Source organism: Streptomyces niveus (assembly GCF_001723055.1).
Classification (GTDB): Bacteria; Actinomycetota; Actinomycetes; order Streptomycetales; family Streptomycetaceae; genus Streptomyces; species Streptomyces niveus.
In genome coordinates, this window is record NZ_MDCR01000015.1 from 1 (window position 1) to 57,671 (window position 57,671).

General features: G+C 70.9%; 47 protein-coding genes, 1 other RNA gene and 1 pseudogene (1 of these 49 running past the window's edge). 36 read left to right on the forward strand and 13 right to left on the reverse strand.

Annotated elements, in window-relative coordinates:
• The 7 genes and pseudogenes from BHU15_RS02060 to BHU15_RS02085 form a co-directional block, all read left to right on the forward strand.
• The coding region (locus tag BHU15_RS02060; RefSeq protein WP_141726755.1) for a CDP-glycerol glycerophosphotransferase family protein at positions 1 to 2,155 on the forward strand (2,155 nt) is incomplete at its 5' end.
• Entirely contained in the window at positions 2,152 to 5,076 is a 2,925-nt protein-coding gene (locus tag BHU15_RS02065) for a bifunctional glycosyltransferase/CDP-glycerol:glycerophosphate glycerophosphotransferase (RefSeq protein ID WP_069625579.1), read from the forward strand. The genes BHU15_RS02060 and BHU15_RS02065, both read left to right, overlap by 4 nt.
• A complete protein-coding gene (locus tag BHU15_RS02070) occupies positions 5,073 to 6,239 on the forward strand; it encodes a glycosyltransferase (RefSeq protein ID WP_069625580.1) in 1,167 nt (388 codons plus the stop codon). The genes BHU15_RS02065 and BHU15_RS02070 overlap by 4 nt, the downstream gene beginning before the upstream one ends.
• A 129-nt stretch (positions 6,240 to 6,368) precedes the next feature.
• Positions 6,369 to 6,893: a hypothetical protein gene (locus BHU15_RS02075; protein ID WP_069625581.1), complete on the forward strand. Its 525-nt coding sequence runs from the start codon at positions 6,369 to 6,371 to the stop codon at positions 6,891 to 6,893.
• 153 nt (positions 6,894 to 7,046) lie between these two features.
• Positions 7,047 to 7,250, forward strand: a pseudogene (locus BHU15_RS37940) (DUF397 domain-containing protein); the annotation flags it as partial.
• A gap of 112 nt (positions 7,251 to 7,362) precedes the next feature.
• The gene (locus BHU15_RS02080) at positions 7,363 to 7,818 is read left to right on the forward strand and encodes a nuclear transport factor 2 family protein (protein WP_069625582.1); all 456 of its coding nucleotides are present in this window, start codon (positions 7,363 to 7,365) and stop codon (positions 7,816 to 7,818) included.
• A gap of 71 nt (positions 7,819 to 7,889) precedes the next feature.
• A complete protein-coding gene (locus tag BHU15_RS02085; protein ID WP_171908298.1) occupies positions 7,890 to 9,122 on the forward strand; it encodes a trypsin-like serine peptidase in 1,233 nt (410 codons plus the stop codon).
• Between the two features lie 56 nt (positions 9,123 to 9,178).
• Here BHU15_RS02085 and BHU15_RS39020 read toward each other — a convergent pair whose 3' ends face one another.
• Positions 9,179 to 9,508, reverse strand: coding sequence for a hypothetical protein (locus BHU15_RS39020; protein WP_141726756.1), 330 nt, complete (start codon positions 9,506 to 9,508; stop codon positions 9,179 to 9,181).
• Positions 9,509 to 9,622: 114 nt separating this feature from the next.
• Positions 9,623 to 10,375 carry a dienelactone hydrolase family protein gene (locus BHU15_RS02095; protein WP_069625585.1) on the reverse strand — a complete coding sequence of 251 codons (753 nt, stop codon included), beginning with the start codon at positions 10,373 to 10,375 and terminating at the stop codon, positions 9,623 to 9,625.
• 100 nt (positions 10,376 to 10,475) lie between these two features.
• Between BHU15_RS02095 and BHU15_RS02100 the strand changes: the two genes are divergently transcribed.
• On the forward strand, positions 10,476 to 10,919 hold the full coding sequence (locus BHU15_RS02100) for a MarR family winged helix-turn-helix transcriptional regulator (RefSeq protein WP_069625586.1): 444 nt from the start codon (positions 10,476 to 10,478) through the stop codon (positions 10,917 to 10,919).
• A 31-nt stretch (positions 10,920 to 10,950) separates the two neighbouring features.
• On the opposite strand, the gene BHU15_RS02105 is transcribed toward BHU15_RS02100, so the two are convergent.
• From BHU15_RS02105 to BHU15_RS02130, 6 genes are all read right to left on the reverse strand, one after another.
• A complete protein-coding gene (locus BHU15_RS02105) occupies positions 10,951 to 11,823 on the reverse strand; it encodes a S1 family peptidase (RefSeq protein ID WP_069625610.1) in 873 nt (290 codons plus the stop codon).
• 120 nt (positions 11,824 to 11,943) lie between these two features.
• Positions 11,944 to 14,187: a bifunctional glycosyltransferase/CDP-glycerol:glycerophosphate glycerophosphotransferase gene (locus tag BHU15_RS02110; RefSeq protein ID WP_069625587.1), complete on the reverse strand. Its 2,244-nt coding sequence runs from the start codon at positions 14,185 to 14,187 to the stop codon at positions 11,944 to 11,946.
• A 138-nt stretch (positions 14,188 to 14,325) separates the two neighbouring features.
• Positions 14,326 to 15,243 carry a carbohydrate ABC transporter permease gene (locus BHU15_RS02115; protein ID WP_069625588.1) on the reverse strand — a complete coding sequence of 306 codons (918 nt, stop codon included), beginning with the start codon at positions 15,241 to 15,243 and terminating at the stop codon, positions 14,326 to 14,328.
• On the reverse strand, positions 15,240 to 16,604 hold the full coding sequence (locus tag BHU15_RS02120) for a carbohydrate ABC transporter permease (protein ID WP_079127818.1): 1,365 nt from the start codon (positions 16,602 to 16,604) through the stop codon (positions 15,240 to 15,242). The genes BHU15_RS02115 and BHU15_RS02120 overlap by 4 nt, the downstream gene beginning before the upstream one ends.
• Before the next feature lie 4 nt (positions 16,605 to 16,608).
• Positions 16,609 to 18,009 (reverse strand): ABC transporter substrate-binding protein, encoded by a 1,401-nt coding sequence (locus tag BHU15_RS02125; protein ID WP_079127819.1) that lies wholly within the window; start codon positions 18,007 to 18,009, stop codon positions 16,609 to 16,611.
• Positions 18,010 to 18,342: 333 nt separating this feature from the next.
• Positions 18,343 to 21,609, reverse strand: a complete 3,267-nt coding sequence (locus tag BHU15_RS02130) for an FHA domain-containing protein (protein WP_069625589.1) — start codon at positions 21,607 to 21,609, stop codon at positions 18,343 to 18,345.
• A 415-nt stretch (positions 21,610 to 22,024) separates the two neighbouring features.
• On the opposite strand from BHU15_RS02130, the gene BHU15_RS02135 reads away from it, so the two are divergent.
• The 4 genes from BHU15_RS02135 (at position 22,025) to BHU15_RS02150 (ending at position 27,511) form a co-directional block, all read left to right on the forward strand.
• Positions 22,025 to 23,674, forward strand: coding sequence for a serine/threonine-protein kinase (locus BHU15_RS02135; protein WP_069625590.1), 1,650 nt, complete (start codon positions 22,025 to 22,027; stop codon positions 23,672 to 23,674).
• A gap of 188 nt (positions 23,675 to 23,862) precedes the next feature.
• A complete protein-coding gene (locus BHU15_RS02140) occupies positions 23,863 to 25,110 on the forward strand; it encodes a serine/threonine-protein kinase (RefSeq protein WP_069625591.1) in 1,248 nt (415 codons plus the stop codon).
• A gap of 95 nt (positions 25,111 to 25,205) precedes the next feature.
• The gene (gene prfB / locus BHU15_RS02145) at positions 25,206 to 26,312 is read left to right on the forward strand and encodes a peptide chain release factor 2 (protein ID WP_031231428.1); all 1,107 of its coding nucleotides are present in this window, start codon (positions 25,206 to 25,208) and stop codon (positions 26,310 to 26,312) included.
• Between the two features lie 323 nt (positions 26,313 to 26,635).
• Positions 26,636 to 27,511, forward strand: a complete 876-nt coding sequence (locus BHU15_RS02150) for a hypothetical protein (protein WP_069625592.1) — start codon at positions 26,636 to 26,638, stop codon at positions 27,509 to 27,511.
• A gap of 72 nt (positions 27,512 to 27,583) precedes the next feature.
• Here BHU15_RS02150 and BHU15_RS02155 read toward each other — a convergent pair whose 3' ends face one another.
• Complete coding sequence (locus BHU15_RS02155) at positions 27,584 to 27,781, reverse strand: hypothetical protein (RefSeq protein WP_023541382.1); 198 nt, start codon at positions 27,779 to 27,781, stop codon at positions 27,584 to 27,586.
• Between the two features lie 272 nt (positions 27,782 to 28,053).
• Here BHU15_RS02155 and ftsE point away from each other — a divergent pair, with 272 nt between their 5' ends.
• The 8 genes from ftsE to BHU15_RS02195 all read left to right on the forward strand — a co-directional run bounded on the left by ftsE (position 28,054) and on the right by BHU15_RS02195 (position 36,465).
• A complete protein-coding gene (ftsE, locus tag BHU15_RS02160) occupies positions 28,054 to 28,743 on the forward strand; it encodes a cell division ATP-binding protein FtsE (RefSeq protein WP_023541383.1) in 690 nt (229 codons plus the stop codon).
• Between the two features lie 35 nt (positions 28,744 to 28,778).
• Positions 28,779 to 29,696, forward strand: coding sequence for a permease-like cell division protein FtsX (ftsX, locus tag BHU15_RS02165; protein ID WP_023541384.1), 918 nt, complete (start codon positions 28,779 to 28,781; stop codon positions 29,694 to 29,696).
• Between the two features lie 67 nt (positions 29,697 to 29,763).
• A complete protein-coding gene (locus BHU15_RS02170; protein WP_069625593.1) occupies positions 29,764 to 30,951 on the forward strand; it encodes a S41 family peptidase in 1,188 nt (395 codons plus the stop codon).
• An 18-nt stretch (positions 30,952 to 30,969) separates the two neighbouring features.
• A complete protein-coding gene (gene smpB / locus BHU15_RS02175) occupies positions 30,970 to 31,455 on the forward strand; it encodes an SsrA-binding protein SmpB (protein WP_023541386.1) in 486 nt (161 codons plus the stop codon).
• A gap of 104 nt (positions 31,456 to 31,559) precedes the next feature.
• Positions 31,560 to 31,947: a transfer-messenger RNA gene (gene ssrA, locus BHU15_RS02180) on the forward strand.
• Positions 31,948 to 32,296: 349 nt separating this feature from the next.
• The gene (locus BHU15_RS42005) at positions 32,297 to 32,977 is read left to right on the forward strand and encodes a hypothetical protein (protein ID WP_167756209.1); all 681 of its coding nucleotides are present in this window, start codon (positions 32,297 to 32,299) and stop codon (positions 32,975 to 32,977) included.
• A gap of 102 nt (positions 32,978 to 33,079) precedes the next feature.
• Positions 33,080 to 35,200 (forward strand): bifunctional polysaccharide deacetylase/glycosyltransferase family 2 protein, encoded by a 2,121-nt coding sequence (locus BHU15_RS02190; protein ID WP_069625595.1) that lies wholly within the window; start codon positions 33,080 to 33,082, stop codon positions 35,198 to 35,200.
• On the forward strand, positions 35,197 to 36,465 hold the full coding sequence (locus BHU15_RS02195; protein WP_079127822.1) for an acyltransferase family protein: 1,269 nt from the start codon (positions 35,197 to 35,199) through the stop codon (positions 36,463 to 36,465). The genes BHU15_RS02190 and BHU15_RS02195 overlap by 4 nt, the downstream gene beginning before the upstream one ends.
• Here BHU15_RS02195 and BHU15_RS02200 read toward each other — a convergent pair.
• Positions 36,410 to 37,318, reverse strand: a complete 909-nt coding sequence (locus BHU15_RS02200) for a LysR family transcriptional regulator (protein WP_069625611.1) — start codon at positions 37,316 to 37,318, stop codon at positions 36,410 to 36,412. The two genes, BHU15_RS02195 and BHU15_RS02200, sit on opposite strands and share 56 nt — an antisense overlap.
• 96 nt (positions 37,319 to 37,414) lie before the next feature.
• On the opposite strand from BHU15_RS02200, the gene BHU15_RS39640 reads away from it, so the two are divergent.
• From BHU15_RS39640 to BHU15_RS02250, 11 genes are all read left to right on the forward strand, one after another.
• Complete coding sequence (locus BHU15_RS39640; protein ID WP_135070070.1) at positions 37,415 to 37,651, forward strand: hypothetical protein; 237 nt, start codon at positions 37,415 to 37,417, stop codon at positions 37,649 to 37,651.
• 292 nt (positions 37,652 to 37,943) lie between these two features.
• A complete protein-coding gene (locus tag BHU15_RS02205; protein WP_069625596.1) occupies positions 37,944 to 39,350 on the forward strand; it encodes an MFS transporter in 1,407 nt (468 codons plus the stop codon).
• Between the two features lie 127 nt (positions 39,351 to 39,477).
• Positions 39,478 to 40,620: a uroporphyrinogen-III synthase gene (locus BHU15_RS02210; RefSeq protein ID WP_069625597.1), complete on the forward strand. Its 1,143-nt coding sequence runs from the start codon at positions 39,478 to 39,480 to the stop codon at positions 40,618 to 40,620.
• A gap of 96 nt (positions 40,621 to 40,716) precedes the next feature.
• Positions 40,717 to 41,244, forward strand: a complete 528-nt coding sequence (locus BHU15_RS02215) for a GNAT family N-acetyltransferase (RefSeq protein ID WP_069625598.1) — start codon at positions 40,717 to 40,719, stop codon at positions 41,242 to 41,244.
• Between the two features lie 192 nt (positions 41,245 to 41,436).
• On the forward strand, positions 41,437 to 42,039 hold the full coding sequence (locus BHU15_RS02220; RefSeq protein ID WP_069625599.1) for a CGNR zinc finger domain-containing protein: 603 nt from the start codon (positions 41,437 to 41,439) through the stop codon (positions 42,037 to 42,039).
• 134 nt (positions 42,040 to 42,173) lie between these two features.
• A complete protein-coding gene (locus BHU15_RS02225) occupies positions 42,174 to 42,761 on the forward strand; it encodes a sigma-70 family RNA polymerase sigma factor (protein ID WP_023541398.1) in 588 nt (195 codons plus the stop codon).
• Complete coding sequence (locus tag BHU15_RS02230) at positions 42,758 to 43,612, forward strand: anti-sigma factor family protein (RefSeq protein ID WP_069625600.1); 855 nt, start codon at positions 42,758 to 42,760, stop codon at positions 43,610 to 43,612. Before BHU15_RS02225 ends, BHU15_RS02230 begins: the two co-directional genes overlap by 4 nt.
• Before the next feature lie 61 nt (positions 43,613 to 43,673).
• Positions 43,674 to 46,244 (forward strand): HelD family protein, encoded by a 2,571-nt coding sequence (locus tag BHU15_RS02235; RefSeq protein ID WP_079127823.1) that lies wholly within the window; start codon positions 43,674 to 43,676, stop codon positions 46,242 to 46,244.
• A gap of 337 nt (positions 46,245 to 46,581) precedes the next feature.
• On the forward strand, positions 46,582 to 47,529 hold the full coding sequence (locus BHU15_RS02240; protein WP_069625601.1) for an MIP/aquaporin family protein: 948 nt from the start codon (positions 46,582 to 46,584) through the stop codon (positions 47,527 to 47,529).
• Positions 47,530 to 47,752: 223 nt separating this feature from the next.
• Positions 47,753 to 49,186 carry an NAD-dependent malic enzyme gene (locus tag BHU15_RS02245; RefSeq protein WP_031231437.1) on the forward strand — a complete coding sequence of 478 codons (1,434 nt, stop codon included), beginning with the start codon at positions 47,753 to 47,755 and terminating at the stop codon, positions 49,184 to 49,186.
• A 270-nt stretch (positions 49,187 to 49,456) separates the two neighbouring features.
• A complete protein-coding gene (locus BHU15_RS02250) occupies positions 49,457 to 49,738 on the forward strand; it encodes an HU family DNA-binding protein (RefSeq protein WP_003954777.1) in 282 nt (93 codons plus the stop codon).
• A gap of 92 nt (positions 49,739 to 49,830) precedes the next feature.
• Here the strand turns inward: BHU15_RS02250 and murA are convergent, their stop codons facing one another.
• Positions 49,831 to 51,171, reverse strand: coding sequence for a UDP-N-acetylglucosamine 1-carboxyvinyltransferase (gene murA / locus BHU15_RS02255; protein ID WP_031231440.1), 1,341 nt, complete (start codon positions 51,169 to 51,171; stop codon positions 49,831 to 49,833).
• A gap of 285 nt (positions 51,172 to 51,456) precedes the next feature.
• Here murA and BHU15_RS02260 point away from each other — a divergent pair, with 285 nt between their 5' ends.
• Complete coding sequence (locus tag BHU15_RS02260; RefSeq protein ID WP_023541405.1) at positions 51,457 to 52,017, forward strand: YqgE/AlgH family protein; 561 nt, start codon at positions 51,457 to 51,459, stop codon at positions 52,015 to 52,017.
• Here BHU15_RS02260 and BHU15_RS02265 read toward each other — a convergent pair.
• A complete protein-coding gene (locus BHU15_RS02265; RefSeq protein ID WP_079127824.1) occupies positions 52,010 to 52,741 on the reverse strand; it encodes a response regulator in 732 nt (243 codons plus the stop codon). The genes BHU15_RS02260 and BHU15_RS02265 overlap by 8 nt on opposite strands.
• Positions 52,738 to 53,985: a sensor histidine kinase gene (locus tag BHU15_RS02270; protein WP_069625602.1), complete on the reverse strand. Its 1,248-nt coding sequence runs from the start codon at positions 53,983 to 53,985 to the stop codon at positions 52,738 to 52,740. The genes BHU15_RS02265 and BHU15_RS02270 overlap by 4 nt, the downstream gene beginning before the upstream one ends.
• Before the next feature lie 114 nt (positions 53,986 to 54,099).
• Here BHU15_RS02270 and BHU15_RS02275 point away from each other — a divergent pair, with 114 nt between their 5' ends.
• The 4 genes from BHU15_RS02275 to BHU15_RS02290 all read left to right on the forward strand — a co-directional run.
• Complete coding sequence (locus tag BHU15_RS02275; RefSeq protein WP_069625603.1) at positions 54,100 to 54,816, forward strand: ABC transporter ATP-binding protein; 717 nt, start codon at positions 54,100 to 54,102, stop codon at positions 54,814 to 54,816.
• Complete coding sequence (locus BHU15_RS02280) at positions 54,813 to 55,604, forward strand: hypothetical protein (protein WP_069625604.1); 792 nt, start codon at positions 54,813 to 54,815, stop codon at positions 55,602 to 55,604. The genes BHU15_RS02275 and BHU15_RS02280 overlap by 4 nt, the downstream gene beginning before the upstream one ends.
• 48 nt (positions 55,605 to 55,652) lie before the next feature.
• Positions 55,653 to 55,955, forward strand: a complete 303-nt coding sequence (locus BHU15_RS02285; RefSeq protein ID WP_031231446.1) for a DUF3039 domain-containing protein — start codon at positions 55,653 to 55,655, stop codon at positions 55,953 to 55,955.
• A 304-nt stretch (positions 55,956 to 56,259) separates the two neighbouring features.
• Positions 56,260 to 57,671 carry the 5' portion of a beta-N-acetylhexosaminidase gene (locus tag BHU15_RS02290; protein WP_069625605.1) on the forward strand. Its footprint extends 235 nt past the window's final position, so 1,412 of the gene's 1,647 nt are visible here — the first part of the coding sequence; its start codon is at positions 56,260 to 56,262; its stop codon lies off the right edge, out of view.

Sequence of the window (57,671 nt, forward strand, 5' to 3'; positions counted from 1 at the left end):
GCGGAGCCTGACTTACGGCTCCGCCCGCACCGTCTGGAAGCTGGAGATGGGCGTCATCGGGGCGGGGCGGCTGCGCCGGGGCCCGCTGCGGCTGACGGGGTCGGCCGGGGCGCCCGCCGTACCGGCCGTGCACTACGTGGACGACACCACGCGCGTCGTGCCCGCGCTCTCCGGCAACAAGCTCGAACTGCGCGTGGAGCCCGTACACGCCCTGCTCACCGGCCACGTGGCCGAGGGCGAGGCCGTACGCCTCGAAGGCACGCTCCATGCCACCGGCAATCCGCCGAGCGCGCTGGCCGTCCAGAACTGGTACACCAAGGACGTCCACGAGGTACCTCTGCGCCTCGTGGACGGCAGCTTCAGCGCCGACGTCCCGCTCTCGGCCTTCGGCGACCCCTCCGCGCGCCGGCGGTCCACCGTCCCCTGGGGCGTCCATCTCGTACGGGCCGGCGGCAGCCGCATCGCCGTGGCCGCCCGTGGCGCGGTCCGGCCCGGACACTACGGCCTCGCCGACGGCCGCGAGCTGTACGTCACCGCCAACGCGGCGGGCGACCTCGTCCTCAGCGACCAGACCGAGCAGCCGGTGGTCGACGCGCTCGACTGGACGGCGGACGGTGAGCTGATCCTGCACGGCAGTCAACCCGCGCTCCAGGCAGCCGAGTTGGTGCTGAGGCACAGCGGCCACCGCGAGGAGATCGTCTTCCCGGTCGACACACTCGCCGACGGCCGGTTCCGTACGGCACTGCGGCCCGCCGCCGTCCAAGGGCTGCACGGGCTGCGCCAACTGGCCGAGGGACGCTGGCTCTTGTACGTCCGGGAACCCGGCGAGAGCGACCCCGAGCGCTACACGGCCGTACGGATTCAGCCCTCGCGGCACCAGACACTCCCCCTCGTACGCACCCTGGACGGCCGGGAGTTCACCCTCGACCGGCTCCGTCAGGACATGCTCCAGCTGCACTCCGGATCCGTACTCCCGGAACAGGACCGCGGCGCGTACCGGCAGCAGCGGCTGCGCTCCGTCTACGCGAGCGCCCGCGCCGCGGGACCGCTGCGCGACGCCGTGCTCTACAGCAGCTTCGACGGCCGGCAGTACTCCGACTCCCCGCGCGCCGTCCACGAGGAACTGCTGCGCAGGCAGGCCCCGGTGGAGCATCTGTGGGTCGTACGCGATCGGCAGGTGACCCTGCCGCGCGGCGCCCGCGCCGTCGAACTGCACAGCGCCGACTGGTACGAGGCGCTGGCGCGCAGCCGGTGCGTCGTCAGCAACACCCAACTGCCCGAGTGGTTCGAGCGGGCGGAGGGCCAGTACGTCGTCCAGACCTGGCACGGCACCCCGCTCAAGCGCATCGGCCGCGACCTGACGGGCACCGCCCACGCGGACGAGGCGTACATCGCGACCCTGCCGCGCCGGGCCGCTCAGTGGAGCGTGCTCGTCTCGCCCAACCGCTTCTCCACCCCGATCATGCGCCGCGCCTTCGGCTACGAGGGCACGGTCCTGGAGTCCGGCTACCCGCGCAACGACCTGCTGCACGCGACCGACCGGGACAAGGTCGCCGACGCCGTACGCGAACTCCTCGGGATCCCCGAGGGCAAGCGCGTGATCCTGTACGCCCCGACGTGGCGCGAGGACCAGCCCAAGAAGGGCGGCCGGTACGGGCTCGACCTCCAACTCGACCTGGAACAGGCCGCGCGGGAGCTGGCGGAGGACCATGTCCTGCTCGTGCGCCGCCACTATCTGGTCGGCGGATCGATCCCCGGCGCGGGGGGCGACGGGGGAGGCGGCGCGGCCGGCTTCGTACGGGACGTGTCCCGCTACCCGGACGTCGCCGAGCTGATGCTGATCAGCGACGCCCTGGTCACCGACTACTCGTCGCTGATGTTCGACTTCGCGCAGACGGGCCGCCCCATGTACTTCCACGCGTACGACCTGGAGCACTACCGGGACACGCTGCGCGGCTTCTACTTCGACTTCGAGTCGGCGGCGCCCGGACCGATCGTCACCGACACCGCCGCGCTCGTGGCCGCGCTGCGAGCCCCGGGAACCCCGGAGGCCACCCCCGCGTACGAGCAGTTCCGGCAGGTCTTCTGCGACTTCGAGGACGGCACCGCCGCCGCCAAGGTCGCGGACCTCATGCCCGTGGGGGGCGGCGCATGAGCACGGTCGAGATCAGCTGCGTCGTCACCGCCGGAGCGGATCCGCAGGCGCTGCGCAGGTCCGTCGAGTCCGTCGTCGCGCAGACCATGCGCGCCACCGAGGCCGTGGTGGTGCTCGGCCTGACCGTCACGGCCGCGCCCGCCACGGGACGGACCACGGGTCGGACCACGGGACGGGCCGTGGGATCCGACGACGACCCCGAGTCGGCCGCCGACGACGTACGCGCCGTCGCCGACGAACTCGCCGCGCTGGACCCGGCGCGCGTGCGGATCGTCACGTCCGGCGCCGAGACCCCGACCACCGCCGTGCTCCGCAACCACGGCCTGGACCAGGCGCGCGGCCGGTACGTCATCGTGCTCGGCGAGGGCGAACGCCTCCAGCGGGACGCCTGCCGCAATCTCTGGGAGGCCGCCGAACGCTCCGGCACCGAACTCGCCGCCGGCCGCTGGACCCGGCGGGCGGGCCGCCGTGCCAAGGAGCAGCCCCCGGCCCGGCTCGTCGAGAGCGAGCTGTACGCGCGCTCCCGCACCGTCGAGGCGCTGTCCGAGGCGCCCGAACTCGTCGTCGCCGACGCCCTGGTGACCGGATTCTGCGTACGTACGGCCCTCCTGGAGCGGGAAGGACTGCGGTACGCCGAGGATCTGGAGCGCGGCGAGATCCTGTTCGGCGCCCAACTGGCCGCCACCGCAGGGCGGATCGCGCTCGTCCCCAACCTGATCGTCAGCGGCCGGGCGGCCGACGACCCGGCCGGCACGTTGGAGGGGCAGCTCGCCGCACACGTACGGGTCGCCCAACTGCCCTTACTCCAGGGTGATACGGCGCTGCGCGAGGCCCGCGACCGGGCGTTCCTGGCCGACCAACTCGTGCCGCTCGCCCGGCAGTTCCCGAGGCTCGACGCGGACGAACGCGCCCGCGCCGCCGCACTGGTCGCCGCGCTGCCCGCCGCCCGGACCGACCCGGACCTGCGGCTGGACCTGCCGCCCCTGGAACGGGTCTGCCTCCAACTCCTCGCGGACGGCGACGCGGAGGGCGCACTGGCCGCCGGATACGCGCTCGGCAGGCCCGGCGCCGTAACCTCGGCGCTCAGCGAACGGGACGGACGGGTGTACTGGGGTACGGCGTTGCCCGACGACCCGCGTGCGCGGGCGGCGCTCGACGTCACGGAGCTGGGCCACCAGTACCAGCCGCTCGCCGACACTCCGTTGCTGAACCACCTCACCCACTGCGGCCAGGAGGGCGACCGGCTCGTCCTCGAAGGACGGCTGCCGACTCCGCTCCAACTTCGCTCGTCTGAAGTGCCGTTGACGGCAACCCTGGAGTTCTTGGTACGCGGCACCGACGGTCGGCTGGTCTTCCGTACGCCCGTGGACGAGGTCTGGCGCGACTCCGACGCACTTCGCTGGCGTGCGGCCGTCGACATCGGCGCGCTGCTGCGCGTCGGCGGCGCCAGGGACCGCGTGTGCGACCCGCACTTCGCCCTGCACACGCCCGACGGCACCACCACCGGCCCCCTGTTCCTGGAGCGGGACCGGGTCGAGGCCGCGGGCCACTTCCGGGCGCGACCGCGCCGGGGCCGGCTGTTCGGCGACAGCTGGAAGCCGTACGTCACCGTCAAACACCACCTCGCGCTGCAACTCCACGCCCGCCGCCGCCCTGGCCGACTCGCGGCGGCGGCCGTCCACTACCTCACCCACTTCCGCCCGGCCCGCAAGGCGAAGAGGCTGGTCAAGGGGGTGCGGCGGCGCTTCGACCGGATCTTCGCCCGCTCCGTCAAGACGCGCGTCTACAACCGGCTGCTGATCCGGCTCCCCGTCCGCAAGGGCTCGGTGGTCTTCGAGAGCCACATGGGCAAGTGCTACGGCGACAGCCCGCGCGCCATCCACGAGGAACTGCGCGCCCAGGGCCGGCGCGGGGTGCGCTGCACCTGGTCGTACGCGACGTCCGCCGACGGATTCCCCACGGACGTCACGCTGGTGCGCCGGCTGTCCTGGCGCTATCTGTGGGCACTGGCCCGTGCCCAGTACTGGGTCGACAACCAGGGCTTCCCGCTCGACCTGAAGAAGCCGGCGGCCACGACGTACCTCCAGACCTGGCACGGCTCCGCGTACAAACGCATGGGCTTCGCCGAGAGCCGTATCAAGGCGCAGAACGCCTCCGAGCGCGACAAGTTGAGCGCGGCGCTCGCCCGCTTCGACCACTTCCTCGTCAGGTCCGAGCACGACGTGGCGACCTTGGCCCGCGACTACCGGCAGCCCGCCGAATCCCTGGTGGCCTGCGGCTATCCGCGCAACGACCGCCTCGTGCGGGCCCGTGCCGCCGACGAGAGCCAGGGTCGCTTCCCCCGCCCGGCAGTCGCTTCCGACCTCGGGATCCCGGACCACCGCAAGGTGGTGCTGTACGCGCCGACGTTCCGGGGTATGCCGAAGAAGGGCCGCACCACGCAACTGCCGCTCGACGTGCGTCAGTTCGCGGAGCGGTTCGGTGACGAGTACGTCCTGCTGGTACGCGCGCACTATCTGGAGTCCGCCGCGCTGCCCGTCTGCCCGCCCGGCACCGTGATCGACGTGTCCGGTCATCACGACGTCAGCGAACTCCTCTGCCTGGCGGACGCGTTGATCACGGACTACTCCTCCATCATGTTCGACTACGCCCTGCTGGACCGGCCGATGGTCTTCTTCACGCCCGACCTCGACGCGTACGTCGCGGAGCGCGGCAGCTACTTCGACCTGCGTGCGGAGGCGCCCGGCCCCGTGGTCGAGACCGAGGGCGAACTCCTGCGAGTCATGGACGAGTTGAAGCAGTCCGACGCCACGCACCGCGCGGACCGCGCCCGCTTCGCCGAGAAGTTCGGCGGCTACGAGAGCGGCCAGGCCGCCCGTACCGCCCTGGACGTGCTCTTCGCAGGAAGGCCCCGCCGATGACCGCGACCACGCTGGCCACCGTGCCGCGCGAGCTGATCCTCCTCGCCAACGCCACCGACGTCCTCGGCGGCGTCACCGCCTGGACCCACCAGATGGCGCGCCTCTTCGCCGCCCACGGCCACCGCGTCCAGGTCGTCGGCATCCACGAGGCCGAGCTGAAACTCACCCTGCCCGAGCCGCCCGCGTATCCGGTGACCGCGCTCTACCCCTCCCACCCGCCCACGCCCTGGCGCCCGCGCTCGCCGCTCGCCTACTTCGACCTGCGGGCGCGACGCCGGGAGGCGGCCCGGGTCGCGGACAAGCGGCGCGCCGTCGCACGCCTCTCGGAGATCTTCCGCGCGGCCGGCCCCGGCGCCCTGGTGATCGTCACCCAGGTCTGGCCGATGGAGTGGGTCCTGGAGGCCGACACGGCGGGTGTGCGGCTGATCGGGATGAGCCACGAGTCGTACGAGTACAGCAAACGCTGCCACCGCTTCCGCTGGATCAAGAACAGCTACCCACAGGTCGACCGCTGGCTCACCCTCACCCAGGAGGACGCGGACGCCTGGATCGCCGAGGGCTTCGACAACGTCGGCGCCCTGCCCAACGCACTCGGCGCCCTGCCCGAACTCCCCTCCCCACGAACCGAGAAGACCGTCGCGAGCATCGGCCGCCTGGACGACCAGAAGGGCATCGACCTGCTCCTGGAATCCTGGTCCCTGATGGCCGCCGAACGCCCCGACTGGCGGCTGCGGATCTACGGCGCCGGCCAGGACGCCGCCGCGCTGAAGAAGCAGTGCACGGCGCTCGGCCTGGACGGCTCGGTCGAGTGGATGGGCCGCACCGACGACGTCGCGGGCGCCCTGGCCGCCAGCTCGGTCTTCGTCCAGTCCTCACGCGGTGAAGGGTTCCCGCTGGCCCTGATGGAAGCCATGGCGAGCGCGGTCCCGTGCGCGGCGTTCGACTGCGCGCCGGGCGTCCGCGAGATCATCACGGACGGCGAGGACGGTCTCCTGGCCCCACCGGGCGACACGGCGGCCCTGGCGGACCGCCTGCTGCGCCTGACGGGCAACCCCCGGCTGCGGGACACCCTGGGGGACCGGGCACGCGTCAATGTCCAGCGCTACTCGGAGGCCGAGATCCTGCGCCGCTGGCACGACTTGTTCGCGCTGCTGGACCGCTAGGGACTCTCCTCAAGCCGCCGGACCGGTACCCGACGGCGGGGTCGGCGCGGTGAACCGGCGAGGGCCCGGGGCCGTTGTCGTTCGGTGTGTCCGGCGTTGGCCGGACCCTCCGGAGACAGGGAAGTTGACGTGGAAGAGGAACAGCTCAACCGCATCGAGGAAATGATTGAAGAAGCGCTCGAAAGGCGACAGGGAAACCACTGGCACGCGCTCAGGTTTGAGTACGCCCTGAACTACAACCCGGGCGGGGACACGGAGTTGATCGCGCTCAACCGGGCCGAGCACGAGGCGGAGAGCGCGTACTCGGTGAGCAGGGACAACCACGCCTACGGGTATCTCGACCCGCATGCGCGAGCCGCCGCCGAGAAGGCGTGCGGGGCGAGCATCAGCACGTCTATCGAGATGGTGCAGGTGATGGGGGCGTCCTACGCCTTGGCCATCAACGAGCACGAGGACGCGCGGGAGGCGCGGGTGCTCAGTGAGTGGGAGCGGCTGAGGAATCTCACACGGCAGCAAGAGGAACTGGCCCGCCGCGCCCGGCGTCTGGAGACCGCCGACCGGCGTCCGGCCGCGGGAACCAGTCGGCGCCCCGTGCTTCCCCGCGAACAGCCAGGCGCTCGTGGGCGTCGTACCCACGGCAGACACGGCCACTAGGGGGCGTCCTTACCGGTGGGCAGGGCGCGGGCCAGGAGCGGCAGCAGCCGGTCCCAGTGGCGCTGTAGCCCTGGCGCGTCGAACGCGGGCCGAATCCCTGTCGCAGACTGCGTCCGTGGACGTGATCAATCACGTACGAAAGGGCATCCCGTCACAACCGAGCCCAGCTGGTTCACGTCCTCGTACAGCGCCAACGGTGGCGCGTGCGTCGAGGTCGCCGTCAACCTCGCGGCTACGTGGGGTGTTGTCCCCGTCCGTGACTCCAAGTCCACGGACGGCCCGGTCCTTGACCTCCCCGCCTGCTCGTTCGCTTCCCTCGTGGCCGGCGTCAAGGCCGGAGAGTTCGGCGGCGGCTGACCCCGGCAGTGCTGGTCGCGCACAACGCTCGGCTGGGAAACCCAGCCGAGCGCCTGTCCCAACGTTCAAAAGCTGTCGCGGTGTGCTTGATCGTCCTGATACGACATGGGGGATGGTTGCTGAAGCACTGGATCCCGCTGACCGTCTGATCGCTGAACGAGCGTGCGAACGCCTCATCGTCGAGTTTGTCCACAAGCTCGATCTCGGTGACCCGGGCGACGTGGCCGACCTGTTCACCGATGCCGGGTTCTGGGAGTGGACGGAAGGCGGTCGTCGGATTCAGGGCCGTGATGCCCTGCGGTCGTACTTCGCCGGTCGGCCCGTGGACCGGCTCTCGCGCCGGATGTGCGCCAACATCCTGGTCACCGTCACATCCGAGGCAACAGCGACCGCGACCTCGTACTTCACGACGTACCGCGTCGACGGACATACCGGCGGTCCGGTGCCCCCGCGGGCCCCGACGCAGGTCGGCCACTACGAGGACACGTTCCTCAAGGCCGAAGGCCGTTGGTTCCTCAGCTCTCGTTCCCTGCATCTGGCCTTCGCCGGACCGACCGAGCGGCTTTGAGTAGCGGCAGGGGTGCAAAGCGGGCCTGCGGATCTGACCCCCGGTATATCGGCCCAACTGGGCTTCAATCAATGGTCGTTCAGCGGGCGTTTAGGGGATCGCCTGCGGCCCCGTGGTTCGCTGCTGCGGTGCGAAAGCAAACAAGGCACCGATTTGAAAGAGGCAGCAGCGTGCATATACGCAGCACTCGCGGGGCGGCGATCGCCGTTCTGACAGCGATGGCCCTGATCCCCGCCACCCTGTCCGCCGCGTCGGCGGCAGAGACGTCCACACCGGCCTCCGCACCCGGCGTGACGGTTGGCGAGCAGGCGACCGACCCATCGACCGCACGCGACTACTGGACCCCGAGCCGGGTCAAGGAGGCCGTGGCGAACGAGAAGCAGGACGAGATCGACATCGCCCATGAAGCCGCCGTCGCGGCCAAGGCGACGACCGGAGCGGCCAAGACCGCCCACGCGGGCGAGGGTCCGCGCCTGACGGCGGAGGCGCCGCGGTTCCTCCCGGCCGGTAGGGACGCGACCGGCTCCCCGGCGGTGTTGGCCGCCGTGCCTGAGATGGCTCACGCGGAGAAGGTTCCCTTCCCCCAGTCGATCCCCGCGGTCATCGTCGGCAAGATCCTTTACGTCGACGCCGCAGGTGAATCGCACGGGTGCAGCGGTGCGTCGATCATCGCCGACGGCAAGAACACCGTCTGGACCGCCGGGCACTGCGTGCATCCCGGCGACGGAAGCGGAGCCGACGGCTTCCACGACTCGGTCCTGTTCATCCCTGGATACAAGGAATCCGCCACCAGCCCCAATGGCTACGACGCGCCGTGGGGCGAATGGGTCGCCCAGACCTTCGTAGCTCCGGAGGCGTGGACCCAGGACAAGGACTACAACGAAGGCGACTTGGCCGCCTTCACCGTCAAGGCCCCGGCCGGCTACACCAATCTGGCCGACACCGTCGGTGCCCTCGGCTACAGATTCGGTGACGGATCCGACTGGTCCGACATCATCGACTCCGGCTTCCCCGGCGAGGGCTACAACCGCACGGACATGGACGGATACACGCAGTTCTTCTGCACAGGCAACGTCGTGGACGCCGCCAACCTGAACCCGTTCGACGACCGTCTTGAGATGGACTGCGACATGGGCGGCGGCGCGTCCGGCGGCCCCATGGCCACCACCGAGGGCCAGATCGTCGGCGCCAACAGCCATGTCGAAGTCGACGACAGCGGTGAGCGGATCAATGACAACCTGTACTCCTCGAACCACGGGAGCCAGGCCGTCGCGGTGATCAACCGGATCAACGAACTCAACTGATCCCAAGCGCGCCGAGGCCCGCAGCCCGACGGCTGCGGGCCTCAAGCCGTCGTCAGTCAGCCGCCCGCCGGGCGAGCCATGCCCGGATCGATGTCCTCGGCTTTCGGCGCGTTGGCGACCCGCTGGGACACGTATCGACTCTTGATCTCTTCCGTCGTCAGGACCTCCCAGTTATCCGGGAGTTCCTCGCCCGCTTTCTTCAACTCGACCGTCCACGCCTCGACCGCCTCGGCCCGGGGCTGCGGATATGCCGACTCGGCCGGGGGCCGCGCGCTCTCCGTCACCGGCGGTAGCGAGTCCTCCCAGGCCGCCCCGACGAGGAACGCCCCGGCGGCCACAGCCGCCACCACACCGGCGCCTGCGATCCCCATCCACATACGTGCCATCAGGTTTCCCCTCCCGCGATGCTCATCGTCGCCATGGTGTCATCCTCGCGGGCCATGGGCGGGGCGCTCAGCGAGCCGGGCCCTCTCGGGCGGTTGCCGGTGACGGTCTGCGGCTCAGTCCTTGGGCAGGGTGCGGTTCAGGAGTGGGAGCAGCCGGTCCCAGTGGTGCCGGAGCCCGGTCGGGCTGAACGCGTCCGTGTCCGGCATCGTGAAGCCGTGGGCCGTGTCCGGGTAGATCTCGGTGGTGTGGGTGACACCCGCCGCGTCCAGCGCCTCGTTGAGTTCGGTGACCGCCTCGGGGGACATGTCGTTCTCCGAGAGGCCGACATGGACCTCGGCGGTGAGCGCGGCGAAGTGGCGGTGTGGGCTGTCCGGTGCGGCGGTGACCAGGAAGCCGGGGTGGAACACCGCGAGGGCTGCCACCTCGTCCGGGTGGGCCAGTGCGGTGCGGGTCGCCCAGAGGCCGCCCATGCAGTAGCCGGTCACGGCGATCCGTCCCGCCGTGACCTCGGGCTGGGCGGCGAGGAAACCGAGGTAGGCGTCGGCGTCGCGCAGGACCCGATCCGTCGTGTGCGCGACGATGAAGGGGCGCAGGCGGTCGATGATCGCGGGGCGGACGTCTTCGCCGATGTACGCGGGGAGTTCGACCACCGGTCCCGGGCCGTGCCGGTAGTAGACGTTGGGTACGAGCACGTAGTACCCGTGCCCGGCCAGCTCGCGGGCCATCTCTTCGAGCGCGGGGCGCAGGCCGAAGGCGTCCATGTACACGAGCACCGCCGGGTGCCGCTCGCCGTCGTCGGGGTGGGCGGCGAACGCGTCCGCCTGGAGGCCGTCCGTCGTGGGAATCCGCACTGTCTTCGTCGGAATGGTGAATCTTCCTCATCTGGTGTTAGTGGCACTAACGGGTTCGGGGCGGGAGTGAACGTACATCGTTAGTTGGACTAACGCAACGGGTAGGGTGACGGCCATGAACAGTGACGACAGGCTGCGTCAGCGGGCGAGCCGCCTGCTGTCGCAGGTGGCCGCGCGGTCGGACCGGCTGATCAACGAGGGTCTGGCCCAGGCCGACGCGCGGAAGTGGCACTACGCCGTGCTCGCCTCGCTCCTGGACTTCGGGCCGGCCAGCCAGGCTGCTCTGAGCAAGCGCACCGGCATCTACCGCAGCGACATGGTCGGCGTGCTCAACGAGCTGGCTCAGCGCCAACTCGTCGAGCGGGCACCGGATCCAGACGACCAGCGCCGTAACGTCATCACGATTTCCCCTGCGGGCCGCCGCCGACTACGCCGCCTCGACAAGGTCCTGGACGCCCTCCACGACGAACTGCTCGCCCCACTCGACGCGGCCGAACGCGACCAGCTCGTACGGTTGTTGACCCGCCTGCTGGATTACCACGACTCGCCGGGGAGTTGATGGGCGGCCGGCGGAGGGCCCGCAGGTGGGATCAGAAGACGGACACGCCGTAGGCGGAGAGCGGCTCGACCACGGGCTGGGCGAAGGTGGTGCCTCCCGAGCTGCAATTGCCGCTGCCGCCCGAGATCAGGCCCAGGGCCTGCGTGCCCGAGTAGACCGGGCCGCCGCTGGAGCCGGGCTCGGAGCAGAGGTTGCTCTGGATCAGGCCGTAGACGATCCCGTCCGCACCGTAGTTGACCGTGGCGTTCAGGCCGGTGACCGTGCCGCTCCGCACGCCCGTCGTGGGGGCGCTGGTGGTGATCCGCTGTCCGATGAAGGGGCTGCCGGCGCTGGTGATGTCCTGGTAGGAGCCGTTCTGGAGGTAGACGGAACCCTCGGCGGCACTCTGGTTCGAGTAGCGGATGAGGGCGTAGTCGTTGCCCGGGAAACTGGAGTTGACGGTGGTGCCGAGGCTGGTCACGTCGCCGGTGTCCGTGCAGTGGCCCGCGGTCAGGGCGTACTTGACGCCCGCGCCGTCCTGCACGTTGAAGCCGATCAGACACCGGATGCCGCCGGGTAGCAGGATGTACTCGCCTCCGGCGATGTGCTTGGTGAACTTTCCGTTGGTGCGGTTGATTTCGGGCGCCCCGGCCGGTGTTGTCGCCGCCTTGGTGAGCGCGGCGACTTCGCCGGCGTCGACCGTACTGTCCACGGTGACCACCACCGTGCCCGTCGCCATGTCGGTGTACCACGCGCTGCCGGTGACATCCGCGCGCGCCAGGGCGGTGTGTGCCGCGGTGAGCTGCGCCGCGGTGGGTCTGACCGCGTCGTCGGCGGTGGCGCCGGGTGCGGTCAGCGCGGTGGCGGCCAGCACCCCGGAGGCTACGGCGATCAGTCGTGCGCGGGGGGCGGGAGTGCGGTTCATGAAGTCCTCCGACATGTCATGCCTGCGTCAATCCGCTGGGTTCGCTCATATTTCACCGCCGTACGCCCGCCGACAAGTCTGGAATGAGCCGCCCGCACGCCCCTGCGGCAGGCCAAGCGCTCAGCGTTTCGCGTCCGACATGTTCCGGCCGTGGCGTTGGGCCGGTAGTGACAGCGGAGACGGGGCCGGGGTGCGGTCCTCCAGGGGGACCGGGGTGGGGAGGCCCGTTGTTTCACCCAGGAAGACGCGGCGGACCACACGTTCCGCCGCCAGGCCGTCGTCGTACGGGCAGAAGCGGGCCCGGAAGGCCGCGCGGAGTTGGGCCGAGCGGGAGCCGCGCCAGTGGTCCGTCGTGAAGATGTCGATCAGGTCGTCCTCGTCGCGTGCCACCGCGCCCGGGGGGAAGGAGCGGACGTCGAAGTAGGTGCCGCGGGCCGCCTCGTACGCGTCCCAGTCGTCGATGTGGATCACGACGGGGCGGTCCAGATTGACGTAGTCGAACATCAGCGACGAGTAGTCCGTGATGAGCGCGTCGGCGGCCAGGCACAGCGACTCGACCCGGTGGTGGCCCGAGACGTCGATGATGCGCGGGTGCGGGGTGTGCGGCAGGGGGGCCTCGTACGTGTGGTGGGCGCGGGTCAGTACCACGAAGCGCGGGCCCAGCGCCTGGACCAGGCGTTCCAGGTCCAGCGGGACGTACGGGGTGCGCCGGTAGTCGCGCTGGGTGGGTGCGTACAGCACGGCGGTGAAGCCCTCGGGGATGCCCAGCGACTCCCGCAGTCGGGCGACGTCGGACGAAGTGGCCCGCTGGAACACGTCGTTGCGCGGGTAGCCGTATTCGAGCGCCGTGTGGCCGGCCGGGTACGCCTTCTCCCAGACGAGGGTGGAGTGGCGGTTCGCGGAGAGGGAGAAGTCCCATTGGTCGACGCCCGCGAGGAGTTGGTCGAACTCGGTGTGCCGGGCCGCGGCCGGATGGTCCTGGAGGTCGAGGCCCATGGACTTGAGCGGGGTGCCGTGGTGGGTCTGGAGGAGGATCTGCTGCGGGCGTTTGACCAGGTGCCGGTCGAAGTTGACGTTGTTCACGAGGTACTTGTCGCGCGCGAGCGCCGTCCAGTAGCCGAAGCTGCCGGGGCGCAGCTTGCGCGTGGCGGTGGGCACGGTGTGGTGGTACTCGGCGCGGCCGATCCACGACGTGCCGATGTGCGGGGCGAGTTCGCGCACCTTCTCCTCGATGGCCGCCGGATTGCACGCGTAACCCCGGCCGTCGTACGCCGCGAAGACCGCCCTGTTCTGCCGTACGGGCAGGCATCGTTGGATGCGGTAGTGAAGTCGGAGCGTCCGTGCGCGCAGCGCCCGGCCGAGGGCCGTGACGGCGTCCCGGGCGCCGATCTGCGCGCGCTGCGCCGTCCACAGGGCGCGGTACGTGCGGTGCGCGCCGAACCGCAGCAGTGTGTGGCGCAGCCGGGCCCGCAGCAGCGGCGCCGAGCCGGGGGTGCGGTGGCGGCGGTGGTGGGCGCGGGCCCTGCGGAAGAACTCGGGGCGGCTGCGGCGCGGCAACCGCCCCCGTACGGCCACGAGTTTGGAGAAGTGGTCGAGCATCCGCCGGAACAGCACGGGCCGCCAGTCGTCCAGCGCGGGGCGCGAGTCGATGAAGGCGAAGACCCGGTCGTACTGGTCGAAGATGTCGAAGTGCTTGCGGCTGGTGGTGGACAGGATGTTGCCCTGGCGCCGCTGCCGGTAGTGCACGCAGACGCGGTCGAGCGTCGTGATCGACTCGGCGGCCATCAGGACGGGGAAGGTCCAGGGCGTGTCCTCGTAATAGCCCGGCGGGAAGGAGAAGTTCTGCCGGGCGATGTACTCGCGGCTGTACGCCTTGTTCCAGACGACCATCAGCACCCTCAACAGGTCCGGCCTGTCGGTGAGTCGGAAGGACGCGGGGCCGCTCTCGTCGAGGAGGTCGGAAAGGATGTTGCGTACGACCTCGCCCGACCAGTACGTACGGGCGTAGTCGTAGACCAGGACGTCCGGGCTGTCCGTCTCCTTCAGCCGGTCGGCGATGGTCTGGAGCGCGCCGGGAGTGAGGGTGTCGTCGCCGTCGAGGAAGATCAGGTAGTCGCCCGTTGCGTGGGCCATCCCGGCGTTACGGGCGGGGCCGAGGCCCTCGTTCTCCGTCAGGTGTACGGCGACCACACGCGGGTCGGCGGCGGCGGTCTCGTCGATGATCGACCCGCAGGCGTCGGGTGATCCGTCGTCCACGGCGATGAGTTGGAAATCCTCGTAGGTCTGGTCGAGCACCGACCGCAGGCACTCCTGCAAGTACGCCTGGACCTTGTACGCGGGGACGATGATGCTGAACCGGGCCATGGATCGGGAACGGCCGATGGAGTGACCGGGTTACGCCAGACGTGGCATACGGGGGACAAATACGCCGGGCGGGCCGGTAGTTGAACCGGCCCGCCCCTTTTGGCGTACTTTCCCGTCGAACGGGTGCCCGAAGCGGCCCTACTTGACCGCCCCCGCCATGACGCCCGAGACGAACTGCCGCTGGAACAGGAAGAAGACCGCCAGCGGGATGATCATCGAGAGGAAGGCGCCGGGCGCCAGCACATCGATGTTGTTGCCGAACTGCCGTACCTGCTGCTGGAGGGCGACCGTGATCGGCGGGGAATCGGAGTCCGCGAAGATCAGGGCCACCAGCATGTCGTTCCAGACCCAGAGGAACTGGAAGATGCCCAGCGAGGCGATCGCGGGACCGCCGAGCGGCATCACGACGCGCGTGAACAGCCGGATCTCGCCCGCCCCGTCGAGACGGGCCGCCTCCAGCAACTCCCGGGGAATCTCCGCGAAGAAGTTCCGCAGAAGGAAGATCGCGAAGGGGAGTCCGAACGCGACGTGGAACATGACCACGCCGAAGGTCGTCTCGAAGATCCCGATCTCACCGAAGAGTTCGGAGACCGGGATGAGCGCGACCTGGACCGGGACCACCAGCAGACCGACGACGAGCATGAACCACCAGTCGCGGCCCGGGAAGTCCATCCACGCGAAGGCGTATCCCGCGAGCGAGCCGATCACCACGACCAGCACGGTCGAGGGGACCGTGATCATCACCGTGGACCAGAGGGAGTTGGTGATGATGTCGTTGGACAGCAGCTCCGAGTAGTTCTCGGTGGTGAGCTGCGCCGGCTTGGTGAAGACCTCCCACCAGCCGCTCGCCGCGATGTCCGACGAGCCGCGCAGCGAGGAGATCAGCAGACCGATCGTCGGCATCATCCAGAACAGGGCGACCAGGATGAGAAAGACCTGGACCACTCCGCCGCCGGCCTTCGCCATGATCCGGGCGGGCAGGGACGGCCTCGGCTTGGCCGTCGCGCCGGCCGGCAGGTGCTGCTTCGCCGGCGCCGCTGTGTCAGTCGTACTCATCGGCGGTTCTCCTTCTGCATCCGGCGAATGTTGAAGAGCATCACCGGGATCACGAGCAGCAGGAGGAATACGGCGATCGCGCTGCCCACGCCGACGTTGGCGTCCGTGCCGAACGACGAGCGGTAGAGCTGGAGCGCCAGCACGTTCGCGTCGTCCTGGGACGAGCCCGGCGCGATGATCAGCACCAGGTCGAAGATCTTCAGCACATTGATCATCAGGGTGACCATGACGACGGCCAGAACCGGTGCGAGCAGCGGGACGGTGATCCGGCGGAACACGTTCCACTCGTTCGCGCCGTCGACCCGCGCGGCCTCCAGGAGTTCACGCGGCATGCTCGCCAGACCGGCGCCGATCAGCACCATCGCGAAGCCCGCCCACATCCACAGATAGCTGCCGATGATCGCGGGGGTCACGAGGGACGGACCGAGCCAGTCCACGCCGTTGTACGGCTCCCTGAAGTTGGTCTCGGGCAGCTGGAGCACGGCTCCGTCGGCCGAGGCCGGCAGGGTGAACGTACCGTCCGACGCCGCGGTCGCCGACGCGACGACCTTGCCGTCCTTGACCGCCTCGATCTTGAGGCCGCCCAGGCCCAGTTCCTTCGGGTCGACGACGTTGGGCTTGCCGCCGCCGCCCTTGGTGAAGTCCAGCCAGGCGGTGCCGGTGATCTCGTCGCCGCCACTCTCGGCCGCCTTGGCCGGTACGGCGTCCGAGGGCATCTTCCCGGGCGGTACGCCGACCAGCGGCAGCAGCACCGGAGTGCCCGCCGAGACCGGCGCCTTGGTGACGAACGAGCCCTTGGCGTCGCCGGCCTTCAGCGGATGCACCGGCAGCGGACGGGCCTTGGGATAGCCGGCCGATTCGGAGAACGTGTCGTGCACGCCCACGGCGACGGCGTTGGCGATGCCGCGCTCCGGGGCCTGCTCGTACACCAGCCGGAAGATGATGCCGGAGGCGAGCATCGAGATCGCCATCGGCATGAAGACGATCAGCTTGAACGCCGTTCCCCAGCGCACCCGTTCGGTGAGTACGGCGAAGATCAGACCGAGCGCGGTGGCGACCGTGGGGGCCACCACCACCCAGATCAAGTTGTTCTTGATCGCGGTCCGGATGGTGTCCTCGGTGAAGATCTCCACATAGTTGTCGAAGCCCGCGAAGTTGTCGCCGGACTGGTCGAAGAACGACCGGTAGACGGAGAACCCGATCGGGTAGACCACGAGCGCGCCCAGCAGGATCAGCGCGGGCAGCAGGAACGCCACCGCGAGACCTTTACGTGTGCCTGTCACGCTCTTGCGCTTCCCCTTGGCGGGGGGCGGGGGCGCCGACACCTTGGTGCCGGTGCCCCCTGTTGTCGCCGACGTCATCGCGTCAGCTCTTGTATGCCTTGGCGGCGTCCGACTCCAGCTGCTGCTGAGCGCCCTTGACGTCCTTCGGGTTCTTCAGGAAGTCCTGAAGCGCCTTCCACTCGCCCTTGCCGGGCGTACCGCCGAACGACTGCGGCATCTGGTCCGACATGTCGAAGCGGAAGTCGTCACCGGCGTCGATGAGCGCCTTGGCGATGTCACGCTGCACGTCGCTCGGGTACGCCTTGCCGTCCAGGGCCTTGTTCGGCGAGATGAAACCGCCCAGCTCCGCCTGGATCTGCGCGGCGTCCGTGGACGCCAGGAAGGTCAGCAGCGCCTGCGCGCCCTTGCTGTCCGTCAGGGCCACGGCCGCGTCGCCACCGGTCACCACGGGGGAGTCGGCGCCGACGGCCGGGAACGGGAAGACCTTGGCGTCGGTGCCGACCTTGGCACCGGCCTCGGTGACGTTCACGCCGGCGAAGTCCGCGGCGAAGACCATCGCGGCCTTCGGGGTGTCACCGCCCGTGAAGGTCTGCGTGACCGAGGCGGGGAACTCGGTCTGGAGCGCGCCGTCCGCGCCGCCGGCGATCAGGGTGGGCTTGCCCCACAGCTCGGCGAGCGTCGTCAGGGCGGTGGCCACCGACGGGTCGGTCCACTTGATCTCGTGCTTGGCCAGCTGGTCGTACTTCTCCGGGCCGGCCTGCGACAGGTAGATGTTCTCGAACCAGTCGGTGAGCGTCCAGCCGTCGGCGCCGCCGACGGAGACCGGGACGACGCCCGACGCCGAGATCGTGTCGGCGGTCGTCAGCAGGTCCTTCCAGGTCTTCGGCTCGCTCGCGCCCGCGTTCTCGAAGGCGGTGTTGTTGTACCAGACCAGCGACTTGTTGGCGGCCTTGTAGTACACGCCGTACTGCTCGCCGTCGACCGCGCCGAGGTCCTGCCAGCCCTTGCCGTAGTTCTTGGCCAGCTGCGCCTTCGCCTCCGGACCGACCGGCTTGGCCCACTTCTTCTCCACGGCCTGCGTGATCGCGCCGACCTGCGGGAGCATCGCGACGTCCGGCGGGCTGCCGCCGGCGATCTTCGTGCCGAGGAAGTTCACGATCGGGTCCTGCGCGGGGACGAACGTGACCGTCGCACCGGTCCGCTTCTCGAACTCGTCCAGAACCTTGGTGAAGTTGGCCTGCTCGGGGCCGGTCCACACCGCGGCGACCTGGATCTTCTCGCCGTCCAGCTTGGGCAGTTCGACCGTGGTCGCGGGCTTCTTGCTCTCGCTCCCGCCATCCGATTTGTCCTCGGAGTCGCCGCTACAACCGGTGAGCACCACGGCGCCGACGACCAGGGCCGCCACCGCCGCTCTGTGTGACCCTCGTGCCGCTGAGCGTGCTCCTGCTCCAAATGCCTTACGGCCATTAAGAGTTGTACGCATGACTGCCCCGTCTCTCCATCGAGCGTGCGGATCTTGACGCATGCTTGCGCATGCGGACCGGCGCCCCGAGCGAGCTGACGACGCCGTCCTTGTCCCGTTGCGGTAAGTCCTACGCGCAGTGACCGTAGGCCGCAATACTGTCCTGGGCTTCAATTCGAAGATCGTGATGGGCTCGTGACGTCGTTTACGGACGTAGGGGTAATTTCAGAGATGTGAAGGCATGGCCACCTACCGAGGTCTGGACCAATACCGGCTGTCACCTCAGGATGTCCGCTTTCGGCCACGGCGCGGCCACGGGTGGCCGCCGGACCCGGGGACGGGCGGCGGTTACCGTCAGACACGACCCAGGGGTCCCACCGGCATCGCGGACACCGAACGGGCCGCCCGCTCCAGGGCACTTGCGAGCAGAGCCAGATCCGTCGGCCCGTTGCCCAGCTCACGCACCGGCCGGCGGGCCGGCGGATCGCCCATCCGCTCCCACTCCAGCGGCACGACCGTGGGCCGCTGTGTCGCCGTACGCGGGATCCGACCGGTCACCCGGCCGCCCTGGAACGGCGTCACCCGGCCGTCCGGATGCCCGAGCCTGCCGCGGCCCGGCAGCGGGTCCTCCGGGGCGGGCGCGACCGGCGGCGTGTCCAGCACCACCCGCAGCCGGGTGCGGGACGCCAGCTCCGTCTCCGACGTCCGCTCCGGGCGGGCGGAGGTGGCGACCAGATGGACCCCGAGGCGCTCGCCGTCGCGCGCGACCGCCTCCAGCGCCCGGACGACCGAACCGGCCGCCGGGCGGCCCGGACTGCCCAGCGCGGGCGCGACCAGGGCGTCGTAGTCGTCGACGAGGACGATGAGCCGGGGCAGGACGGGGCCCGGGCCGGGCTCGCCGCGCGTACGGGAGGTGGTCTGGCGCAGCCGGACGGTGCTGCCGCCCAAGGTGCCGCCCGCGCCGCCTGTACCGCCGCCTGTACCGCCCGCGCTCGCGCCGCCGGTGGGTGACTGCTCGGCGGGGCTCGGCGCGCGCTGGCCCACCATCCGCTCCGCGACCTCACGTCTGTTGTGCCACTCGGCGAAGTCCAGACGCCCCAGCACCTCGGCCCGCCGCTTCAGCTCCGCCCCCAGCGCCTGCGCGAACTCCCGCATCAGGATCGGGTCCGAGGCCACCAAGTGCTCGGTCACATGCGGCAGTTCCGTACAGGCCAGCAGCCCCTCACCGCGCTCACCGCCCGCGCCGTCCACCAGCAGCAGACCCAGCCTGTCCGGGCGGCCACCGGCGGCGAGGGAGGCCGCGACCGCGCGCAGCAGCTCCGAACGGCCGCTGCCCGGCGGCCCCTCGATCAGCAGGTGCGGGCCCTCCTCCACCAGATCCACCGTCACCGGGCCGTGCGGCCCCGTGCCGAGAACCGTCGTACTGCCCGCCGCCGACGCCCAACGGGCCATCAGCGACGCGGGAGTCGCCCGCGCCAGGCCCAGCTCGTCCAGCAGCCGCGCAGAGCGCGGCAACGCCGCCGCCTGCCTGCTCCGTCCCGAGGCCGCCGCGCTGCCCGCCTCCGTACGGAGGGGCGCGAGCGCACGGCCGAAACGGTCGGCCCACGCCGTGGACACCGCGTCCACCGTCGCGACCGTGCCGTGCCCGGCCGGCTCACCCACCGCCGTACGCAACAGCCGCAGCGCCGTGGCGACATCACCGCTCAGCAGGGCAACCGCCCCGCACTCGCGGAAGGACAGCGAGGCCGCGCACGCCGTCTCGTACGTCGCCGCGATCGGGGAGAGCGGCGACGCCGCCGGGGTCTCGGCCAGAGAGATCACATGGACACCGGCCACCGAACCGGCGCCCGCCAGCCGCGCGGTGGTCTCACGCAGCGCGGCCGAGCCGGGATCGCCGTCCACGACCACCACCGTGGCCGTCCCCTCGAACCGCCCGGCGGCCTCCGCGACGGACCTGGCGCCGGCCGACGCCCACCCCGGACCGAGCGGCCCGTCGTCCAGCCGGCGCGTCAGCTCGCCCAGCCGGGCGGCGGCCTGGTCCCGGTCGTAGGCCAGCAGCAGCCGGCAGTCCTGGCCGTGGGCCGGCCGCACGTGCGGCAGCCAGCCGAGCCAGCCCCACTCGCGCCTGCGCTGCTCCACGCTTCTGTTCCGGTCGGCGCTGACCAGCACGATCTCCAGATCGGCGGGGGAGTGCAGCGCGGCGAGCTGCGCCACGACCGACCGGGCGAGGCCGGTCAGCCGCTCCCTGGGCCCCGCGAGACCGAGCGAACCGGCCTCGCGCAGGCTCACCGTCACCGGGACCGAGGGCAGCGGCCCGGAGCCGTCCGGCGACGGGCGCTCCGTCGTACCGAGGCGCACGACCAGCGATTCACGATGGCCGGGGCCGCGCTCCCAGAGCCGGGGGCCGGGGCCCAGCGCCGTCATCAGTACGGAGGCGGGATCCGGCCAGGTCTCGTCCAGGGGCGCGCGACCGCGGGGTCGCGCGGCGGTCGGTTCGGCGCCCTCGTCGCCGTCGGGGAACTCCTCGTCGCGCCCGCTGGCCAGCCGCCGGGCCCACGCGCCTATGCCGCCGCCGCGCCGCCGGCCGGGCCCGTCCGGCAGCTCCGTGCCGCGCATGGGCGTGCCCTGCCGGCGGGAGCCCGGCGTACGGCTGTGTCCCTGCGGGCCGTCGTCGTCGGCGCCGTCGAGCGCCTCGTCGCTGTCGGCCCGGTCGTGCGCGGGGCGCCCGGTGCCGGGCACCGGCGCGTACAGCGCGTCGCCGTACCGGGTGTCGGCGTCCGAGCGGGGGGTGCGCGGGTCGGGCACGCGCGGGGTGACGGCGGGGCCGCCGTGGCCGCCCTGCGTGTACGCGTGGACCGTCCGCCCGCCGGGGGCGCCCGTCCCGTACGACGCGGCCTCCTGGCCCGATCGCGGGCCGCCGTAGGTGCCCGCCGCGCCGGAGCCCGTACGCGCGCCTCCCGCGCTGTCGCTCCCCGCGTCCTCGCCGCGCGTGACGCGCAGATGCCCCTCGCCGTCCGGCGCGGTCGCCAGGGCCGGCGTCCGGCCGCCCGAGGTCAGCCGCAGGACGGACTCGCCCAGCCGCAGCAGGGCGCCCGCCGGGAGCGGCACAGGGCGGGAACCGACCCGTACGCCCTCAAGGGTCGTGCCGTTCGTGGAATGCAGGTCCGCCACCGAGACCTGACCGTCATCGGCCACCGTCACCGAGCAGTGCAGCCGCGAGACATCCGGATCGTCCAGCGGCACGTCGGCGTCGGCCGAGCGGCCGATCCTGACCCGGCCGCCGTGCAGCAGATGCACCCCGCCCGCGTCCGGACCCGCCACCACATGGAGCTGGGCCGGGACGTCGTCGGTGGGCGCGTCGTCCTCGCCGGGGACATGCAGGGACAGCACGGCGCCGTCCACCAGAGGTGGCTCGCCCAGGGTGCGGCGCTGCGCGTCCAGCCGCTCCCGCCCCGCGTACAGCACGACGGCGCCCGAGACGTCGGGCCCGGCGACGGCCGTGGCCAGAGAGGAGGCGACGGCCGCGAGAGCCGTCCCCGCCGGAGCGGTGACGAGCACGTCGCAGGCGCGCCCCGCGGGATGGCCGCTGCGCGGCGCGAGGACGGTCAGCCGGATCTGCATCGCCGTCAGCGGTCCCTTCTGCGCGGGGTGCCCGGCAGGGGTGCTGCCCTGTGTGAATCCCCCCACCCGGCACCGACACATCGGCCGGTACAGGTCGGCACGGACGGTGAGCGAACGACCCCACACACCGAGTGCTGCATGGCATCTTCGCACCTGCCACCGACAACACGCCCACGAACCAGGGGGAAGTGATCTTGAATGGTCGGCTGTGGGTGCAAAAGTGCATGGTTGCGAACGGGTTGGGATCGTCCGCGGACCCCGTGGGTAGGCGTGCTGGGCAACCATCGGTGGGACGCTCGCGTCCTCTTCTCGAACATGACCGCGACGACAACCCTCGACGGACCTCTAAAGTGGGTCGGACACCCCGACGGCGTCGGGGCCATGCAAGGACCACCAGCAGCAGGGAGAGCGTGACGTGCGGCCGGTAGGCAGCAAGTACCTCCTGGAGGAGGCCATCGGGCGCGGCGCCACGGGCACCGTCTGGCGCGCCCGTCAGCGGGAGACCGCCGGAGCCGAGGCCGCCGTGGCCGGGCAGCCCGGCGAGACCGTCGCGATCAAGGTCCTCAAGGAGGAGCTGGCGAACGACGCGGACGTCGTGATGCGCTTCCTGCGCGAGCGCTCCGTCCTGCTCCGGCTGACCCACCCCAACATCGTGCGGACCCGTGACCTGGTCGTCGAGGGTGACCTCCTGGCCCTCGTCATGGACCTGGTCGAGGGCCCCGACCTGCACCACTACCTGCGGCAGAACGGCCCCTTCAGCCCCATCGCGGCCTCGCTGCTCACGGCCCAGATCGCGGACGCGCTCGCCGCCAGCCACTCCGACGGCGTCGTCCACCGCGACCTCAAGCCCGCCAACGTCCTCCTGAAGGACGACGGCGACCAGCTGCACCCGATGCTCACCGACTTCGGTATCGCCCGGCTCGCCGACTCCCCAGGGCTGACGCGAACCCACGAGTTCGTCGGCACGCCCGCGTACGTCGCGCCGGAGTCCGCCGAAGGCCGTCCGCAGACCTCCGCCGTCGACATCTACGGCGCGGGCATCCTGCTGTACGAGCTGGTCACCGGCCGCCCGCCGTTCGCGGGCGGTACGGCCCTGGAAGTGCTCCACCGCCACCTCAGCGAGGAGCCCCGCCGGCCGTCCAACGTCCCCGAACCGCTGTGGACGGTGATAGAGCGCTGCCTCCGTAAGGAGCCGGACGAGCGGCCCAGCGCCGTCAACCTCGCCCGCGGTCTGCGCACCGTCGCCTCCGGCATCGGCGCGCACGCGAACTCCGCCCAGATCAACGCCGCGATGGGCGTGGGCGCCCTCCTGGCGCCCGATCCGTCGCCCACCGCCGTGCCCGGTGAGCCCGGCGCCGCCGACCCGACGCAGGTCCTGCCGAGCAACGCCGGATCGTACGACCCGGCCGCCGCCACCAGCGTCCTGCCGACGAACGCCCCGAACGCGCCTGGCTCGGCCGACCCGACGTCGGTCATGCCGGTCGGCGCGGGCGGTCCCGGCGGCCCCGCCGGTCCCGGCCCCGAGGACCCGCACCCCTGGCAGAACCAGCTCAGGGCCGCCCGCGACCGCAACGAGCAGACCCAGGTCCAGTACCTGGACCCGAGCCAGGACCCGCTCAGGCGCCGGCCCCAGCGGCCCCAGGGCCAGCAGCCCCCGCCGCCCCAGCGCCAGCAGCAGCGGGCCCCGCAGCCGCAGCCGTACCCGCCGGGGCCCCACCAGCCCCAGCAGCAGCGCTACGCACCGCCCCCGCAGCAACAGCAGCAGCGGTACGCGCCTCCGCAGCAGCCCGCGCCCCAGCAGCCCCAGCCGCCCGCCCCGCGCCAGCCCCGGCAGCGCAGCGCCAACCCGATGCGGATCCCCGGCCTCGGCTGCCTCAAGGGCTGCCTGTTCACGATCATCCTGCTCGTCGTGGCCAGCTGGCTCGTCTGGGAGCTGACCCCGCTCCAGGACTGGATCGGCCAGGGCAAGAGCTTCTGGGAGCAGATCAAGGACACCTACAACTCGGTGTCGGACTGGGTCTCCGAGTTCGGCGGTTCGAACACGGGCAGCACCCCCAGCCCCTGATCCGACCCGACACCTGTGCCGGTGGGGGCTCCCCACCGGCACCGGCACGGTTCCGCCGGTTCTGTCGCTTTGTCGATTCCCGCGGGATCAATTCCCCCGTAGAAGTGAACGTTGCCGCGGTACCGGGCACTCAACACCCCGATACCCGCGTACTTTGATGGGCAAAGCCAGCCGCTGAGGGAGCAGTCTTGGCACGGAATATCGGCAGCCGGTACACCGCCCATCAGATCCTGGGGCGGGGCAGCGCCGGCACGGTGTGGCTCGGCGAGGGACCCGAAGGGCCCGTCGCCATCAAGCTGTTGCGCGAAGACCTCGCGTCCGACCAGGAACTGGTCGGGCGCTTCGTCCAGGAGCGCACCGCGCTGCTCGGACTCCACCACCCGCGCGTGGTCGCCGTCCGCGACCTCGTCGTGGACGGCAACGACCTGGCCCTCGTCATGGAGCTGGTGCGCGGCACCGACCTGCGCACCCGTCTCGACCGCGAGCGCCGGCTCGCACCCGAGGCCGCGGTCGCCGTCGTCGCCGATGTCGCGGACGGCCTCGCCGCCGCGCACGCGGCCGGAGTCGTCCACCGCGACGTCAAGCCGGAGAACATCCTGCTCGACATGGAGGGCCCCATCGGCCCCGGCGGCTCGCACCCCGCGCTGCTCACCGACTTCGGCATCGCCAAGCTGATCGACACCCCCCGCCGTACGAAGGCCACCAGGATCATCGGCACCCCCGACTACCTGGCGCCCGAGATCGTCGAGGGACTGCCGCCGCGCGCCGCCGTCGACATCTACGCCCTCGCGACGGTCCTGTACGAGCTGCTCGCCGGCTTCACGCCCTTCGGCGGCGGCCACCCCGGCGCGGTCCTGCGCCGCCATGTCACCGAGACCGTCGTACCGCTGCCCGGCATCCCCGACGAGCTGTGGCAGCTCCTCGTCCAGTGCCTGGCCAAGGCACCGGCCTCCCGGCTGCGCGCCGGCGAGCTGGCCGCCCGGCTCCGCGAGCAGCTTCCGCAGCTCGCCGGCATCCCCTCCCTGGAGGTGGACGAGCCCGACGCCGAGCCGACGCAGGAGGAGCGGTCGTACGCGGAGACCGACGACCAGCGGGCGGCGGCCGAACAGCCGCGCCGCAGGGGCGCCGTCCCGCTCGTCCCCGGAGCGGCCCCCGACTCCAACCGCGACACCCACACGAGCATGCGCGTCCCGGCCCCCGACGAGCTGGCGGGCGGCGCGCGCGGCACGGCCAGGGCCCCGCGCGCGGCGGGCCAGCGCAGGCCGGGGTCGGCCCGGCACAAGGCGGAGGCGGTACGCAAGCGCCGTATCACGCTCGGTGTGACGGCCGCCCTGCTGATCGCGGTCCTCGGCGTGGGCGGCTGGCTGGCGACGAGCAGCGACGGCGCGGAGCGCGTCCCCGGCGGCACGGCGCCGACGGCGGCGCCGGTTCCCTAGGGCGTGCGCCCCGGCCACCGCGCCCGCCGCCGTGTCCGCTCCCGGCCGGCAACCGCGACGGCGGGGTTTCACCGGTCAGCCGTTAGGCTGGGTCCGTGGCAGTCGTCGATGTATCCGAAGAGCTGAAGTCCCTTTCCTCGACCATGGGGTCGATCGAGGCCGTCCTTGACCTCGACAAGATGCGGGCGGAGATCGCCGTCCTGGAGGACCAGGCGGCGGCGCCGTCGCTCTGGGACGACCCGGAGGCGGCGCAGAAGATCACCAGCAAGCTGTCGCACCTCCAGGCCGAGCTGCGCAAGACCGAGGCGCTCCGGAGCCGGATCGACGACGTCGAGGTGCTCTTCGAGCTGGCCGAGAGCGAGGACGACGCCGACGCCCGTGGCGAGGCCGAGTCCGAGCTCGCCTCGGTGAAGAAGGCGCTCGACGAGATGGAGGTCCGCACCCTCCTGTCCGGCGAGTACGACGAGCGGCAGGCCCTCGTCAACATCCGGGCCGAGGCCGGCGGCGTCGACGCGGCGGACTTCGCCGAGCAACTCCAGCGCATGTACGTCCGCTGGGCGGAGCGGCACAACTACCCGACCGAGGTCTACGAGACGTCGTACGCGGAAGAGGCCGGCATCAAGTCGACCACCTTCGTCGTCAAGGCGCCGTACGCCTACGGCACGCTCTCCGTCGAGCAGGGCACCCACCGGCTGGTCCGTATCTCGCCGTTCGACAACCAGGGGCGCCGCCAGACCTCCTTCGCGGGGGTCGAGGTGCTTCCCGTCGTCGAGTCCAGCGACCACGTCGAGATCGACGAGACCGAGCTGCGCGTGGACGTCTACCGCGCGTCGGGTCCCGGCGGCCAGGGCGTCAACACGACGGACTCCGCGGTCCGGATCACGCACATCCCCACCGGCATCGTCGTCTCGTGCCAGAACGAGCGCTCGCAGATCCAGAACAAGGCCAGCGCCATGAACGTCCTCCAGGCGAAGCTGCTGGAGCGCCGCCGCCAGGAGGAGCAGGCCAAGATGGACGCCCTCAAGGGCGACGGCGGCAACTCCTGGGGCAACCAGATGCGTTCGTACGTCCTGCACCCGTACCAGATGGTCAAGGACCTCCGTACGGAGTTCGAGGTGGGTAATCCCCAGGGCGTGCTCGACGGCGAGATCGACGGCTTCCTTGAGGCCGGAATTCGCTGGCGCAAGCAGCAGGAACGCTAGATCTTTCCCGGCTGTTCCGTCCCTTGTCAGAGGCCAACTCGCGGCTCTGGCAAGGGACTCGCTTTGTCGACAAAGGAACTGCCGTTCGGGAAGCGGTAGTTCCCGTTTTTGTCACAGTTACCCCTCGCCCGGCGGACAACTGGCTTTAATCCGGGCATCGCACGCGCAACGACCTTGACGCTTATGCAAAAACTCGGAATGGTGACGCGCGGCATGCGTATTTCTGGGGCGTGTGTGATCGGGGGACCTGTACACGCGGACCTCCCACTGGCCGGCCCCGGACGCTGCACCATTCACGATTAGCTACTGGGGGTAGCAAGCACATGACCAAGAAGACGCGGATCCGCGTAGCGCGGATAGCCGCCGGCGCCGTGATCGCCGCCGGTGCTTCGCTGACCGCCGCGGGCGCCGCTTCGGCCGTCGGCATCGATGTCAATGTCGGTGGCCTCAAGGCCTCCGTCGGCACCTCGGACTCCGACGACGGCAACACCATCGTCGGCGCCACGTCGGGTTCCGACGGCGGCAACACCATCGTCGGTACCACCTCGGGTGCCGATGGCGGTGCCGATGGTGGCGCTGACGGTGGTGCCGATGGTGGTGCCGATGGTGGCGCTGACGGTGGTGCCGATGGTGGTGCCGATGGTGGCGCTGACGGTGGAGCCGATGGCGGTGCCGATGGTGGCGCTGACGGCGGTGCCGATGGTGGCGCCGATGGTGGCGCTGACGGCGGTGCCGATGGTGGCGCTGACGGCGGTGTCGACGGTGGAGCCGATGGCGGTGCTGACGGCGGTGTCGACGGTGGAGCCGATGGCGGTGTCGACGGCGGTGCCGATGGTGGCGCTGACGGCGGTGTCGACGGTGGAGCCGATGGCGGTGTCGACGGCGGTGTCGACGGCGGTGCCGATGGTGGCGCTGACGGCGGCGCCGATGGTGGCGCTGACGGCGGCGCCGCCGAGGGCCAGAGCGGTGGCACCGACGAGGGTCAGACCGCTACCGGTGGCAACGCCAGCACCGGCGGCACGGACACCGACAACGGCGGTTCGCAGCCGGTCGAGCAGGGCGAGGCCAAGGAGGAGCTGGCGGAGACCGGCGCCGCCGAGACCACGTTCCTGATCATCGGTGCCGCGACCATGATCGCCGGCGGTATCGGCTTCCGGATGCTTCCGCGTCTGGTCGGCAGCCGCGCCACGGCCGCCTGAGCCATCCCGTACGCACGGAAGGGCCCGGACACTGATTCAGTGTCCGGGCCCTTCCCGCTGCTCAAGGACGGCTCAGGCCGTCTGATGCCCCACCGCGACCAGCGCCACCGCCGCTATCAGCACCACCAACAGGGTCAGCAGCGCCACCGGGCTCAGACCACCGAAGGGACCCTCCTGCTCCAGCCGCTGCCTGTTCGCACGGCACACATGGCACCGGCCCTCGCTGACGGGTCCCGCGCAGTTGGCGCACACCAGCCGATCAAAGGTCATGCGCTCTCCTCCTCCCGCGCCGCGAAGCCGCGAGTACTGTCTCTGCGCCCAACGCTCCGGGGAACGCGACCGTTCCCCGTACCACTACTGTGCCAGCTTCCGCCCGATTCGGCGCGCCCCGTCGGATCGCACCCGGTCCGTACCCGGTGGCGGGCGGCCGGCAGCCGTGATAAATCACCCAAGCCCGGACCAACCCCGGCGGCCGACTGCGCGGCCCCGGCCGGTTCGCGTAAGGTCTCGCTCACCTACTCCCGGCCGACCGTGGTGCACCCGTGATCCGATTCGACAACGTCTCCAAGACCTATCCGAAGCAGAACCGACCCGCCCTGCGTGATGTGTCCCTCGACATCGAGAAGGGGGAGTTCGTCTTCCTCGTGGGCTCGTCGGGCTCCGGCAAGTCGACCTTTCTGCGGCTCGTCCTGCGTGAGGAGCGCGCCAGCCACGGCGCGGTGCATGTCCTCGGCAAGGACCTCGCGCGCCTGTCGAACTGGAAGGTGCCCAGCATGCGCCGCCAACTCGGCACGGTCTTCCAGGACTTCCGCCTCCTGCCGAACAAGACCGTCATGCAGAACGTGGCGTTCGCCCAGGAGGTCATCGGCAAGTCCCGCGGCGAGACCAACAAATCCGTCCCCCAGGTCCTCGATCTCGTCGGACTCGGCGGCAAGGAGGACCGGATGCCCGGTGAACTCTCCGGCGGTGAGCAGCAACGCGTCGCGATCGCACGGGCCTTCGTCAACCGCCCCATGCTGCTGATCGCGGACGAACCGACGGGCAACCTCGACCCGCAGACCTCCGTCGGCATCATGAAGCTGCTGGATCGCATCAACCGCACCGGCACGACCGTCGTGATGGCGACCCACGACCAGAACATCGTCGACCAGATGCGCAAGCGTGTGATCGAGCTCGAAAAGGGCCGTCTCGTGCGAGACCAGGCGCGAGGCGTCTACGGCTACCAGCACTGAGCAACGCGAAGAGCATCGAAAGCTGAAAGGACGCCATGCGCGCCCAGTTCGTCCTGTCGGAGATCGGCGTCGGTCTCCGCCGAAATCTGACGATGACGTTCGCCGTCATCATTTCCGTAGCACTCTCGCTCGCGCTGTTCGGCGGCGCACTGCTCATGCGCGAGCAGGTCAGCGTGATGAAGGACTTCTGGTACGACAAGGTCAACGTCTCGATCTTCCTGTGCAACAAGGGTGACGCCGAGACCACCGAGAAGTGCGAGAAGGGCCCCGCCACCGCTGATCAGCGGAAGTCGATCGAGTCCGACCTCGAAAAGATGGACATCGTCGACGACGTCTACCACGAGACGGCGGACGAGGCGTACAAGCACTACCGCGAGCAGTACGGCGAGACGCCCATCGCCGGGATGATCACCCCGGACCAGATGCAGGAGTCGCTGCGGGTCAAGCTCAAGGACCCGGAGAAGTACAAGGTGGTGGCAACCGCCTTCGAGGGCCGGGACGGTGTGCAGTCCGTCGCGGACCAGCGCAACATCCTGGAGAACCTCTTCAATCTGATGCAGGGCATGAATGTCGCCGCGCTCGGAGTGATGGCGCTGATGCTAGTCATTGCCCTGATGCTGATCGTGAACACCGTCCGGGTGTCCGCGTTCAGCAGACGCAGGGAGACCGGCATCATGCGCCTGGTGGGCGCGTCGAGCTTCTACATCCAGATGCCGTTCATCATGGAGGCCGCGTTCGCCGGACTGATCGGCGGTGTCGTCGCCTGCGTCCTTCTGCTCGCCGGTCGTTACTTCCTGATCGACGGCGGAATCGCGCTTGAAGAGAAGATGCAACTCATCAACTTCATCGGGTGGGACGCCGTACTGGCCATCCTCCCGCTGGTGTTGGTGATCGGGTTGCTCATGCCGGCAGTTGCGGCCTCGGTCGTGTTGCGCAAGTACCTCAAGGTGTGACATTGGCCCCTGGCGTCGTCTCGCCAAGCCGCTCTGCGGCGCCGGGGGTTGTCCTAGACTCGTCGCCATGCCGGGCCAAGACAATCGACTCAAACCCCACGGGTTCTACCGCGGGGCGGCCCTGACCTTGCTGTTCGCGAGCGTGCTCGCCACCGCCGCGGCCACCGACTCGCTGCCGCGTGCCGACGAGGAAGCCGCCCGCATAAGCACCCGCTCCGTCGCCTCCACCGCCGACAGGGACGAGGTCGCGCGGGCCGCCGCCGAGGCCATGGCGGACGGCAAGTCCGGCACCGAGGCCGCCGAGGACGTCGTCAGCCGCAGCGGTGACCGCTGGGGCGCCGTCTACGACAAGGGCGAGTACGAGGAGTTCGAGCAGGCACTCGACGGCAAGTACACCGGGGTGGGCCTCTCCGCCAAGCGCCTGGCCGACGGCCGGATCGCGGCGAGCAAGGTCCAGCCGGGCGGCCCCGCCGCACGCGCCGGGATCAAGGCCGGCGACATCCTTCGTACGGTCGACGGCGAGCCGGTCGGCCCGCGCCCCGTGACCGAGGTCGTCGCGCTGCTGCGTGGCGAGGGCCAGGGCGCCGGGGGGTCCGAGGACGCGTCCGCGGGCACCACCGTCGTGCTCGGCCTGTCGCGCGGCGGGCACGAGTGGACCGAGACGCTGCGCCGCGTCAGCCTCAGTACGGACGCGGTCACGCTGGAGACCGGCGCCGACGGCGCGCTCGTGATCAAGGTCGCCGCGTTCACCAAGGGCACCGGCAAGCAGATCAGGAACGCCGTCCTGGAAGCGCCGAGGGGCGCCGGAGTCCTGCTCGACCTGAGGGGCAACGCGGGCGGTCTGGTCACCGAGGCCGTCCAGGCGGCCTCCGCCTTCCTGGACGGCGGCCTGGTCGCCACGTACGACATACGAGGCGAGCAGCGCGCCCTGTACGCGGACCCGGGCGGCGACACCGAGCGGCCCGTGGTGGCGCTCGTCGACGGCGGCACGATGAGCGCCGCCGAGCTGGTCACCGGCGCCCTCCAGGACCGGGGCCGGGCGATCACGGTCGGATCCCCCACCTTCGGCAAGGGCTCCGTACAGATGCCGAGCCGGCTGCCGGACGGTTCCGTGGCCGAGCTGACGGTCGGGCACTACCGCACACCCGCTGGTCACAAGGTCGACGACAAGGGCATCACCCCCGACCTGGTGGTGGACGAACGGGCCCAGGAGCGGGCCCGCACGGTATTGAGTGGCCTCGGGGGTGGGTCGTAGTGCGAAAATGAACGCACTATGGCTAAGGAAAAGGACACAGGGCGCAAGCTGGTCGCGCAGAACAAGAAGGCGCGGCACGACTACCTCATTCTCGATACCTACGAGTGCGGTCTCGTGCTGACGGGTACCGAGGTCAAGTCACTGCGCCAGGGACGCGCCTCCCTGGCGGACGGCTTCGTACAGATCGACGACCACGAGGCATGGCTGCACAACGTGCATGTGCCCGAGTACACCCAGGGCACCTGGACCAATCACTCGGCACGCCGGAAGCGGAAGCTGCTGATGCACCGGCTTGAGATCGACAAGCTGGAGCAGAAGTCGAACGAGTCCGGCCACACGATCGTGCCGCTGGCCCTCTACTTCAAGGGCGGCCGGGCCAAGATCGAGATCGCGCTGGCGAAGGGCAAGAAGGAGTACGACAAGCGCCAGACGCTGCGCGAGAAGCAGGACCGGCGGGAGACGGACCGCGCGGTCTCGGCCGCCCGCCGGCGTCAGCGGGCCTGACCGCCCCGTGGACGGCGGGCGGAATAAGGTGGCCCCGTCGCGTGCTGGTCACGTAGGATGGGGGCTGTCCCGCAGAGCAGGGACGGCGTTTGAAAAATCAACATGGGGATGATCGGTTTCGACAGCGGATGTCGAGGCAGGGGAAGCGAGTCGAGGAAGCGGCAATGATCTCGTTAACCATATGTCGCAAACTATAATCGCCAATTCTAAGCGCGATTCCTCCACCTTCGCCCTCGCTGCCTAATTAGCAGCTAGCGAAGACTCCGTGGAGTGTCAGCCCGGGAGTGTTCCCGACCCGGATCCTGGCATCAATTAGGGAACTAAACCATCGCGTTCGGTCACGGGACACGGTGGGAAATCAAACAGTGACTGGGCCTGTCGGAGGCTTGTTCGCGTGACCTCCGGGGCCGAGTAAAAACGTAGCGAACTGCACTCGGAGAAGCCCTGGTTCCGCACCGTTGGACGCGGGTTCGATTCCCGCCATCTCCACCACCCCATGTGAGGCGAAGGCCCCGCTGCCCAGGCAGCGGGGCCTTCGTCGCGCGCCCGGCGGCGCGAAGGAGTGCGGGTGGCCGGAATGATTCACTCAAGATCGGCCGTTCGGCAACGAAGATGTACACATGCCTATCAACTGGTGAAGCGTGGGCACGCCGCTGGTCGCCGTGCGCTACATTCTGGATCCGGGTGCGGTGGTGGGGGCGTTCGGTTCGGGTGGGGACCCGGAACGACGGCCGGATTTCAGCCAGTTTTATGTATGCGCCCGGTAATCCTGTGGGGGGATGTGTGTACAGCTGTGAACAATTGGCGAGAAGATGCCCAAAAGGGGCATACGCATGAGCCGATGGACGTCACCGTCGAGCTCGACGGTCTGGGACGGCAGCTCTCCGAGCTGCCCGGACGGGCCGCAGACGGCACCGGCATACCCGCCGCACGCGCCGCGGACAGCTCCGACGGACCCGTCTTCGTCGACGCCAGTGGCCGTCGGAGCAAGAAGCTCCGGCGTCTTGGCTGGGTGCTGGCCATCGCCAGCGCCTGTTACGCGATCGCCCTGGTGGCGGCCCTGATCGGTGGCAACTCCACCGCCCCCTTGCTCCAGATACCCGGCGTCAGTGACAAACGGGACTCGGAGAAGGTCGAGATACAGCCGCCCCCGAAGGACCGGCCCACCGTGGTGGACACTCCGGGCGCGGACGCCGGTACCGGCCCGTCGGACTCCGTCTCGGGCTCGCCGTCGGCGTCCGGCGCGCGCACCGTCTCCTCCGCCGAACCGGAACCCTCCGCCTCGGCCTCCGGCAAGCCGGACCCGGACCCGAAACCGGGCAGGCCCAACCCCAAGCCGGACCCGGGCGACCCCGATCCAGGACCGGGAGAGCCCAACCCCGAGCCCGGCACCGGCGATCCCGACCCGGGCCCCGTCGACCCCGGCCCGGACCCCGAACCGGAACCCACCCTGTCGGACACACCGACCGACTCACCCGTTGCACAGGACGGCCGGCAGGCCGTCGCGGAAGGCGCCGAGTAACACATGACCTCTTCCGGCAGACGGGCCCCGTCGCACAAGCAGAACCAGCACAGCCGCAAGCAGAGACAGAAGCCGGGGCGCACCGCCAGACGTCGGCTCCCCATGCGCTACCTGCTGCCCTCGCTGCTCCTCGTCGCCCTCCTCGCGATGCTGATGCTGCGGGGCTACGTACACAGCGAGATCCTCGCCGACCATCGCGTACGCCCGCCCGCCGGCACCGGCCAGGTGCCCGACCGGATCCTCAAGGGCGGCCCGGTCATCGACGCGCGCGGGACCACCACGCCCAAGGCGCTGCGGGTCCCCGACCACAAGCTCGTGCTGACCTTCGACGACGGACCGGATCCGGAGTGGACGCCGAAGGTCCTCGACGAGCTGAAGCGGTACGACGCGCACGCCGTCTTCTTCGTCACCGGCACGATGGCCTCGCGCCATCCCGGCCTGGTGCGGCGCATGGTCGACGAGGGCCATGAGATCGGTCTGCACACCTTCAACCACCCCGATCTCGCCTACCAGTCCAGGTCCCGTATCGACTGGGAGCTGACCCAGAACCAGCTGGTGCTCGCGGGGGCGGCGGGGATCCGTACGTCGCTGTTCCGGCCGCCGTACTCCTCCTTCGCCGACGCGATGGACGACGAGTCCTGGCCGGTCACCGAGTACATCGGCAGCCTCGGCTACATCACCGTGCTCAACAACACCGACAGCGAGGACTGGAAGCGCCCCGGCGCCTCCGCGATCATCGAGCGGGCCACCCCGGAGGGCACCCGCGGCTCCATCGTCCTGATGCACGACTCCGGCGGCGACCGCTCGCAGACCGTGACCGCGCTCCGTACGTTCCTGCCGCAGATGAAGGAGCGGGGGTACCAGTTCGCCAACCTCACCGAGGCGCTGGGCGCCCCCAGCGCCCACACACCCGCCTCCGGTGTCGAACTGCTCCAGGGCAAGGCCTTCGTCGGCGCCGTCGCCGTCTCGGAGAGCGCCACCACCGTGCTGGTGGGCGGACTCGCCGTGATCGGTGTGCTGGTCATCGGGCGGTTCGGACTGATGCTGGTGCTGTCCTTCGCGCACGCGCGCAAGGTGCGCGGACGCGGCTTCAGTTGGGGCGCGCCGGTGACCGAACCGGTGACGGTGCTGGTGCCCGCGTACAACGAACGCGAGTGCATAGCCAGCACGGTGCGCTCACTGACGCGGAGCGACCACCCGATCGAGGTCATCGTCATCGACGACGGGTCGACGGACGGCACGGCGGACATCGTCGAGGCGATGTGGCTTCGAGACGTCCATGTCGTACGGCAGGTCAACGGCGGCAAGCCCGCCGCCCTCAACAACGGCCTGGCGCACGCCAGTCACGACCTCGTCGTGATGATGGACGGCGACACCGTCTTCGAGCCGTCCACCGTACGGGAGTTGGTCCAGCCGTTCGGCGACCCGAGGGTCGGCGCCGTCGCGGGCAACGCCAAGGTCGGCAACCGCGACACCCTCATCGGCGCCTGGCAGCACATCGAGTACGTGATGGGCTTCAACCTCGACCGGCGCATGTACGACGTGCTCGGCTGCATGCCCACCATCCCCGGCGCGGTCGGCGCCTTCCGCCGCCAGGCGCTGGAGCGGGTCGGCGGCATGAGCGAGGACACCCTCGCCGAGGACACCGACATCACCATGGCCCTGCACCGCGACGGCTGGCGGGTCGTGTACGCGGAGCGGGCCCGCGCCTGGACCGAGGCGCCGGAGTCGGTGCAGCAGCTGTGGTCCCAGCGCTACCGCTGGAGCTACGGCACGATGCAGGCGATCTGGAAGCACCGCCGCGCCGTGGTCGAGAAGGGTCCTTCGGGGCGCTTCGGCCGGGTCGGACTGCCGCTGGTCTCGCTGTTCATGGTGCTGTTCCCGCTGCTGGCGCCGCTCATCGACGTATTCCTGCTGTACGGGCTGGTGTTCGGCCCCACCCGGAACACGATCATCGCGTGGCTGGGGGTGCTGGCCGTCCAGGCGGTCTGCGCCGCGTACGCCTTCCGGCTCGACGGTGAGCGCATGATCCATCTCGTCTCGCTGCCCCTCCAGCAGATCCTCTACCGGCAGCTGATGTACGTCGTCCTGCTCCAGTCCTGGATCACGGCCCTCACCGGTGGCCGGCTGCGCTGGCAGAAGCTGCGCCGCACCGGCGCGGTGGAGGCGCCGGGAGCCACGACGGGCCGGCGGAGCGACGACAGCCGGAGGCCGGTGGCATGAGCGGCGTTCCTCTCGACACGGCGGGCGCCGCGCGCGCCCGGCACAAGGCACCGGGACCGCGGGGAGCGGAGGCCGCCGCCGTACGTCCCTCCGGGCGTGACCGCTATCTCGACCTGCTGCGCGCGGTCGCGCTGGGGCGGGTGGTGATCTATCACATCTTCGGCTGGGCCTGGCTGACGATCCTCTTCCCCTCGATGGGTGTGATGTTCGCGCTGGCGGGCTCGCTGATGGCGCGCTCGCTGGGCCGGCCGGCGCTCGGTGTGATCCGGGGCCGGATGCGGCGGCTGCTGCCGCCGATGTGGGCGTTCGCGGTGGTCGTCGTGCCGGTGATCTTCGCGCTGGGGTGGCGGCCGGTCAGGGAGGAGGGGCTCTGGTGGTTCCTCCGGCTGGCCAACTATCTGTTCCCGGTCGGGGCGCCGCCGTATCCCTGGGAGAGCGGGGCCGAGGGCGGCCTGCTGGAGACGTCCTGGGCGGAGCAGGCGGTCGGGCCGCTCTGGTACATCCGCGCGTATCTCTGGTTCGTACTGGCGTCCCCGCTGCTGCTGTGGGCCTTCCGGCGGGTGCCGTGGGCCACCCTGCTGGCGCCGCTCGCGCTGACCGCCGTCATCGGCACCGGTCTGGTGGAGATTTCCGGCGAGAGCGGCGAGGCGCTGACGGACTTCGCGGTCTACGGCGCGTGCTGGATCCTCGGATTCGCGCACCACGACGGCCTGTTCACGAAGGTGCCGCGCTATCTCACGGTCTCGCTGGCCGCCTTCGTCATGACCTTCGGGATCTGGTGGGCCTCCGGGCATCTCACGGAGGAGGGCTGGAATCTGGACGAGATCCCGCTGGCCCAGGCGACCTGGTCGTTCGGCTTCTGCGTGATCCTGCTCCAGTACGCGCCGTCGTGGCGCCAACTCCCGGGCAGGCTCGCGCGGTTCGACTCCGTGATCACGCTCGCCAACAACCGGGCCGTGACGATCTATCTCTGGCACAACCTGCTGATCATGGCGACCTTCCCGGCCATCGACCTGCTCTACGACATCCCCGCGCTGTACGACCACGCCGGCCTGGTCGACGCGGCGTATCCGGTGCTGCCGCTGCTGCTGGTCTGGCCGTTGCTCGCGGTCGCGATCCTCGCCTTCGGGTGGGTCGAGGACATCGCGGCGAAGCGGCGGCCGAGGCTCTGGCCGAACGGCTCGGGCGGCTCGACCGGCTCCGGGGGCGTTACGTCCACGGGCTCAGCGCCGCCCGCGCGCGCAGGCTCCGCAGACCGTCGCTGATCGTCGGCCGGCTCTCGCTCCCGCGCCGTACGCAGGTCAGTACGCGCCGGAAGGGCGGCGGGTCGCCGCCGACGCAGAGGCGCTTGAGGCGCGGGTGGGTGGTGAGGGGGACCAGCCGCGGTACGAGGCAGATGCCGAGGCCGTGGCTGATCAGCGAGAGCACCGCCGACCACTCGTCGGCGTGGTGCACCATCCGGGGCGCGAAGCCGGCCGCGGTGCAGAGCGCCTCGATGAGGCGGCTCTGGTCGTGGTGCGGGGATATCCAGTCGTCGTCGGCCGTCTCGCACAGCTCCACGCGCTCGCGCCCGGCCAGCCGGTGGCCTTCCGGGACGACCAGGTCCACGTAGTCGTCCATCAGGGGCTGTTGGTCGAACCGGGGATCGTCCATGGTGGGGCTGCCGGGCAGCGGCGTGAGGACCGCGATGTCGAGCTTGCCGGCCAGCAGGTGCTCGTAGCAGTGCCGGGTGTCGATGTCCGCGACCGTCGTACGGGTCGACGGCGAGGCCTCCCGCAACTCCTGCGCGGTGGGCGCCAGAAGCGGGCCGATGCTGGTCGCGAAGCCGCCCATGCGCAGCGTCCGGTACGAGGCGCCGCCGTGGTCGGCGAGGTCGGCCCTGGCCCGCTCCCACTGGGCGCTGAGCAGGTCCGCGTGGTGCAGCAGGACGCAGCCGGCCGTCGTCAGGCGGATCCGGCGGCCGTCCGGCTCCCACAGTTCGGCGCCGACCTCGCGGGAGAGCTGGCGCAGTTGCTGGGAGACGGCGGACGGCGAGAGGTTCAGCGCGCGGGCGGTGGCCGCGACGGTGCCCTGCGCGTTCATGACGCGCAGCGTCTGGAGCAGGCGCAGATTGATCACGCCCTCCATGGTGCGTCATCCGTACAGCGTTTCGGCATGGATCCGTCCCGAAAGATGCGATGGACGCGCACGGTTCGAGGGCGGACGCTTGGCCGCATGGAAGCTGATCCGAGAGACATCGCTGTCTGCGCCGATTGCGGCTGGCCGGTGGAGGCCCCGCTCCAGGAGGCGTCGCGCCACGCCGTCGCCGAGGGGACGGTCGTCTACACGCGGTGTGCCTGCGGGCGGGTACGGGTGTGGCTGGAAGCGCCCGGCGGGGGCGGGGCGAGGCTCGTCGTGGGCGCCAGCAGTGTCCTGTACTCACCAAAAGCGGAGTGCCACGCGGGTCCCTGAGACTGCCCCCGGCGGAGAGAAACAAGATCAGGACCCCCTTCCGCTTCCCCCGGCGGAAGGGGAGTCTTGTCCCTGTCCGGTACGCGACCGGTACCGGGCAGGACAAGCCGCCCGGGAGCCGCACCATGACCGACACCCCCACCGAGCACGGCCGGCACGTGGGCGGGCGCTCACAGCCGGGCCCGCGCCCCGGTGAGAGCAAGGTTGCGCGCCGGTCATCTCGGGGCACCCCGGCGAAACGCGGCGTCCCTACCGTCGGGAGTCACCGAACCGCACCGTCAGTGGAGGCGCGATGACTGGCCCGACGATCACCGATGCGGCACGTGGCGCCGGAAAGGGGCGATGGATCGAGCAGTGGGACCCCGAGGACCCCGGCTTCTGGGAGCGGACCGGCCGCCGCACCGCGCGGCGCAATCTGCTCTTCTCCGTGCTCAGCGAGCACATCGGGTTCTCCATCTGGACGCTCTGGTCGGTGATGGTGCTGTTCATGGGGCCCGAGTTCGGGATCGACCCGGCCGGGAAGTTCTTCCTCATCGGCATGGCGACCTTCGTCGGCGCCCTGGTCCGGATCCCGTACACCTTCGCCGTCGCCCGCTTCGGCGGCCGTAACTGGACCGTCGTCAGCGCCCTGCTGCTGCTCCTGCCGACCGGCGCCGCCTATCTGGTGATGGAGCCGGGGACCTCGTACACCACCTTCCTGGCCGTCGCCGCGCTCACCGGGCTCGGCGGCGGCAACTTCGCCTCGTCCATGACCAACATCAACTCCTTCTTCCCGCTGCGCGAGAAGGGCTGGGCGCTCGGGCTCAACGCGGGCGGCGGCAACATCGGCGTGCCGGTCGTGCAGCTCGTCGGGCTGCTGGTGATCGGGACCGCGGGAGCCGCGCACCCCCGGATCGTCCTCGCGGTGTATCTGCCGCTGATCGTCGCCGCCGCCCTGTGCGCCGCGCTGTTCATGGACAACCTGGCGCCGGTCAGGAACGACACGGGCGCCGCGAAGGAGGCCGTACGCGACCGGCACACCTGGATCATGGCCGTCCTCTACATCGGGACGTTCGGCTCCTTCATCGGCTACAGCTTCGCCTTCGGTCTGGTGCTCCAGACGCAGTTCGGGCGTACGCCCCTGGAGGCCGCGTCACTGACCTTCCTGGGCCCGCTGCTCGGCTCGCTGGTACGGCCGCTCGGCGGCAGGCTCGCCGACCGGCACGGCGGCGCCCGCATCACCCTGGCGAACTTCGCCGGGATGGCGGCGGCGACCGGCGTCGTGATCTTCGCCTCGGTGACCGAGTCGCTGCCCGTCTTCCTCGTCGGCTTCACCGCGCTGTTCCTGCTCAGCGGCATCGGCAACGGCTCCACGTACAAGATGATCCCCGGCATCTTCCAGACGAAGGCGCTGGCACGGGGGATGACGGGGGAGGAGGCGGCCCGGTACGGACGCCGGCTCTCCGGCGCGTCCATGGGGCTCATCGGGGCCGTCGGGGCGCTCGGCGGGCTCGGGGTCAACCTCGCCTTCCGGCAGTCCTTCCAGGGGGCGGCGGGGACCGGCACCGCCGCGTTCGTCGCCTTCCTCGGCTTCTACGCCGTGTGCTCCGCGCTCACCTGGGCGGTATACCTTCGGAAGCAGGCGGCCCGACCGGCGACGGAGGCGGAGACGGGAGCCGGGGCCGACGTACGGCGCAGGCTCGACTACGCCGAGGTGTGAGCCGGTACGAATGAGGCGAAGCCGGTGCGCGGACGTGTGAGCCGGTACGACGAGGCGGAGCCGGGCCCCCACACCGGGCCGGCTCCGCCTCGGAGCCGTACGGACGAGAGAGCGGGACGGGAAGACCATGTCCGATCAGCAGCAGCACGGCCCCCTCGCCGGATTCACGGTCGGGGTCACCGCCGCCCGGCGCGCCGACGAGCTGGGGGCGTTGCTCACCCGGCGCGGCGCCGCCGTCGTGCACGCCCCCGCCCTGCGTATCGTGCCGGTCTCCGACGACACCGAACTCCTCGCCGCCACCAAGGAATTGATCGGCAATCCGCCCCATGTGGTGATCGCGACGACCGCCATCGGCTTCCGCGGCTGGGTGGAGGCGGCCGACGGCTGGGGCCTCGGCCAGGACCTGCTCGACACGCTGCGCGGCACCGAACTGCTGGCGCGCGGGCCGAAGGTCAAGGGCGCGATCCGCGCCGCCGGGCTGACCGAGGAGTGGTCGCCGGACTCCGAGTCCATGGCCGAGGTGCTGGACCGGCTGCTGACCGAGGGCGTCGACGGGCGCCGGGTCGCGCTCCAGCTGCACGGGGAGCCGCTGCCCGGGTTCGTGGAGGCGCTGCGGGCCGGGGGCGCCGACGTCGTCGTCGTACCGGTCTACCGCTGGATGCCGCCCGAGGACATCGCGCCCGTCGACCGGCTCATCGACGCGACCCTCGCGCGCACTCTGGACGCCGTCACCTTCACCAGCGCGCCCGCCGTCGCCTCGCTGTTCTCCCGGGCCCGTGAACGCGGCCTGCTGGACGGGCTGGTGGAGGCACTGCACCACGACGTGCTCGCCGCCTGCGTGGGGCCCGTCACCGCCCTGCCGCTCCAGGAGCACGGCATCGACACCGTCCAGCCCGAACGCTTCAGGCTGGGCCCGCTCGTTCAGGTGCTCTGCCTCGAACTGCCGGGCCGTACACGGACGTTGACGGTCGCGGGCCGCCGGTTCGAGATCCGTGGCCACGCGGTGCTGCTGGACGGCGCCCTGAGACCCGTACCGCCCGCCGGTATGGCCCTGGTCGACGCGCTCGCCAAGCGGCCCGGCTGGGTGGTCTCGCGGGCCGACCTGCTGCGGGCGCTGCCGGGGGCGGGCACGGACGAGCACGCCGTCGAGACGGCCATGACCCGGCTCCGTACGGCACTGGGCGCCCCCGAGCTGATCCAGACCGTCGTCAAGCGCGGCTACCGGCTGGCGCTGGACCCGGCGGCCGGTACGAAGTACGGCGGCGGGTGACCCTGCGCGGACGTGTGACCAGCACCGGGTGACCGTCCGTCGATCGGGGTCACCGCTGCGGTACCGAACCGGAACCAAGACGTCTAGTTTAATCGGATGGTCAACGACTCCCTTCCGTTCCGGCCCGCGCGAGCGGAAGACGCCGGCCCGCTCGCCGAGGCGCATCTGCGCAACAGGGTCCACATGGGCCCCTGGTCGCCGCACCGCACGGCCGACTACTACACGCCCGAGGCGCAGGCCCAACTGCTGGCCGACCCCGCCCATCTGCGCTGGCACTTCGTCGACGGACGCGACATCGTGGGCCAGGCCACCCTCTCCACCATCGTCCTCGGGCCGTTCCGCAGCGCCAGCCTCGGCTGCTGGATAGACGCCGAGTACACCGGGCGCGGACTGGCCACCCGCGCCACCGAGGAGGTCTGCCGGGCCGCCCTGGAGGATCTGGGACTGCACCGGATCGAGGCGCGCACGATGCTGTCCAACACCGGCTCGCAGCGGGTCCTGCGCAAATGCGGGTTCGAACTGATCGGCACGGCGCCGGACTATCTGCACATCGACGGCGCGTGGCGCGATCACCATCTCTTCCAGCGGATCCTGCACGACGGGCCGCCGAACACCGCGCCGTAGAAGCACGGGCCCCGAGAAAGCGCGAACCCCGGAAACATAAGACGGCGTTCCGGGGGCCGGGGTTGTCTCCCGTACGGAGAATTCACCGGCCGAGGTTCAACTGAGAGGCCGCCGGAGGGGTTCCGGACACGTTCCGGGGCATGCACTCTGGGAAGAACGCGGCAGCACGGTGACCGAGGCGGTGACAGGCACATGACTACGGGCGTGGGCTCGTACGAGTGGCGATTCGACTCCGGGCGCGTCTGCCTGGATCTGGTCGCCACCGGGGAACCGGCCCCCAAGGGGTTCGACGACGAGCCACGGGGCGACGACGCCGGACTCCTCGGCCGCTGGCTCACCGGCTCCGGTCTGGTGCCCCGCGGCACCCCGCTCACCGGCGTCGACACCGGCTGGGTCCAGCGCTTCGCCGAACTGCGCGACTGCGTGGGCCAGTTGGTGCGCGCCGAGATCGACGGGCGGCAGGCGGCGGCCGCGCTGGAGCGCGTCAACGCCGTCGCCGCCGGTGCCCCGCCGGGCATCAGGGCCGTACGCGAACCGGGCGGCGGCCTCGTCCGGACGCTCAGCGACGAGCCCGAATGCGGCGCGCTGCTCGCGGTCGTGGCCAGGGACACCGTGGACCTGCTGACCGACCCCGTCGCGCGGGCGCGGCTGCGGCAGTGCGAGGGCGACAACTGCCGGCGGGTCTATCTGGACACCTCGCGCGGCCGGCGCAGGCGCTGGTGCTCCAGCGAGGTCTGCGGCAACAGGGAGCGGGTCGCGCGGCACCGGCGCCGGGCGGCGGTCGCCCGCGCCTGACGCCCGGCCTGCGGCCCCTTGTAAAAGATCTTGAAAGATTTCCGCCGCGCGGTTGAGTAGATCTCCGCACCGGTCCGTAAGTCCTGAGTGATGGGAACAAGCAGCCATCTCAAGGTCTCGACCGGGAGGTTCAGGTGCGCAAGGATGCGGCCGTGGCCGACGACCGACCTCACCGGGCCAGGCACCGGAGCGAGGCACCGCGCACCAACATCTCCGTCCCGGACGAGGAGTTGATGCGCGCCCTCTACCGGGAACACGCCGGGCCCCTGCTCGCCTACGTCCTGCGACTCGTCGCCGGCGACCGCCAGCGGGCCGAGGACGTCGTGCAGGAGACGCTCATCCGTGCCTGGAAGAACGCCGGTCAGCTCAATCGGGCGACCGGCTCTGTCCGACCCTGGCTGGTGACGGTCGCCCGACGTATCGTCATCGACGGTCACCGCAGCCGGCAGGCCCGGCCGCAGGAGGTCGACCCGTCGCCGCTGGAGGTCATGCCCGCGGAGGACGAGATCGACAAGGCGTTGTGGCTGATGACGCTCTCTGATGCCCTCGATGATTTGACCCCCGCCCACCGGGAAGTTCTGGTGGAGACGTACTTCAAGGGACGTACGGTCAACGAGGCAGCCGAGACGCTCGGCATACCCAGTGGGACCGTCAGGTCGCGTGTGTTCTACGCGCTTCGTTCGATGAAGCTCGCTCTGGAGGAGAGGGGGGTCTCGGCATGACGACGTACGAGCAGTCAGGGCAGGGCGACGGCACGACCGCGCACGACGCGGCGGCGGCGTACGTGCTGGGGATCCTTGACGAGGCCGACGCCACCGCCTTCGAGGCGCACCTCGCCGGCTGCCACATCTGCGCGCTCCACCTGGAGGAGTTCGCCGGGATGGAGCCGATGCTGGCCATGCTGGCGGACAATCCCGACCCCTTCGGGCAGTCGTCGCCCTATCGCCGCACCGACGACCCCTTCGCGCGGGCCGCACCGGCCGCCACCCTGCCGCCGCCGGCGCCCGCCGTCACCGTGCAGCCCAGCCCGCGCCTCCTCGACCGGCTCGTCGACGAGGTCGCGGTCAAGCGCGCCAAGCGCCGGCGCCGCTCGATGTATCTGGTCGCCGCCGCCGCCGCGCTGGTCGTGGGCGGTCCCGCCGTCGCGGTCGTCGCCACCTCCGGTGACGGTGGCACGAGCAACCAGGCCGCCGATCCGCACCCCACCAGTCCCGCCGAGGACGCCTTCATGGAGCACATGCCGGAGAAGGTCGAGGCGACGGACCCGGTCACCAAGGTCAGCGCGACCGTCGGCATGGAGAGCAAGGGCTGGGGGACCCACGCGGCCCTGGAGCTGAAGAACGTCAAGGGCCCGCTCAAATGCAGCCTCGTCGCCGTGTCCAAGACCGGCGAGGAGGAGATCGTCACCTCGTGGGCCGTGCCGAAGTGGGGTTACGGCCTCCCGGACAGCACCAACGAGATCGCGAAGAACCCGCTGTACGTGCACGGCGGCTCCGCCATGGACCGGAACGACATCGACCACTTCGAGGTCCGGACATTTGACGGCAAGCGTCTGGTGGAGGTCGAGGCCTGACATACCGGCCCCCTTCGCGTACGGTTGACGGCTGCCCAGTGCACGTCAGAAGGGGGCCTCGGTGGCCGCGCAGGATGCCGCTGTTGAATCCGCCGGATCGGTTGTCGATCCCGTACGGGACAAGGGAAACGACGCCATAAGCGACCCCGCCCACGGGACGTGGGAGGACCCGGCGCGCGGCGCGGGGGCCGACTCCGTCCGTGACCGTGAGATCGGTGTCGAGCAAGAACATCTCGACCAGGTCTACCGCCGTCTCGAAGAGAAGATCCACGAGGCGGAGTTCCTGATGAACGACGCCGCCAAGCGCGGCCAGGTCGGCACGCCCGGCGCGCTCGCCGAGCGCGACGCGCAGGTGTTCCGGGCCGGAATCCACCTCAACCGGCTCAACAACGAGTTCGAGGACTTCCTCTTCGGACGGGTCGACCTGCTGCCCGGCAAGGACGGCAAGAAGGGCCCCGACGGCGCGTACACCTCCGTCGAGCCGGCCGACGACGCCGTACGCGCCGACGACACCGCCGACATCGGCGAGACGCTGCACATCGGCCGGATCGGGGTCCTGGACTCCGACTACTCGCCGCTGGTCATCGACTGGCGCGCGCCCGCCGCCGCGCCGTTCTACCGCTCGACACCCGTCGACCCCGGCCGGGTCGTGCGGCGCCGGGTCATCCGCTCCAAGGGCCGCAAGGTCCTCGGCGTCGAGGACGACCTGATGCGCCCCGAGCTGACCGCCACCCTGAACGGCGCCGCGCTGCCCGTCATCGGCGACGGCGCGCTGATGGCGGCCCTCGGGCAGGCCCGCAGCCACACCATGCGCGACATCGTCTCCTCCATCCAGGCCGAGCAGGACCTGGTGATCCGGGCGCCCGCCGCGTCCGTCACCGAGGTGTCCGGCGGGCCCGGCACCGGCAAGACCGCCGTCGCCCTGCACCGTGCCGCGTACCTGCTCTACCAGGACAGACGGAGATACGCGGGCGGCATCCTCGTCGTCTCGCCGACGCCGCTGCTCGTCGCGTACACCGAAGGCGTGCTGCCGTCCCTGGGCGAGGAGGGACAGGTCGCGATCCGCGCCGTCGGTTCCCTCGTGGACGGCGCGGAGGCCACCGCGTACGACGAGCCCGCCGTGTCCCGCGTCAAGGGCTCGGCGCGGATGCTGAAGGTGCTGCGCAAGGCGGCACGCGGGGCGCTGGAGGGGGAACGGGCATCCGCCGGGGGGCGCGGCGGCCGGGGCGGCAGCCGTAACGCCGCCGGACAGGGCGCCGCACAGGCCGCCGCCGGTCAGCTCGCCTTCGGCGACGACGAGCCGCGCCCCGGTGCCGACAACGCCACCGGCGCCCCCGGGCGCGGTGCCACACCCACCCGGCTGCGGGTGGTCGCACTCGGCCGCAGGCTGGAGCTCGAATCCGACGAGCTGCACCGCATCAGACAGTCCGCCCTCGGCGGCACCGCGCCCGTCAACCTGCTGCGCCCGCGCGCCCGCAAACTGCTGCTCGACGCGCTGTGGGCGAAGTCCGGAGCCGCGGCACGGGCCGGGGAGTACGTCGCCAAGGGCGATGCCGAACTGGCCGCCGAACTGCGCGGCGGCTTCGACGACGACGTCACCACCGAGGACAGCTTCATCGAGTTCCTGGACGCCTGGTGGCCCGAACTCACCGCGCGCGGTGTGCTCGCCGCGATGGCCGACGAACGGCGCCTCGGCCGCTGGGCGCGCCGGATCCTCAACCCGAACGAGACCCGGAAGGTCGCCCGCTCGCTGCGCCGCGTCGGCCCCGACGGCACGGGACCGCTCTCCGTGCACGACGTCGCGATCCTCGACGAGCTGGAGCAGCTGCTCGGCTCACCGCCCCGGCAGCGCAAGCGCCGCGACCTGGACCCGCTGGACCAGCTGACCGGGCTGGAGGAGCTGATGCCGCAGCGCGAGGAGTCGCAGCGCGAGCGCGCGGAGCGGCTGGCGGCCGAACGCACCGAGTACGCCCACGTCATCGTGGACGAGGCGCAGGACCTCACCCCGATGCAGTGGCGCATGGTCGGCCGCCGCGGCCGGCACGCCACCTGGACGGTCGTCGGCGACGCCGCCCAGTCGTCCTGGTCGGACCCGGACGAGGCGGCGGAGGCCCGCGACGAGGCCCTCGGCAACCGCCCGCGCCGCCACTTCACCCTCACGGTCAACTACCGCAACCCGGCCGAGATCGCGGCGCTCGCCGCCAAGGTCCTCGCCCTCGCGATGCCGGGCATGGAGTCCCCGGCCGCCGTCCGCTCCACGGGCGTCGAGCCGCGCTTCAGCGCCGTACGGGACGGTGACCTGGCCCAGGTCGTACGGGAGGAGGCCGCGCGTCTGCTGGACCGCGTCGACGGCACCATCGGCGTGGTCGTCGCGATGGGCCGCCGGGAACAGGCCGCGCGCTGGCTGGCGGGGCTCGGCGACCGGGTGGTGGCGCTCGGCAGCCTGGAGGCGAAGGGGCTGGAGTACGACGCCACGGTGGTCGTCTCGCCGGCGGAGATCGCCGACGAGTCCCCGGCCGGACTGCGGGTGCTGTACGTGGCACTCACCCGTGCGACGCAACAGCTCACGGTCGTCTCGGCGGACCGCGACGACCCCGACGAGCGGGGAGTTCCCGACCTCCTCAGGGACTGACCGGGGGGCCGTCCCGGGACCCGTCGTCAAGTCGACGCGCGTACGGGAATCGCTTTCCTGGGTCGTTTGTTAGCCTGGTGTCGGCACCGGCTCGATCCAAGCCCCCGGGCCCAACCTTCGTCGCTTCGAGCGACCACTTGCCGCGAGGCGAGCATGGCGGGTCGGTGCCACCTTCAGCGTCAGGAGGCCCCGCCTCCCGGTCATCCGGGAGGCGGGGCCTTCTCTCTGCCGGACGAGTGATGTTCTCCTCGAAATGGGTTGATTCGGGTAGGGATGCCCGGGACAACCCGGTTCCGGCCTGTGCCGGCGCCGGTCGGACCACGTCGATCGGGTCAACATGGCTGTGGAAATCCCTCCCCTGATGAAGCCGTCCCGGCTCAGAAGCCGGGCAGGTCTGTGGGGCGAATGCATGGCGGAGTTCCTGGGGACCTTCGTCCTCATCTCCTTCGGGTGCGGCGTGGTGGCCGTGGCGGTCGCGGGACTGCCCGGCTCGGGCCGTACGGCGGGGCCGACCACCTTCTTCATCAGCTCCGGGGACTGGCTCCTGATCACCTGGGGCTGGGCGTTCGCCGTCGTCTTCGGTGTCTATGTGGCCGGCGGGGTCAGCGGGGCGCACATCAACCCGGCGGTGACCCTGGCGTTCGCGGTACGCCGCAAGTTCGCGTGGGCCAAGGTCCTGCCGTACTGGGGCGCGCAGCTGCTCGGCGCGTTCGTCGGGGCCGCGCTGGTCTTCGGCGTCTACCACGACGCGATCAGCGCCTTCGACCTCGCCATGAAGGGACCGAAGACCAACGGCCATACGCTGGCGTCCTTCTCGATCTTCGGAACGTTCCCCGCGCCGTACTTCCACGGCGGTTTCTGGGGCCCGCTGTTCGACCAGATCGTCGGTACGGCCTTCCTGGTGATGTTCATCGCCGCGGTCATCGACATGCGCAACACCGCCGTGAAGGCCAACCTCGGCCCGCTGATCGTCGGCTTCGCCGTCGCGGCCATCGGCATGTCGTACGGGTCGAACGCCGGATACGCCATCAACCCCGCCCGTGACCTGGGCCCGCGGCTGCTCACCTATGCGGCCGGCTGGCAGGACCTCGCGTTCCCGGGCAGCCTCGCCGGAGCCTTCAGCGACTACTGGTGGGTCCCCATCGTCGGACCGCTCGTCGGCGGCGTCATCGGCGTCCTGCTGTACGACCTGTTCATCGGTGACGTCCTGCACATGCGCGCCCTGCGGGGCGAGCGAGGGGACGTCGGCCGCACCAGCGAGGTCAAGACGGGCGACGAGGAGTAGGTCTTTTTCCGTTGAGTTCTTTTCGTTGACGGAACAATGTCTTCACACGAGCGGGTCCGCGTCACACACTGACGCGGACCCGCTCGTGTTTCCGTGGCTCTACCGGTACCTCACCCCCGTTACCGCCTACCAGCAGGTAGGTGCGAACATCGGACGGTCCCGCCGGACGCCAGGCGCGAGGTGGTGCGGCAAGTGAAGCCAGGGAAAGCAGAGGAACACGGTCATGGCAACGGCGCCAAGCGTCTCGTACTCGATGACGGTCAGGCTGGAGGTGCCCGCGAGCGGCACCGCGGTCTCCCAGCTGACCACAGCCGTGGAATCCTCCGGCGGCTCGGTGACCGGTCTGGACGTCACCGCGTCCGGCCACGAGAAGCTGCGGATCGACGTCACGATCGCCGCCAGCTCCACCAGCCACGCGGACGAGATCGTCGAGGAACTGCGGGGCATCGAGGGCGTCACCCTCGGCAAGGTCTCCGACCGTACGTTCCTGATGCACCTCGGCGGCAAGATCGAGATGCAGTCCAAGCACCCCATCCGCAACCGTGACGACCTCTCGATGGTCTACACGCCGGGTGTGGCACGCGTGTGCATGGCGATCGCGGAGAACCCCGAGGACGCCCGCCGGCTCACCATCAAGCGCAACTCCGTCGCGGTCGTCACCGACGGCTCCGCGGTGCTGGGCCTGGGCAACATCGGCCCGATGGCCGCGCTGCCCGTCATGGAGGGCAAGGCGGCCCTGTTCAAGCGCTTCGCCGGCATCGACGCCTGGCCGATCTGCCTGGACACCCAGGACACCGACGCGATCGTCGAGATCGTCAAGGCCATCGCGCCGGGCTTCGCCGGGATCAACCTGGAGGACATCTCCGCCCCCCGCTGCTTCGAGATCGAGGCACGGCTGCGCGAGGCCCTGGACATCCCCGTCTTCCACGACGACCAGCACGGCACGGCCATCGTGGTGCTCGCGGCGCTGACCAACGCGCTGCGTGTCGTCGGCAAGGCGATCGGTGACGTACGGGTCGTCATGTCGGGCGCGGGTGCGGCCGGTACAGCGATTCTGAAACTTCTTATCGCGGCCGGCGTCAAGCACACCGTCGTCGCCGACATCCACGGAGTGGTGCACGCCGGCCGCGCCGACCTCGTGTCCGCGGCGGCCGAATCGCCCCTGCGCTGGATCGCCGACAACACCAACCCGGAGGGCGTCACCGGCACCCTCAAGGAGGCCGTCGTCGACGCCGACGTCTTCATCGGCGTATCGGCCCCGAACGTGCTCGACGGCACGGACGTCGCGGCCATGGCGGACGGCGCGATCGTCTTCGCGCTGGCCAACCCCGACCCCGAGGTCGACCCGGCAATCGCCCGCGAGACAGCGGCAGTTGTGGCCACGGGACGCTCCGACTTCCCCAACCAGATCAACAACGTCCTGGTCTTCCCCGGCGTCTTCCGGGGCCTCCTCGACGCCCAGTCACGCACCGTCAACACGGACATGATGCTGGCCGCCGCGACGGCCCTCGCGGACGTCGTCACGGGGGACGAACTCAACCCGAACTACATCGTCCCCTCGGTCTTCAACGACAAGGTCGCGGGCGCCGTCGCGGGCGCCGTACGCACCGCCGCCAAGGCCGCCGGCGAGGCTGTGACAGGCACCACGTCCGTCTGACGCCCGGCGCGTCGCGATTCGCGGCACCGTGAACCCACCTCTAGGGTGGCGGACCATGAGCCCGCTGCTCCAAGGGGGTTTCAGGGCCCGGATTCGCTTTCCCGCCGCTGGTGGGGGCAGGATGCTTTCTCAAGGACTATGTCCGGGGGATACCCCACTGGGGCGCGAAGACCCGAAGGACGGACCCGCTCAACGGGACTGTCAGAGGGTCCTGGCAGCATCGGCTTCGATCTCACGCCTCACACGCAAGAAGAACACGGGAGTAACAACATGAACCGCAGTGAGCTGGTGGCCGCCCTGGCCGACCGCGCCGAGGTGACTCGCAAGGATGCCGACGCCGTGCTGGCCGCCCTCGCCGAGACCGTTGGCGAGATCGTCGCCAAGGGCGACGAGAAGGTCACCATCCCCGGCTTCCTGACCTTCGAGCGCACCCACCGTGCCGCTCGCACCGCTCGTAACCCGCAGACCGGCGACCCGATCCAGATCCCGGCCGGCTACAGCGTGAAGGTCTCCGCGGGCTCCAAGCTCAAGGAAGCCGCCAAGGGCAAGTAACCCTCAGGCAGAGCGGAAGGGCGGTCACCCCGATCGGGGTGACCGCCCTTCTGTCGTGGCCGGTGTGCGCGTCCGCCGCCGCGGACGGGGGGTCAGACCAGGGAGCGGCCGGGCAGTTCGACCTTCGCGCCCAGCTCGACCAGCTTCTCCATGAAGTTCTCGTAGCCCCGGTTGATCAGGTCGATGCCGTGCACCCGCGAGGTGCCCTGCGCCGCCAGAGCCGCGATCAGATACGAGAAACCGCCCCGCAGGTCGGGAATGACCAGATCGGCGCCCTGAAGCTTCGTGGGGCCCGACACGACCGCCGAGTGCAGGAAGTTGCGCTGCCCGAACCGGCAGTCGGAGCCGCCCAGGCACTCCCGGTACAACTGGATGTGCGCGCCCATCTGGTTGAGCGCCGAGGTGAAGCCCAGGCGCGACTCGTACACCGTCTCGTGGACGATGGAGAGCCCCGCGGCCTGCGTCAGGGCCACCACCAGCGGCTGCTGCCAGTCGGTCTGGAAACCGGGGTGTACGTCCGTCTCCAGGGCGATCGCGTTGAGCGGGCCGCCCGGGTGCCAGAAGCGGATGCCCTTGTCGTCGATCTCGAACGCCCCGCCGACCCGGCGGAAGGTGTTCAGGAACGTCATCATCGACCGCTGCTGGGCGCCGCGTACGTAGATGTTGCCCTCGGTCGCCAGCGCCGCCGACGCCCAGGACGCGGCCTCCAGACGGTCCGGCAGGGCACGGTGGTTGTAGCCGCCGAGCTTGTCGACACCGGTGATCCGGATCGTCCGGTCGGTGTCCATCGAGATGATCGCGCCCATCTTCTGGAGCACGCAGATCAGATCCTCGATCTCCGGCTCCACCGCGGCGTTCGACAACTCGGTGACGCCCTCGGCCAGAACGGCCGTCAGCAGCACCTGCTCCGTCGAGCCGACCGAGGGGTACGGCAGCCGGATCTTCGTGCCGCGCAGCCGCTGCGGGGCCTCCAGGTACTGCCCGTCCGCGCGCTTCTCGATCGTCGCGCCGAACTGGCGCAGCACCTCGAAGTGGAAGTCGATGGGCCGGCCGCCGATGTCACAGCCGCCCAGGCCCGGGATGAAGGCGTGGCCCAGCCGGTGCAACAGCGGTCCGCAGAACAGGATCGGGATGCGCGACGAGCCCGCGTGGGCGTCGATGTCGGCGACGTTGGCGCTCTCCACGTGCGACGGGTCGAGGATCAGCTCGCCCGGTTCCTCACCGGGGCGCACGGTCACACCGTGCAGCTGGAGCAGGCCTCTGACGACCCGTACGTCACGGATGTCTGGCACGTTGCGCAGTCTGCTGGGCCCGCTGCCGAGCAGGGCGGCGACCATGGCCTTCGGCACCAGGTTCTTCGCGCCGCGGACGCGGATCTCGCCCTCCAGCGGGGTTCCGCCGTGGACAAGCATTACATCGTCTGAGCCGGTCATGAATCTCGCGTTCCGGGAGTCGTCGGACAGGGGGCCAAAGCAAAAGGGTAAGGGGCAAGGGCCGCTCTCCCGTAAGGCATCGGGCGCCCTGGGGCCGTGGGAAAGGTGACAGAACACTTTCTGTTCGCCACCCCTTGCGTTGAGTCACCCTTCTCTTTGTGTCCACTTCGTTCCGTGTTACGGCGCGTCCTTGCGCTCCCCGTGCCGCCGTGCGCCTGAGCTGCGATCACGCACACTCTGCCGCGCGGCCCCCGCGGAAGGCGAATGTGCGGGATCATGTCTGCCATGACCGAGGTGTCCTCGCTCACAGGCCGGCTGCTCGTCGCGACGCCGGCCCTGGCGGATCCGAATTTCGACCGCGCGGTGGTGCTCCTGCTCGACCATGACGAGGAGGGGTCACTCGGCGTGGTCCTCAACAGGCCCACCCCGGTGGACGTCGGGGACATCCTGGAGTCCTGGGGCGGACTCGCGGGGGACCCCGGTGTCGTCTTCCAGGGCGGCCCCGTCTCCCTCGACTCGGCGCTCGGCCTCGCCGTCATACCCGGTGACGAGGGGCCGCTCGGCTGGCGCCGGGTGCACGGCGCGATCGGCCTGGTCGATCTGGAGACGCCGCCCGAACTGCTCGCCCGCGCGCTCGGCTCCCTGCGGATCTTCGCCGGATACGCGGGCTGGGGGCCCGGCCAGCTGGAGAACGAACTGACCGAGGGCGCCTGGTACGTGGTCGAGTCGGAGCCCGGGGACGTGTCGTCGCCGCGCCCCGAGAGGCTGTGGCGCGCGGTGCTGCGCCGCCAGCGCAGCGAACTGGCCATGGTGGCCACCTATCCGGACGACCCCTCGCTCAACTGACCGCCCGGCCCGGTGGCCGGGGGCCCGCGTCGGGGACGCGCCGGTCGGGATCCGCGATTCCCGGGGTGACCAGGCCCGTCTCGTACGCCACGATCACCAGCTGCGCCCGGTCCCGTGCCCCGAACTTGGTGAGCAGATGGCTCACATGCGTCTTCACCGTCGACAGGCCCACGAACAGCCGCCGGGCGATCTCGGTGTTCGTCAGACCGCGCGCGACCAGCTCCAGCACGTCGCGCTCGCGGTCGGTGACCCCGTCGAGCCCCGCGCTGTCCCGGCGGGCCGGGCCGGGGCGGCGGGCGAACTCGGCGATCAGGCGGCGCGTCACCGCCGGGGCGATCAGCGCCTCGCCGGCCGCCACGACACGGATCGCGGCGAGCAGTTCGGCGGGCGGGGCGTCCTTGAGGAGGAAGCCGCTGGCGCCCGCGCGCAGCGCGCCGTACACGTACTCGTCCAGGTCGAACATGGTCAGAATCAGGACACGTGGTCCGCCGTCCGACGCGGTCTGTGGGGGCGCGCAGATCAGACGGGTCGCCCCGATGCCGTCAAGGCCCGGCATCCGCACATCCATCAGCACCACGTCGGGCCGTGTCTCGGCGGTCAGCCGGACCGCCTCCGTCCCGTCGGCCGCCTCGCCGACGGCGACCAGTCCCGGCTCGGCGTCCACCAGGAGCCGCAGACTGCCGCGCAGCAGCGCCTGGTCGTCGGCGACCAGCACCCGGATCACCGGGGGCTCTCCACGCGCGCGCCGGTGGGCGCGGGGGCGTACGGCAGGGTCGCGCGGACCGCGAAGCCGCCGGTGTCCCGGGGCCCGGCGCGGAACGTGCCGCCGTACAGCGCGACGCGCTCGCGCATGCCCACCAGGCCGTGGCCCTCCCGCGGTTGACCCGCGCGCGGCGGGCCGTCGTCGACTATCTCGATGTCCACCACCCCGTCCACGGCGGTCACCCGCACCCGGCAGGGCACCTCGGGGCCCGCGTGCCGCAGCACGTTCGTGAGCGCCTCCTGGACGATCCGGTGGACGGCCAGCCCCGCGCCCTCCGGCAGTCCCTCCAGGCCCTCGGTGGTCAGCTCCGCGCCCGCGCGGCGCGCCAGTTCGGGCAGCGCGCGGGGGCCGGGCACGGGGCCGAGGGCCGCGGGCAGGCGCTCGCCGGTGGTGTCCGAGCGCAGCACACCGAGCATGTGCCGCATCTCGGTGAGCGCGCCCCGGCCGGTGGCCTCGATGATCCGCAGCGCGTCGTGCGCCTCCTCGGGCCTGGTCCGTACGACATGGTTGGCCACACTCGCCTTGACGACGATCAGACCCATCGAGTGCGTCACGACGTCGTGCAGCTCCCGGGCGATCCGCAGCCGCTCCTCCGTGACGGCGCGCTGGGCGATCTGCTGCCCGGTCCGCAGGACGAGGGCGCGCCGCTCCCGTACGACCCGGCCCAGCTCCCCGGCGGCCAGCAGCGCGGCGAAGCCGAGCAGCAGCTGGCCCGGGCCCGCCGACCACCAGTAGGCGTCCGCGCCGCCGGCCGGGGCGAGGAGTCCGGCCACGGTCAGGAAGAGGATCGCCAGGCCCGGCAGCCAGCGCTCCCACCAACGGCGGCCCTCGCGCGTCACGGTGACCGCGTAGAGCGCGAACGCCGCGGGCAGGAGCGGATCCCACAGGGCGTCGCACACCACGGCGACGGCGGAGACCCCGGTCACCCAGCAGAAGACGGGCAGCGGGGCGAGCCGGCGCAGCGCCGCCGGGAGGGTGGCGGCGGCCATCAACGACAGCTGGAGCCAGAACGGCACCGCCCGGTCGCCGGCGGCCGTCCCGCTCCCCGGGCCCGGCACGGTGGCGTCGGGGCTGCCGGTGGAGATGAGCAGCAGGGCGTACACGAGAACGGCGAGCGCGTCGCGCCCGAGCACGGCACGCCCGGCGGCGCCGGGCCCCGCGGCACCGCGCCCGAACACCGCGCGTGCACGGCTGTGGACGGTCATGCCCCGACCGTAGAGGCCGCCGGTGGGCCGCCGCCTCCCTCCCGAGAGGGAGACGAGCGCGTTCCGTCCCCGGCCCGACGCGCCGACGGCGGGGCGCGCGGGACCGTACGGCGCATGATCGAAGTCTGTGACCTGACCAAACGCCACGGCTCGACGCCCGCCGTCGACGCGCTGTCCTTCCGGGCCGAACCGGGCCGGGTGACCGGTTTCCTCGGCCCCAACGGCGCGGGCAAGTCGACGACCCTGCGCCTGCTGCTGGCCCTCGACCGCCCCGACCGCGGCCACGCGCTGATCGGCGGGCGGTCCTACGTACGGATGCGCGATCCGCTGCGCACCGTGGGCGCGCTGCTCGACGCGTCGTCCGTGCACGGCGGCCGGACCGCCCGCGCCCATCTGCGCACCCTCGCCCGCACCCATCGCATCCCGGACAGCCGGGTGGGCGAGGTGATCGGCCTGACGGGCCTCGACGGCGTCGCGGGGCGCCGCGCGGGCACCTTGTCACTGGGTATGCGGCAGCGGCTGGGGATCGCCGCCGCGCTGCTCGGCGATCCGGCCGTGCTGCTGCTGGACGAGCCGGTCAACGGGCTCGACCCGGAGGGCATCGTCTGGATCCGCACCCTGATGCGGGAGCTGGCCGCCGAGGGGCGGACCGTGCTGGTCTCCTCCCACCTGATGAGCGAGGCGGCGCTGACGGTCGACCAGGTGGTGGTGATCGGGCGGGGCAGGCTCCTCGCCGAGGGCGACGTGGCCGAGATCGTCCGTACGTACGCGGGGCCGGCGGGTTCTCTTGAAGAGGCGTATCTGCGGCTGACGTCGGGCGGTGCGCGATGAGCGCCGTACGGGGCGGGCCGGGCGGCCGGCTGTTCGCCGCCGCGCTCTCGGCCGAGCTGCTCAAACTCCGTACGCTGCGCTCCACCTGGTGGACCCTGGCCGCCGTCGTGGGCCTCTCCGTCGGCATCGGGTACCTCTACGGCTCGGTGATCAAGGGCAATTACGACGACTTCGGCGCCACCCCCGACTGGGACCCGGTCGGCTACGGCTTCGCCGGCACCAACGTCGCCCAGCTCGCGCTCGTCTGCTTCGGGGTGCTCGCCGTTGGAGCCGAGTACGCGACGGGGACGGTCCGGGCCTCGCTCACCGCCGTACCGCGCCGGGGTGTGTTCGGCGCCGCGAAGCTCACGGCCGTCGCCGTGACGGCCTTCGCGGTGACCCTGCCCACCGCCTTCGTCACCTTCGCCGCCGCGCAGGGCGCGATGGGGGAGCGGCAGAACGCGGCGCTCGGCGACCCGGGCGCGGTGCGCGCGACGGTGGGGCTCGCCGTCTATCTGACCCTGCTGTGTCTGATTTCCGCCGCTGTCACGATGATGCTGCGCAGCACGGTCCTGGCGCTCGGCATCCTCGTGCCGCTGTTCTTCATCGTCTCGGACATCCTCGCGCATCTGCCCGGCGTCGGGTCCGTCGCGCGGTACCTGCCCAGCGTCGCCGGGGCCCAGATCCTGCGGGTCGTCCCCGACGACCGGATCGACGTGGGCACGTGGGGCGGGCTGGCCGTACTGCTGCTCTGGACGGCCGCCGCGCTCTGCGGAGGGCTCGTGACGCTGCGTCGACGCGATGCGTGAGTGCCCGGGGCCATCGGGATGCCGTGAGCGTGGGTACCCTTGGCGGTTATGAGCACTCTTGAGCCCGAGCGCGGGGCAGGTACGGGCACCCTCGTGGAGCCGACACCGAAGGTGTCGCACGGCGACGGCGACCACGAGCGCTTCGCCCATTACGTCCAGAAGGACAAGATCATGGCGAGTGCCCTCGACGGCACTCCGGTGGTGGCACTGTGCGGGAAGGTCTGGGTACCGGGGCGCGACCCCAAGAAGTATCCGGTCTGTCCGATGTGCAAGGAGATCTACGAGTCCATGGGCCCCGGCGGGGACAAGGACAAGGGCGGCAAGGACAAGAGCGGCAAGGGCAAGAGCTGAGCCCCGGGGCTCAGCCGGGGACGGGTTCGGACAGGCCCTGGGCCCGTCGTTCCTTCCCGGAGCTGACTCGGACGCTGAACGGCTCCGGGGCGCGCGTACGCGCACCCCGGAGCCGTTCGCGTGCGCCCGGCGTGAGCGGGTAGGCGGAGGTGCCGGGGCGCGTGCCGCGTACACGTGTGCCTGATCACCGATTGGTTGAGACCACTTGTCCGCACGTCCGGGCCGGGCCTAGTGTCCAGCTGGACACTCAACGACCCATTGACTCCGGCATATGCCAGCCGAATGAGGACTGAGGATTCACGTGATGGACCTGATCCCGGCGCCCGTCAGTGTCGAAGGCCCGCAGAGCGGCGGCTTCGTCCCCGATTCGGCCACCACGCTCTGGGCGGCGCCCGGGACCGAGGGCACCGAGCGCTGGCTGCGCGCCACCGTCGGTGCGGCGCTGGGACTGCCGCTCGCCCCCGGCCCGGCAGGCGGCAGCAACGCCGTGTCGCTGCGCATCGACGAGTCCATGGCCCCCGAGGCGTACCGGCTGGACATCACCGCCGAGTGGGGCGCCGAGATCCACGGCGGCAGCGCGGCCGGTGTCTTCTGGGGCGCCCAGACGCTCCGTCAGCTGCTCGGCCCCAAGGCGTTCCGCCGCGCGCCCGTGTCCCCCGGCGTACGGCAGGAGATCCCCCGTCAGGTCATCGAGGACCAGCCGCGCTTCGGCTGGCGCGGTGTCATGCTCGACGTGTCACGGCACTTCATGCCCAAGGACGGCGTGCTGCGCTTCCTGGACCTGATGGCCGCCCACAAGCTGAACGTCTTCCACTTCCATCTCACCGACGACCAGGGCTGGCGCGTCCAGATCAAGCGGTACCCGAAGCTGACCGAGGTCGGCGCGTGGCGCTCGCGGACCAAGTACGGCCACAGATACTCGGACATCTGGGACGAGAAGCCGCACGGCGGTTTCTACACCCAGGACGACATCCGCGAGATCGTCGCGTACGCCGCCGAGCGGCACATCTCCGTCGTCCCCGAGATCGACATCCCCGGCCACTCGCAGGCCGCCATCGCCGCGTACCCGGAGCTGGGCAACACCGACGTCGTGGACACCGCGGCGCTGGACGTCTGGGACACCTGGGGCGTCAACCCGAACGTGCTCGCCCCAAGCGACAACACCCTGCGCTTCTTCGAGGGCGTCTTCGAGGAGCTGCTCGACCTCTTCCCGGCCGCCACCTCGCCGTTCATCCACATCGGCGGCGACGAGTGCCCCAAGGACCAGTGGAAGCGCTCGCCCGCCGCCCAGGAGCGGATCCGTGAACTCGGCCTGGCCGACGAGGACGAGCTCCAGTCCTGGTTCATCCGGCACTTCGACGGCTGGCTCTCCGCGCGCGGCCGGCGCCTCATCGGCTGGGACGAGATCCTGGAGGGCGGGCTCGCCCCCGGCGCCGCCGTCTCCTCCTGGCGCGGATACGCGGGCGGGATCGCCGCCGCCAAGGCCGGCCACGACGTCGTGATGTGCCCCGAGCAGCAGGTGTATCTGGACCACCGTCAGTCGGCGGGCGAGGACGAGCCGATGCCCATCGGCTACGTCCGCACCCTCCAGGACGTCTACCGCTTCGAGCCCGTGCCGCCGGAGCTGACCGGCGCCGACGCCGCCCATGTCCTGGGCACCCAGGCCAATGTGTGGACCGAGGTGATGCAGGACCGCTCCCGTGTCGACTACCAGCT

Bases quoted from the DNA above. Each gene is read 5' to 3' on its own strand.
- BHU15_RS02270 (WP_069625602.1), bottom strand. From the start codon at position 53,985: ATGACCGTCCACAGCCGTGCACGCGCGGTGTTCGGGCGCGGTGCCGCG.
- BHU15_RS02100 (WP_069625586.1), top strand. From the start codon at position 10,476: ATGAACAGTGACGACAGGCTGCGTCAGCGGGCGAGCCGCCTGCTGTCG.
- BHU15_RS02245 (WP_031231437.1), top strand. From the start codon at position 47,753: ATGGCAACGGCGCCAAGCGTCTCGTACTCGATGACGGTCAGGCTGGAG.
- BHU15_RS02240 (WP_069625601.1), top strand. From the start codon at position 46,582: ATGGCTGTGGAAATCCCTCCCCTGATGAAGCCGTCCCGGCTCAGAAGC.
- BHU15_RS39640 (WP_135070070.1), top strand. From the start codon at position 37,415: ATGGAAGCTGATCCGAGAGACATCGCTGTCTGCGCCGATTGCGGCTGG.
- BHU15_RS02085 (WP_171908298.1), top strand. From the start codon at position 7,890: ATGGTCGTTCAGCGGGCGTTTAGGGGATCGCCTGCGGCCCCGTGGTTC.
- BHU15_RS02170 (WP_069625593.1), top strand. From the start codon at position 29,764: ATGCCGGGCCAAGACAATCGACTCAAACCCCACGGGTTCTACCGCGGG.
- smpB (WP_023541386.1), top strand. From the start codon at position 30,970: ATGGCTAAGGAAAAGGACACAGGGCGCAAGCTGGTCGCGCAGAACAAG.
- BHU15_RS02275 (WP_069625603.1), top strand. From the start codon at position 54,100: ATGATCGAAGTCTGTGACCTGACCAAACGCCACGGCTCGACGCCCGCC.
- BHU15_RS02110 (WP_069625587.1), bottom strand. From the start codon at position 14,187: ATGGCCCGGTTCAGCATCATCGTCCCCGCGTACAAGGTCCAGGCGTAC.
- BHU15_RS02280 (WP_069625604.1), top strand. From the start codon at position 54,813: ATGAGCGCCGTACGGGGCGGGCCGGGCGGCCGGCTGTTCGCCGCCGCG.
- BHU15_RS02115 (WP_069625588.1), bottom strand. From the start codon at position 15,243: ATGAGTACGACTGACACAGCGGCGCCGGCGAAGCAGCACCTGCCGGCC.
- BHU15_RS02250 (WP_003954777.1), top strand. From the start codon at position 49,457: ATGAACCGCAGTGAGCTGGTGGCCGCCCTGGCCGACCGCGCCGAGGTG.
- BHU15_RS02195 (WP_079127822.1), top strand. From the start codon at position 35,197: ATGAGCGGCGTTCCTCTCGACACGGCGGGCGCCGCGCGCGCCCGGCAC.
- murA (WP_031231440.1), bottom strand. From the start codon at position 51,171: ATGACCGGCTCAGACGATGTAATGCTTGTCCACGGCGGAACCCCGCTG.
- BHU15_RS02215 (WP_069625598.1), top strand. From the start codon at position 40,717: ATGGTCAACGACTCCCTTCCGTTCCGGCCCGCGCGAGCGGAAGACGCC.
- BHU15_RS02125 (WP_079127819.1), bottom strand. From the start codon at position 18,009: ATGCGTACAACTCTTAATGGCCGTAAGGCATTTGGAGCAGGAGCACGC.
- BHU15_RS02190 (WP_069625595.1), top strand. From the start codon at position 33,080: ATGCGCTACCTGCTGCCCTCGCTGCTCCTCGTCGCCCTCCTCGCGATG.
- BHU15_RS02260 (WP_023541405.1), top strand. From the start codon at position 51,457: ATGACCGAGGTGTCCTCGCTCACAGGCCGGCTGCTCGTCGCGACGCCG.
- BHU15_RS02285 (WP_031231446.1), top strand. From the start codon at position 55,653: ATGAGCACTCTTGAGCCCGAGCGCGGGGCAGGTACGGGCACCCTCGTG.
- BHU15_RS02150 (WP_069625592.1), top strand. From the start codon at position 26,636: ATGACCAAGAAGACGCGGATCCGCGTAGCGCGGATAGCCGCCGGCGCC.
- BHU15_RS02105 (WP_069625610.1), bottom strand. From the start codon at position 11,823: ATGAACCGCACTCCCGCCCCCCGCGCACGACTGATCGCCGTAGCCTCC.
- BHU15_RS02080 (WP_069625582.1), top strand. From the start codon at position 7,363: ATGGTTGCTGAAGCACTGGATCCCGCTGACCGTCTGATCGCTGAACGA.
- BHU15_RS02155 (WP_023541382.1), bottom strand. From the start codon at position 27,781: ATGACCTTTGATCGGCTGGTGTGCGCCAACTGCGCGGGACCCGTCAGC.
- BHU15_RS02220 (WP_069625599.1), top strand. From the start codon at position 41,437: ATGACTACGGGCGTGGGCTCGTACGAGTGGCGATTCGACTCCGGGCGC.
- BHU15_RS42005 (WP_167756209.1), top strand. From the start codon at position 32,297: ATGGACGTCACCGTCGAGCTCGACGGTCTGGGACGGCAGCTCTCCGAG.
- BHU15_RS02065 (WP_069625579.1), top strand. From the start codon at position 2,152: ATGAGCACGGTCGAGATCAGCTGCGTCGTCACCGCCGGAGCGGATCCG.
- ftsX (WP_023541384.1), top strand. From the start codon at position 28,779: ATGCGCGCCCAGTTCGTCCTGTCGGAGATCGGCGTCGGTCTCCGCCGA.
- BHU15_RS02205 (WP_069625596.1), top strand. From the start codon at position 37,944: ATGACTGGCCCGACGATCACCGATGCGGCACGTGGCGCCGGAAAGGGG.
- BHU15_RS02070 (WP_069625580.1), top strand. From the start codon at position 5,073: ATGACCGCGACCACGCTGGCCACCGTGCCGCGCGAGCTGATCCTCCTC.
- BHU15_RS02210 (WP_069625597.1), top strand. From the start codon at position 39,478: ATGTCCGATCAGCAGCAGCACGGCCCCCTCGCCGGATTCACGGTCGGG.
- BHU15_RS02130 (WP_069625589.1), bottom strand. From the start codon at position 21,609: ATGCAGATCCGGCTGACCGTCCTCGCGCCGCGCAGCGGCCATCCCGCG.
- BHU15_RS39020 (WP_141726756.1), bottom strand. From the start codon at position 9,508: ATGGCACGTATGTGGATGGGGATCGCAGGCGCCGGTGTGGTGGCGGCT.
- BHU15_RS02230 (WP_069625600.1), top strand. From the start codon at position 42,758: ATGACGACGTACGAGCAGTCAGGGCAGGGCGACGGCACGACCGCGCAC.
- BHU15_RS02120 (WP_079127818.1), bottom strand. From the start codon at position 16,604: ATGACGTCGGCGACAACAGGGGGCACCGGCACCAAGGTGTCGGCGCCC.